The organism is Streptomyces sp. NPDC005728 (genome assembly GCF_040630895.1).
Lineage (GTDB): Bacteria > Actinomycetota > Actinomycetes > Streptomycetales > Streptomycetaceae > Streptomyces.
The window spans coordinates 1-57,671 of the sequence record NZ_JBEXYL010000060.1; the positions used below are offsets into that span (position 1 = coordinate 1).

The 57,671-nt window shown below is 69.9% G+C and carries 46 protein-coding genes, 2 tRNA genes and 1 pseudogene; 28 read left to right on the forward strand and 21 right to left on the reverse strand.

The genetic code is table 11. The features are described from left to right. Positions 1-88 precede the first annotated feature (88 nt). Entirely contained in the window at positions 89-1,531 is a 1,443-nt protein-coding gene (locus ABZ471_RS31655; RefSeq protein WP_359071201.1) for a CCA tRNA nucleotidyltransferase, read from the reverse strand. A 253-nt stretch (positions 1,532-1,784) separates the two neighbouring features. On the opposite strand from ABZ471_RS31655, the gene ABZ471_RS31660 reads away from it, so the two are divergent. The 7 genes from ABZ471_RS31660 to trxA all read left to right on the forward strand — a co-directional run bounded on the left by ABZ471_RS31660 (position 1,785) and on the right by trxA (position 11,567). Then, on the forward strand, positions 1,785-4,151 hold the full coding sequence (locus ABZ471_RS31660) for a DUF6049 family protein (RefSeq protein WP_359071203.1): 2,367 nt from the start codon (positions 1,785-1,787) through the stop codon (positions 4,149-4,151). A 46-nt stretch (positions 4,152-4,197) separates the two neighbouring features. Beyond that, positions 4,198-6,549 carry a murein biosynthesis integral membrane protein MurJ gene (murJ, locus tag ABZ471_RS31665; RefSeq protein WP_359071205.1) on the forward strand — a complete coding sequence of 784 codons (2,352 nt, stop codon included), beginning with the start codon at positions 4,198-4,200 and terminating at the stop codon, positions 6,547-6,549. 118 nt (positions 6,550-6,667) lie between these two features. Next, positions 6,668-8,368 (forward strand): serine/threonine protein kinase, encoded by a 1,701-nt coding sequence (locus ABZ471_RS31670; protein ID WP_359071207.1) that lies wholly within the window; start codon positions 6,668-6,670, stop codon positions 8,366-8,368. A gap of 21 nt (positions 8,369-8,389) precedes the next feature. Next, positions 8,390-9,115, forward strand: a complete 726-nt coding sequence (gene sigM / locus ABZ471_RS31675) for an RNA polymerase sigma factor SigM (protein ID WP_359071209.1) — start codon at positions 8,390-8,392, stop codon at positions 9,113-9,115. Beyond that, positions 9,112-10,050, forward strand: coding sequence for a hypothetical protein (locus ABZ471_RS31680; protein ID WP_359071211.1), 939 nt, complete (start codon positions 9,112-9,114; stop codon positions 10,048-10,050). Before sigM ends, ABZ471_RS31680 begins: the two co-directional genes overlap by 4 nt. 171 nt (positions 10,051-10,221) lie before the next feature. Continuing rightward, entirely contained in the window at positions 10,222-11,193 is a 972-nt protein-coding gene (gene trxB, locus ABZ471_RS31685) for a thioredoxin-disulfide reductase (protein ID WP_359071213.1), read from the forward strand. 47 nt (positions 11,194-11,240) lie between these two features. Next, the gene (trxA, locus tag ABZ471_RS31690; RefSeq protein WP_359071215.1) at positions 11,241-11,567 is read left to right on the forward strand and encodes a thioredoxin; all 327 of its coding nucleotides are present in this window, start codon (positions 11,241-11,243) and stop codon (positions 11,565-11,567) included. 97 nt (positions 11,568-11,664) lie between these two features. On the opposite strand, the gene ABZ471_RS31695 is transcribed toward trxA, so the two are convergent. From ABZ471_RS31695 to rpmH, 9 genes are all read right to left on the reverse strand, one after another. Next, positions 11,665-12,282, reverse strand: coding sequence for a GNAT family N-acetyltransferase (locus ABZ471_RS31695; protein WP_359071216.1), 618 nt, complete (start codon positions 12,280-12,282; stop codon positions 11,665-11,667). Positions 12,283-12,599: 317 nt separating this feature from the next. Next, positions 12,600-13,697, reverse strand: a complete 1,098-nt coding sequence (locus ABZ471_RS31700; RefSeq protein WP_359071218.1) for a ParB/RepB/Spo0J family partition protein — start codon at positions 13,695-13,697, stop codon at positions 12,600-12,602. Then, entirely contained in the window at positions 13,694-14,767 is a 1,074-nt protein-coding gene (locus ABZ471_RS31705; protein ID WP_359071284.1) for a ParA family protein, read from the reverse strand. Before ABZ471_RS31705 ends, ABZ471_RS31700 begins: the two co-directional genes overlap by 4 nt. A gap of 287 nt (positions 14,768-15,054) precedes the next feature. Then, a complete protein-coding gene (gene rsmG / locus ABZ471_RS31710; RefSeq protein ID WP_359071219.1) occupies positions 15,055-15,771 on the reverse strand; it encodes a 16S rRNA (guanine(527)-N(7))-methyltransferase RsmG in 717 nt (238 codons plus the stop codon). Between the two features lie 117 nt (positions 15,772-15,888). Beyond that, the gene (locus ABZ471_RS31715; RefSeq protein WP_359071221.1) at positions 15,889-16,401 is read right to left on the reverse strand and encodes a R3H domain-containing nucleic acid-binding protein; all 513 of its coding nucleotides are present in this window, start codon (positions 16,399-16,401) and stop codon (positions 15,889-15,891) included. A gap of 15 nt (positions 16,402-16,416) precedes the next feature. Continuing rightward, the gene (yidC, locus tag ABZ471_RS31720) at positions 16,417-17,691 is read right to left on the reverse strand and encodes a membrane protein insertase YidC (RefSeq protein WP_359071223.1); all 1,275 of its coding nucleotides are present in this window, start codon (positions 17,689-17,691) and stop codon (positions 16,417-16,419) included. Between the two features lie 3 nt (positions 17,692-17,694). After that, positions 17,695-18,060: a membrane protein insertion efficiency factor YidD gene (yidD, locus tag ABZ471_RS31725; RefSeq protein ID WP_359071225.1), complete on the reverse strand. Its 366-nt coding sequence runs from the start codon at positions 18,058-18,060 to the stop codon at positions 17,695-17,697. After that, positions 18,057-18,428: a ribonuclease P protein component gene (rnpA, locus tag ABZ471_RS31730; protein ID WP_359071227.1), complete on the reverse strand. Its 372-nt coding sequence runs from the start codon at positions 18,426-18,428 to the stop codon at positions 18,057-18,059. Before rnpA ends, yidD begins: the two co-directional genes overlap by 4 nt. 21 nt (positions 18,429-18,449) lie before the next feature. Continuing rightward, a complete protein-coding gene (gene rpmH / locus ABZ471_RS31735) occupies positions 18,450-18,587 on the reverse strand; it encodes a 50S ribosomal protein L34 (RefSeq protein ID WP_005482975.1) in 138 nt (45 codons plus the stop codon). Between the two features lie 374 nt (positions 18,588-18,961). Between rpmH and dnaA the strand changes: the two genes are divergently transcribed. From dnaA to ABZ471_RS31785, 10 genes are all read left to right on the forward strand, one after another. Continuing rightward, complete coding sequence (gene dnaA / locus ABZ471_RS31740) at positions 18,962-20,953, forward strand: chromosomal replication initiator protein DnaA (RefSeq protein WP_359071229.1); 1,992 nt, start codon at positions 18,962-18,964, stop codon at positions 20,951-20,953. A gap of 915 nt (positions 20,954-21,868) precedes the next feature. Further along, positions 21,869-22,999 carry a DNA polymerase III subunit beta gene (gene dnaN, locus ABZ471_RS31745; RefSeq protein WP_359071231.1) on the forward strand — a complete coding sequence of 377 codons (1,131 nt, stop codon included), beginning with the start codon at positions 21,869-21,871 and terminating at the stop codon, positions 22,997-22,999. 131 nt (positions 23,000-23,130) lie between these two features. Next, complete coding sequence (gene gnd / locus ABZ471_RS31750) at positions 23,131-24,006, forward strand: phosphogluconate dehydrogenase (NAD(+)-dependent, decarboxylating) (protein WP_359071233.1); 876 nt, start codon at positions 23,131-23,133, stop codon at positions 24,004-24,006. A 53-nt stretch (positions 24,007-24,059) separates the two neighbouring features. After that, complete coding sequence (gene recF / locus ABZ471_RS31755) at positions 24,060-25,181, forward strand: DNA replication/repair protein RecF (protein WP_359071235.1); 1,122 nt, start codon at positions 24,060-24,062, stop codon at positions 25,179-25,181. Continuing rightward, the gene (locus tag ABZ471_RS31760; protein WP_359071237.1) at positions 25,178-25,732 is read left to right on the forward strand and encodes a DciA family protein; all 555 of its coding nucleotides are present in this window, start codon (positions 25,178-25,180) and stop codon (positions 25,730-25,732) included. The genes recF and ABZ471_RS31760 overlap by 4 nt, the downstream gene beginning before the upstream one ends. 374 nt (positions 25,733-26,106) lie before the next feature. Continuing rightward, the gene (gyrB, locus tag ABZ471_RS31765) at positions 26,107-28,188 is read left to right on the forward strand and encodes a DNA topoisomerase (ATP-hydrolyzing) subunit B (RefSeq protein WP_359071239.1); all 2,082 of its coding nucleotides are present in this window, start codon (positions 26,107-26,109) and stop codon (positions 28,186-28,188) included. A gap of 42 nt (positions 28,189-28,230) precedes the next feature. Beyond that, entirely contained in the window at positions 28,231-30,825 is a 2,595-nt protein-coding gene (gyrA, locus tag ABZ471_RS31770) for a DNA gyrase subunit A (RefSeq protein WP_359071241.1), read from the forward strand. A gap of 18 nt (positions 30,826-30,843) precedes the next feature. After that, positions 30,844-31,575 carry a DUF3566 domain-containing protein gene (locus tag ABZ471_RS31775; RefSeq protein WP_359071243.1) on the forward strand — a complete coding sequence of 244 codons (732 nt, stop codon included), beginning with the start codon at positions 30,844-30,846 and terminating at the stop codon, positions 31,573-31,575. Positions 31,576-31,685: 110 nt separating this feature from the next. Further along, positions 31,686-31,762, forward strand: a tRNA-Ile gene (locus ABZ471_RS31780). 144 nt (positions 31,763-31,906) lie between these two features. Beyond that, positions 31,907-33,316 carry a PA14 domain-containing protein gene (locus ABZ471_RS31785; protein WP_359071244.1) on the forward strand — a complete coding sequence of 470 codons (1,410 nt, stop codon included), beginning with the start codon at positions 31,907-31,909 and terminating at the stop codon, positions 33,314-33,316. A 176-nt stretch (positions 33,317-33,492) separates the two neighbouring features. Here the strand turns inward: ABZ471_RS31785 and ABZ471_RS31790 are convergent, their stop codons facing one another. Then, entirely contained in the window at positions 33,493-37,686 is a 4,194-nt protein-coding gene (locus ABZ471_RS31790) for a hypothetical protein (protein ID WP_359071246.1), read from the reverse strand. A 446-nt stretch (positions 37,687-38,132) separates the two neighbouring features. Continuing rightward, complete coding sequence (locus ABZ471_RS31795; RefSeq protein WP_359071248.1) at positions 38,133-38,633, reverse strand: hypothetical protein; 501 nt, start codon at positions 38,631-38,633, stop codon at positions 38,133-38,135. A gap of 191 nt (positions 38,634-38,824) precedes the next feature. On the opposite strand from ABZ471_RS31795, the gene ABZ471_RS31800 reads away from it, so the two are divergent. Further along, on the forward strand, positions 38,825-39,301 hold the full coding sequence (locus ABZ471_RS31800) for a hypothetical protein (protein ID WP_359071250.1): 477 nt from the start codon (positions 38,825-38,827) through the stop codon (positions 39,299-39,301). 69 nt (positions 39,302-39,370) lie between these two features. Continuing rightward, on the forward strand, positions 39,371-39,559 hold the full coding sequence (locus ABZ471_RS31805; RefSeq protein WP_359071252.1) for a ferredoxin: 189 nt from the start codon (positions 39,371-39,373) through the stop codon (positions 39,557-39,559). Here the strand turns inward: ABZ471_RS31805 and ABZ471_RS31810 are convergent. From ABZ471_RS31810 to ABZ471_RS31820, 3 genes are all read right to left on the reverse strand, one after another. After that, positions 39,549-40,325, reverse strand: a complete 777-nt coding sequence (locus ABZ471_RS31810; RefSeq protein ID WP_359071254.1) for a glycosyltransferase family 2 protein — start codon at positions 40,323-40,325, stop codon at positions 39,549-39,551. The two genes, ABZ471_RS31805 and ABZ471_RS31810, sit on opposite strands and share 11 nt — an antisense overlap. Positions 40,326-40,333: 8 nt before the next feature. Beyond that, positions 40,334-40,981: a UTRA domain-containing protein gene (locus ABZ471_RS31815; RefSeq protein WP_359071256.1), complete on the reverse strand. Its 648-nt coding sequence runs from the start codon at positions 40,979-40,981 to the stop codon at positions 40,334-40,336. A 168-nt stretch (positions 40,982-41,149) separates the two neighbouring features. After that, on the reverse strand, positions 41,150-41,482 hold the full coding sequence (locus ABZ471_RS31820; RefSeq protein ID WP_359071257.1) for a DUF6344 domain-containing protein: 333 nt from the start codon (positions 41,480-41,482) through the stop codon (positions 41,150-41,152). A 348-nt stretch (positions 41,483-41,830) separates the two neighbouring features. Here ABZ471_RS31820 and ABZ471_RS31825 point away from each other — a divergent pair, with 348 nt between their 5' ends. Together ABZ471_RS31825 and ABZ471_RS31830 are read left to right on the forward strand one after the other, a co-directional pair. Further along, positions 41,831-41,959, forward strand: a complete 129-nt coding sequence (locus ABZ471_RS31825) for a DLW-39 family protein (protein ID WP_003999697.1) — start codon at positions 41,831-41,833, stop codon at positions 41,957-41,959. 332 nt (positions 41,960-42,291) lie between these two features. Then, a complete protein-coding gene (locus ABZ471_RS31830) occupies positions 42,292-43,593 on the forward strand; it encodes a hypothetical protein (protein ID WP_359071259.1) in 1,302 nt (433 codons plus the stop codon). Positions 43,594-43,627: 34 nt separating this feature from the next. Here ABZ471_RS31830 and ABZ471_RS31835 read toward each other — a convergent pair whose 3' ends face one another. Beyond that, complete coding sequence (locus tag ABZ471_RS31835; protein WP_359071261.1) at positions 43,628-45,004, reverse strand: serine/threonine-protein kinase; 1,377 nt, start codon at positions 45,002-45,004, stop codon at positions 43,628-43,630. A gap of 156 nt (positions 45,005-45,160) precedes the next feature. Next, complete coding sequence (locus ABZ471_RS31840; protein WP_359071263.1) at positions 45,161-45,709, reverse strand: DNA-binding protein; 549 nt, start codon at positions 45,707-45,709, stop codon at positions 45,161-45,163. Positions 45,710-45,891: 182 nt separating this feature from the next. Here ABZ471_RS31840 and ABZ471_RS31845 point away from each other — a divergent pair. Both ABZ471_RS31845 and ABZ471_RS31850 read left to right on the forward strand, forming a co-directional pair. Then, positions 45,892-45,964 (forward strand) — tRNA-Ala (locus tag ABZ471_RS31845). 179 nt (positions 45,965-46,143) lie between these two features. Then, a pseudogene (locus tag ABZ471_RS31850) lies at positions 46,144-46,221 on the forward strand (Uma2 family endonuclease); the annotation flags it as partial. Positions 46,222-46,294: 73 nt separating this feature from the next. Here ABZ471_RS31850 and ABZ471_RS31855 read toward each other — a convergent pair. Beyond that, the gene (locus ABZ471_RS31855) at positions 46,295-47,374 is read right to left on the reverse strand and encodes a polyprenyl synthetase family protein (protein ID WP_359071265.1); all 1,080 of its coding nucleotides are present in this window, start codon (positions 47,372-47,374) and stop codon (positions 46,295-46,297) included. A 401-nt stretch (positions 47,375-47,775) separates the two neighbouring features. Continuing rightward, positions 47,776-48,393: a TetR/AcrR family transcriptional regulator gene (locus tag ABZ471_RS31860; protein ID WP_359071267.1), complete on the reverse strand. Its 618-nt coding sequence runs from the start codon at positions 48,391-48,393 to the stop codon at positions 47,776-47,778. 88 nt (positions 48,394-48,481) lie between these two features. On the opposite strand from ABZ471_RS31860, the gene ABZ471_RS31865 reads away from it, so the two are divergent. The 3 genes from ABZ471_RS31865 to ABZ471_RS31875 all read left to right on the forward strand — a co-directional run bounded on the left by ABZ471_RS31865 (position 48,482) and on the right by ABZ471_RS31875 (position 51,337). After that, a complete protein-coding gene (locus ABZ471_RS31865; RefSeq protein WP_359071269.1) occupies positions 48,482-48,910 on the forward strand; it encodes a nuclear transport factor 2 family protein in 429 nt (142 codons plus the stop codon). After that, complete coding sequence (locus tag ABZ471_RS31870) at positions 48,907-49,755, forward strand: NAD(P)H-binding protein (RefSeq protein WP_359071271.1); 849 nt, start codon at positions 48,907-48,909, stop codon at positions 49,753-49,755. The genes ABZ471_RS31865 and ABZ471_RS31870 overlap by 4 nt, the downstream gene beginning before the upstream one ends. Before the next feature lie 427 nt (positions 49,756-50,182). Next, positions 50,183-51,337 carry a transposase gene (locus ABZ471_RS31875; protein ID WP_359071273.1) on the forward strand — a complete coding sequence of 385 codons (1,155 nt, stop codon included), beginning with the start codon at positions 50,183-50,185 and terminating at the stop codon, positions 51,335-51,337. On the opposite strand, the gene ABZ471_RS31880 is transcribed toward ABZ471_RS31875, so the two are convergent. Beyond that, a complete protein-coding gene (locus ABZ471_RS31880; RefSeq protein ID WP_359071275.1) occupies positions 51,316-53,172 on the reverse strand; it encodes a helix-turn-helix domain-containing protein in 1,857 nt (618 codons plus the stop codon). The two genes, ABZ471_RS31875 and ABZ471_RS31880, sit on opposite strands and share 22 nt — an antisense overlap. 315 nt (positions 53,173-53,487) lie before the next feature. On the opposite strand from ABZ471_RS31880, the gene ABZ471_RS31885 reads away from it, so the two are divergent. Both ABZ471_RS31885 and pabB read left to right on the forward strand, forming a co-directional pair. Beyond that, positions 53,488-54,204, forward strand: a complete 717-nt coding sequence (locus tag ABZ471_RS31885; protein ID WP_359071277.1) for a 50S ribosomal protein L11 methyltransferase — start codon at positions 53,488-53,490, stop codon at positions 54,202-54,204. 31 nt (positions 54,205-54,235) lie between these two features. Then, positions 54,236-56,425 carry an aminodeoxychorismate synthase component I gene (pabB, locus tag ABZ471_RS31890; protein ID WP_359071278.1) on the forward strand — a complete coding sequence of 730 codons (2,190 nt, stop codon included), beginning with the start codon at positions 54,236-54,238 and terminating at the stop codon, positions 56,423-56,425. Positions 56,426-56,487: 62 nt separating this feature from the next. On the opposite strand, the gene aroB is transcribed toward pabB, so the two are convergent. Further along, on the reverse strand, positions 56,488-57,600 hold the full coding sequence (aroB, locus tag ABZ471_RS31895; RefSeq protein ID WP_359071280.1) for a 3-dehydroquinate synthase: 1,113 nt from the start codon (positions 57,598-57,600) through the stop codon (positions 56,488-56,490). Between the last annotated feature and the right edge of the window lie 71 nt (positions 57,601-57,671).

A 57,671-nucleotide genomic window follows, 5' to 3' on the forward strand; every position in this document is an offset into this window, starting at 1 on the left:
TCCGCGGTGTTTTTTTTACCTTTATAACATCCCCCCCTCCTTTCGCCCGGGGTGTTGTTTCACGTGAAACACGACCCCACCGACGGCCTCAGCTCTGCTCGGCCCACCACTCCTTGAGAGCCGCCGTCGCAGCGTCGTGCTCCATCGGCCCGTTCTCCAGGCGCAGCTCCAGCATGTGCTTGTACGCCTTGCCGATGACGGGGCCAGGACCGACGCCCAGAATCTCCATGATCTGGTTGCCGTCGAGGTCCGGACGGATCGCGTCCAGCTCCTCCTGCTCCTGAAGCTGGGCGATACGCTCCTCAAGGCCGTTGTAGGCCCGCGACAACGCGGCCGCCTTCCGCTTGTTCCGCGTGGTGCAGTCGGAGCGGGTCAGCTTGTGCAGGCGGTCCAGGAGCGGGCCACCGTCACGGACGTAGCGCCGCACGGCCGAGTCCGTCCACTCGCCCGTGCCGTAGCCGTGGAAGCGCAGGTGAAGTTCGACCAGACGTGAGACGTCCTTCACCAGCTCGTTGGAGTACTTCAGCGCAGTCATACGCTTCTTGGTCATCTTCGCGCCGACCACCTCGTGGTGGTGGAACGAGACCCGGCCGTCCGACTCGAAACGGCGCGTACGGGGCTTACCGATGTCGTGCAGCAGCGCGGCCAGACGCAGGGCGAGGTCCGGACCGCCCTCCTCCAGCGCGATCGCCTGCTCCAGCACGATCAGTGTGTGGTCGTAGACATCCTTGTGCCGGTGGTGCTCGTCACTCTCCAGACGCAGGGCCGGCAACTCGGGCAGGACGTGGTCGGCGAGGCCGGTGTCGACGAGCAGGGCCAGGCCCTTGCGCGGGAAGGCGGAGACGATCAGCTTGTTCAGCTCGTCCCGGACCCGCTCGGCCGAGACGATCTCGATCCGCCCGGCCATGTCCGTCATCGCGGTGACGACCTCGGGAGCGACCTCGAAGTCCAGCTGGGCGGCGAACCGAGCGGCCCGCATCATCCGCAGCGGATCGTCCGAGAACGACTCCTCGGGCGTGCCGGGGGTACGCAGCACCCTGGCCGCGAGGTCGTCGAGACCGCCGTGGGGGTCGATGAACTCCTTCTCCGGCAGCGCCACCGCCATCGCGTTGACCGTGAAGTCGCGGCGGACAAGGTCCTCCTCGATGGAGTCGCCGTACGAAACCTCGGGCTTGCGCGAGGTGCGGTCGTACGCCTCCGACCGGTAGGTGGTGATCTCGATCTGGTAGCCGTCCTTCTGCGCGCCCACGGTGCCGAAGGCGATCCCGACCTCCCAGACGGCGTCCGCCCATGGCCGCACGATCTTCAGTACGTCCTCGGGGCGCGCGTCAGTGGTGAAGTCCAGGTCGTTCCCGAGCCGGCCGAGCAGCGCGTCGCGGACCGAGCCGCCCACCAGGGCGAGCGAGAACCCGGCCTCCTGGAAACGGCGGGCGATGTCGTCGGCGACGGGGGCCACCCGTAGCAGCTCACTCACAGCGAGTTGCTGCGCCTGGCTCAGGGCAGAGGGATTGGCATCGTTGGGGTTCGGCACAACAAAAGAGGGTACGTGGCCCCGACGCCCAGGGGCGCCCCCATTAGGCGGCACGGCCTCCCCCTGGCATACCCGCACAAGCACTGTGCTTACGGCATACCTCTGCTCTTCCCTCGATACTGGATAGAGAGGACGGGGCGCCGCGCTCTCCCGATCTTGTGGAGCGGACCGCGGCACTTCCCCTCAGCGCGCCTCGTTACCATGCGTGGACGCACATTCCGACGACCACTGACGACGAGGGACGGACGAGCGCGTGGCCGAGGCGGCTCACTTCCAGGGGACCGGTGCCTCACCTGCCCGCCGGTGGATACGGCGCACCGGAGCACTGCTCGCCGGGGCGCCCCTGCTGGCGGGGCTCCTTCAGCTGCCCGCCGCGGGACAGGCCCAGGCCGCTTCCTCGGACACCGTGTCGGTCGCCGTGGACTCGCTCAGCCCCAGTGCCCCCACGGACGGGGACACGCTGACCGTGTCCGGCACGGTGACCAACAACGGCAAGCAGGCCGTCACCGGCGCCCACGTGGGCCTGCAGGTGGGGCCTCTGCTGAACACGCGCTCGGCGATCGACGGTGTCTCCCGGCACTCCGACGATCTCCAGAGCGGCACCGGATCCGAGATCGGCGGAAAGTACGAGGAGAAGTTCTCCAAGCTCGCTCCGGGCGTCGCCGAACACTTCAGCATCTCGGTCCCGGTGGACAAGCTGGACCTCGGCGAGGACGGCGTCTACAAGTTCGGGGTCTCCCTGTCCGGCCAGACGTCCGCACGGCCTTGGGATCGGGTACTCGGCATCCAGCAGACGTTCCTGCCGTGGCAGCCCTCCGAGGCCGGCACGAAGACGAAGACGACGTTCCTGTGGCCGTTGATCTCCACGGTCCACATGACGGCCAGGACGGGCGCCGGCGAACTGCAGACGCCGGTCTTCCTCAACGACGACCTGGCCAAGGAGATCGCCCCCGGCGGCCGACTGGCTCAGATGGTGGAGCTCGGCAAGGACCTCGACGTCACCTGGGTGATCGACCCGGACCTGCTGGCGTCGGTGGACGCGATGGCGGGCAACTACCGGATCCAGGGCGACGGCGGCACCACCACGGCCGGCACCCACCAGGCGGCCGCCAAGCAGTGGCTGGCCAACCTGCAGCAGGCGGTCGTGGGCAAGGAAGTCGTCGCGCTGCCCTTCGCCGACCCGGACCTCGCCTCTCTCGCACACAGCGGAACCAGCGTCACCGGCTCCCTCAGCCACCTCAAGGACGCCACCGACGTTGCCGGCATCACCGTGAAGACCATCCTCCACGTCACGCCGACCACCGACTTCGCCTGGCCCGTGGAAGGGGCCGTAGACCCGTCGATCATGAAGGTCGCCACCTCCGCCGGCGCCGACCGCGTGATCGCCCGCAGCGACAGCCTCCAGGAGACCGCAGGGCTGCCCTACACACCCTCCGCGGCCCGCCCGGTCGGCGGAGGCACGACGGCGGTGGCGGCCGACGCACGGCTGTCCACGGCCTTCGAGGGCGATCTGACCAAGGCGGACTCGGCGACGCTCGCCGTGCAGGAGTTCCTGGCCCAGAGCCTGGAAGTGAACGCGCAGACGGACGAGCAGCGCAGCATCGTCGTCGCCCCGCAGCGGATGCCGACGGCGAGCCAGGTGCAGGCGATGGCGGCTGCGCTGAAGGCGCTCCAGGACGGGAACTGGTCCCAGTCGCAGAACCTCACCGCGGCGGCCAAGGCCAAACCCGACCCGAGCGCCACCACGCGCATCCCCTCCAGGTCCGTGTACCCCTCCTCCCTGCGCAAGCAGGAGCTGCCGAGGACGTCCTTCGAGCAGATCGCGCGAACGCAGGACAAGCTCGACAACTTCAAGGTGATCCTCAGCGACCAGTCCCGCGTGGTCACCCCGTTCGGGCGGGCCATAAACCGTGAGATGTCCACCTCATGGCGAGGCCGCAGCACGGAGGCGGACAGCTTCCGGGGCGACGTGGAGGCCTGGCTCGACGAGCTGGCCGACCAGGTCAAGCTGATCGACAAGTCCGAGACGAAGCTCTCCGGTCGCAGCGCCACCATCCCGGTGACCGTCCAGAACAACCTCGTCCAGCCCGTGAGCCACCTGGTCCTGCGGCTCACCTCGTCGCAGCCGACCCGCCTGAAGATCGGCGGCAAGGCCTACTACGAGCAGCCCGTCGATGTCTCCGGCGGCCACAGCCAGTCCGTGAAGTTCACCACCTCGGCCAACGCCAACGGCCGGGTCACGGTCCTCGCCCAGATGTACACCGAGGACGGCCAGGAGTACGGCGACCCGGTCAGCTTCGACGTGAAGGTCACCGAGGTCACGCCCACCGTCATGCTGGTCATCGGCGGCGGCGTGCTCCTCCTCGTCCTCGCCGGCTTCCGGATGTACACCCAGCGCAAGCGCGCAGCCGCCCGCCAGGCCGAGGACAACGGCCCCGACGCCGCGGGGGAGGACATCGACGACGAGCCGGGGAACCCCGGCGCCCCCGGGGATCGTCTCCCGGAGGAGTCGGACGCCCGTTCGGGGGCAGACGACCCGGAGCAGCCGAGTGACCCTGCGCCGGACACCGCACCGGAAAGCGCCGACCCGTCCGGGACGGGTGAGAGAGTGGACCGTTGAGCGATGTCGTGGCCGGTGTGGCCCGGGACGATGAGGTGGGGTAACCATGAACGCGCCGTACGACGGTGACCGCGGACAGGGCGCTGCCGGCTCGGGCTACCCCGAGCCGCCGCCCGAGCCCGGCCAGGTGCCGCCGCAGCACGCGGCGGACATGTACCTCCAGGACGCCTACGACCAGGACCCCTACCGGGCGCAGGACCTCGCCGCCCAGGACCCGGTCGCCGAGGCGCTCTACGACCGTGCCGCGCACCCGCCGCCGCCCCCGGGCACCTACGAGCCGCAGCAGCCGCTGTACACCACGCCGGCCCAGTCGCCGTACGCCCCGGACCCGCATGTGTGGGCGCAGACCCCGGCGCCCGAGCCGGAGGGCGCGACCCCGTACCTGCCGTACGGCGACAACCCCCGCACGACACAGTTCGTGGGGGTGGACGACCTGGTCACGCACTCCGGCGAGGAGTACCACGAGCCGGACGCCTTCGCTCACCTCTTCCGGGACCAGCAGCAGGGCGCCGGTCCCGCGCCGATGGATCCCCCGGTGGCCGCGCAGGGACCCGGTCAGGGCCCTGCGGCTCCCTACCCGGCGCCGCCGTACGCACAGAACCCGCAGTACGCGAACCAGTACGCCGAGACCCCGTACCAGCCCGGTCCCCCCGCTGCCGGAAACCCGGTCCAGCCCCCCGTGCCTGCCCCGGCCGCGGCCCCCGATCCCGCCGGTCCGTCCGGTTCGGCCCAGGCTCCCGCCACGGCGGCTCCCGCCGCGAAGAAGGGCGGGCGCGCCTCCGGGCTGCTGAAGTCCAGCGCCGTCATGGCGGCTGGCACGATGGTCTCCCGACTCACCGGTTTCGTCCGCTCCGCGCTGATCGCCGCCGCTCTGGGTCTCGGCTTCCTCGCCGACTCCTTCCAGGTGGCCTACCAGCTGCCGACGATGATCTACATCCTCACCGTTGGCGGCGGCCTCAACTCCGTCTTCGTGCCCCAGCTGGTGCGTTCCATGAAGGAGGACGAGGACGGCGGCGAGGCCTTCGCCAACCGGCTGCTGACCCTCGTGATGGTGGCCCTGGCCGCGCTGACCGGTCTCGCGATGTTCGCGGCGCCGTTGCTGGTGCGGATGCTGTCCCCCACCATCGCCGACGACCCGGCGGCCAACGACGTCGCGGTCACCTTCACCCGTTACTTCCTGCCCTCGATCTTCTTCATGGGCATCCACGTGGTGATGGGTCAGATCCTCAACGCGCGCGGGAAGTTCGGCGCGATGATGTGGACCCCGGTCCTGAACAACATCGTCATCATCGTCTCGCTCGGCGCGTTCATCTGGGTCTACGGCACCGCGGCCAACTCCCACCTGGACGTCGCCAGCATCCCTCCGCAGGGTCAGCGACTGCTCGGTGTGGGTGTACTGCTCGGCCTGGTCGTACAGGCCCTCGCGATGATCCCCTACCTGCGCGAGACCGGATTCCGGATCCGGCTGCGGTTCGACTGGAAGGGCCACGGCCTGGGCAAGGCCGCGATGCTCGCCAAGTGGACGATCCTGTTCGTTCTCGCCAACCAGGTGGGCGCCATGGTCGTGACCCAGCTGTCCACCGCCGCCGGCGACGACTCCGGCGTCAAGGGCACCGGCTTCGCCGCCTACGCCAACGCCCAGCTGATCTGGGGACTGCCGCAGGCCATCATCACGGTGTCCCTGATGGCCGCTTTGCTGCCCCGTATCTCACGGTCGGCCGCCGAGGGCGACGGCGGAGCCGTCCGCGACGACATCTCCCAGGGCCTGCGTACCACTGCAGTCGCCATCGTGCCCATCGCCTTCGGCTTCCTCTCGCTCGGAATCCCGATGTGCACGCTGATCTTCGGCTCCGCGGGCACCAGCTCGGCCGTCAACATGGGCTACATGCTGATGGCCTTCGCCCTCGGCCTCATCCCGTACTCGGTGCAGTACGTCGTCCTGCGTGCCTTCTACGCCTACGAGGACACCCGCACGCCCTTCTACAACACCGTGATCGTGGCGGCGGTCAACGCGGGCGCCTCCTTGCTCTGCTACTTCGTGCTGCCGTCCCGCTGGGCGGTGGCGGGCATGGCCGCCTCGTACGGCGTCGCCTACGCGATCGGGGTGGGCGTGGCGTGGCGCCGGCTGCGCAAGCGGCTCGGCGGTGACCTGGACGGCACCCGGGTGCTGCGGACCTATGCTCGGCTCGGCATCGCATCGGTGCCGGCGGCCCTGCTCAGCGGCGCGGCCTGCTACGGCATCGGGCACACCCTCGGGCAGGGCGTCATCGGTTCCTTCGCCGCACTGCTCATCGGCGGTGCGGTGCTGCTCGGGGTCTTCTTCGTGGCGGCCCGCCGGATGCGGATCGAGGAACTCAACTCGCTCGTGGGAATGGTGCGCGGGCGTCTGGGACGCTGAAGCGGGGGTAGGCGCACAACCTTCGTCCGCTGCTGTGTGTCGTGCATAGCGCCGGACTGTGGGCACAATTGGATTCGGCGTCGGACAGCGTGCAACGGATGGGGAGGCAGGGACGACGGTGGCGGAACGGAGCACGGCTGCCGTCGACGTGGCAGACAACAGCGGCGATCAGCCGCTGACCGCCAAGGCGGACCAGTCCACGGCCGACGGGGTGGCCCAGAACCCGGAGCTGGACACGGACAGCGACCAGGCACAGGGAAGCGGCGGGGTGGAGGGTCACGCAAAGAAGGCCTCGCCTCCAGAACTGCACAGCGGTCACAAGCTCGCCAGACGCTATCGCCTCGAGGAGTGCGTCACCCGTCTGGACGGATTCAGCAGTTGGCGTGCGGTCGACGAGAAACTCCGTCGTGCCGTCGGCGTCCACATCCTCCCCGCGGACCATGCGCGGGCCCGGTCCGTACTGGCCGCGGCCCGTTCCTCCGCACTGCTCGGCGACCCGCGCTTCGTCCAGGTCCTCGACGCCGTGGAGGAGAACGACCTCGTCTACGTCGTGCACGAATGGCTGCCCGACGCCACCGAGCTGACCACGCTGCTGGCATCCGGCCCGCTGGAGCCGCACGACGCCTACCAGATGGTCAGTCAGATCGCCTCGGCCATGGCCGCAGCGCACCGCGAGGGCCTCGCACATCTTCGGCTCAACCCGAACGCCGTCCTGCGCGCCTCCACCGGTCAGTGGCGCATCCGCGGCCTCGCCGTGAACGCGGCGCTGCGCGGCATCAGCTCCGAGACCCCGCAGCGCACCGACACCGAGTCGATCGGCGCCCTGCTCTACGCCGCGCTGACACAGCGCTGGCCGTACGAGAACGACGCCTACGGACTGTCCGGCCTGCCCAAGACCATCGGCCTCATCGCACCGGACCAGGTGCGCGCCGGTGTCCACCGCGGCCTCTCAGAGCTCGCGATGCGGGCCCTTGCCAACGACGGGGCCACGGCCTCGCGCCACGAGGCTCCGTGCACCACGCCGGAAGAGCTGGTCAAGGCGATCGGCGAGATGCCCCGCATCCGCCCGCCGGAGCCGGCGTTCACAGCGCCGCCGGAGTACCAGCGCACGACGTACCAGCAGGGCACGTACGGCCGCCCCGCACCGCGCCCCGGTGCCACGCAGCCGATGGCGACCCCACCGCCCCCGCTGCAGAGCCGCACCGGCAAGGCCCTGAAGTGGGCGGTCTCGGCGCTCCTCATTGCCGCGCTGGGCCTGGGCAGCTGGCAGCTGGCGGACGCCCTGATGGACCAGGGTGACAAGTCCAACGACACCAACAACACGCAGACGCAGGACGGCGGCGACAAGGGCCCGAAGAAGCCTTCGTCCGGCAAGCCGATCGCCATCCAGCGCGCCCGCGACTTCGACCCGTTCGGCAAGGACCAATCCGAAAAGCCGGGTGACATAAGCAAGGCCTACGACAACAGCGCGGCCACGTACTGGCAGACGGACTTCTACTTGAGTCCGGAACTCGGCAACCTCAAGTCGGGTGTCGGCATGATCCTCGACCTCGGCAAGGTCCAGCAGGTCGGGAACGTATCGGTCACCTTCATAGGGGAGACTTCCGTCGAGTTGCGTGCCGCAGGCGCGGACGCCGGGTCGGAGCCGACGTCCTTCGAGGCCTTCACCAAGGTTGCCGACGGCTCGGGCACGACGGTGGAACTCAAGCCCGGCAAGTCCCTCAAGACCCAGTACCTCCTGGTGTGGCTGACCAAGCTGCCTGCCGACGGTCAGGGTCACTGGCGGGGCAGGGTGGCAGACATCAAGGTGACCAGCTAGGTTCCCCCCGTGGAGGGGCAGATGGCACAGGGCGCCGGATACGGCGGAGTGAGCGACCAGGACCTGCTCGCCCGCCATGTGGAAGGCGACCCCGAGGCCTTCGGTGAGATCGTGCGGCGGCATCGGGATCGGCTTTGGGCTGTGGCGCTGCGGACGCTGGGGGACCGCGAGGAGGCCGCTGACGCCGTTCAGGATGCGTTGGTGTCGGCCTACCGGGCTGCCCATACCTTCAAGGGGCACTCGGCCGTCACGACCTGGCTGCACCGGATCACGGTGAATGCCTGCCTGGACCGGGTCCGGAAAGCGGCCTCCCGGAAAACCGCGCCCGTCGACGACACCGAGCGGCTGGAGCAGCTGCTGGAGCCGCACGAGTCGGCTTCCGCGCCCGCCGAGCGGAACGATCTGCATCGCCAGCTCCTCGAGGCGCTCGGCACGCTTCCGTATGAACAGCGTGCGGCTCTGGTTCTCGTGGACATGCAGGGGTATCCCGTGGCCGAGGCCGCTCGGATCCTTGATGTGCCCACAGGGACGGTGAAGAGCCGGTGTGCCCGGGGCAGAGCCAGACTCCTGCCCCTGGTGAGCCATCTGCGGCCCGGAAACACGGAGGACCAAAAAGAACCCGGGCCGGGACGGAACCGGGTGCACGGGACATCCGTCCCACCTGCGACGGGCCCTCATGACAGAGGTCCCGGAGGTACAGGGCCGAGCGATCCAGCCGTAGTGAAGGGCGGAGGTGGGCGAGCGTGACTTCCTCGACAGACACGGCCGGACACCCGGACGTCGCCGAGATCTCCGACCTCACCGAAGGCCTCCTCGCGCCGGACCGCAGCACGGATGTACGGCGCCATCTGGAGGAGTGCGAGCTGTGCGCGGACGTCCACGCCTCACTGGAGGAGATCCGGGGACTGCTGGGCACCGTGCCGGGCCCGCCGCGCATGCCGGCGGACGTTGCCGGCCGGATCGATGCGGCCCTCGCGGCCGAGGCCCTGCTGGCCTCCACCGCACCTGAAGCCCTGGACACGCCCGTCCTGGTGTCCGGGTCCGAGGAACCGGACGACGAAGACGCCCACAGTCGTGTTTCACGTGAAACATCGATCCCGGCGGACCGCCCCGCCGGGCGCCCGAACGCGTCGACGGGTCCGGGTCGGAAGGGGCGCGAGCGCGGACGGCGCCGGAGGACCGTCGTCCTGGGTGCTGTTCTCACCGCCGCGGTCCTGGGGGCCGGGTCTCTCGTCCTGCAGTCGCTCGGCAGTGGTGGCTCCCCGACGACGGCTCACGACACGCTGCCGGCGTCCGCCAGCGCCTTCTCCGGGGAGAGCGTGGAGAGCCAGGTGAAGGATCTGCTCGCCACGAAGAAGGGCACGCAGCGGGGCGACAGCCAGCGGCCACGCTCAGGCGTCGAGTCCGAGCAGAACACCCCTGGGTCGACCCCCAGCGCGAACACCCTCATCCAGACCGAGCCCTCGGTTCCCGACTGCGTCCGACGGGCGATCAACCGTAGCGACGATGTCCTCGGTGCCAAGACCGGCACCTACGCCGGTAAGAGTGCCTATCTCGTCGTGCTGCCCGACGCCGACGACAGCGCACGGGTCACGGTCTATGTCGTGGACGCGGCCTGCGTTCCTCAGCAGTCCGCCTCTGCCGGCGAGGTTCTGCTCAAGGAGTCCCTACCTCGATCCTGAGTCCACTGAAGGACTCGTCTGTGTCTGTGCGGTCATCTCTACCGTGTGCGGTCCCCGTGTGCCCGGACACACCGGGAATGCGTGCCCCGTAGGATCCGTTGGGTGGGGTGAGAGCTCTGAAAGGGGCTCCCACCGGTCGAATGACACAGACCAGAGACGAGGAATCAAGCCGTGAGCGACGTCCGTAACGTGATCATCATCGGCTCCGGGCCCGCCGGCTACACGGCGGCGCTCTACACCGCGCGCGCGTCGCTGAAGCCCCTGGTGTTCGAGGGTGCCGTCACCGCTGGTGGCGCGCTGATGAACACCACCGAGGTGGAGAACTTCCCGGGCTTCCGCGAGGGCATCATGGGGCCCGATCTGATGGACAACATGCGGGCGCAGGCCGAGCGCTTCGGCGCCGAGCTGATCCCGGACGACATCGTCTCCGTCGATCTGTCCGGTGAGATCAAGACCGTCACCGACACCGCGGGCACGGTCCACCGCGCCAAGGCCGTCATCGTCACCACCGGCTCCCAGCACCGCAAGCTGGGCCTGCCGAACGAGGACGCCCTCTCCGGCCGCGGTGTCTCCTGGTGTGCCACCTGTGACGGGTTCTTCTTCAAGGACCAGGACATCGCCGTGATCGGCGGCGGTGACACCGCGATGGAGGAGGCCACCTTCCTCTCGCGGTTCGCCAGGTCCGTGACGATCGTCCACCGCCGTGACACCCTGCGCGCCTCCAAGGCGATGCAGGAGCGTGCCTTCGGCGACCCGAAGATCAAGTTCGTCTGGGACAGCGAGGTCGCCGAGGTCCAGGGCGACCAGAAGCTCTCCGGTCTGAAGCTGCGCAACGTCAAGACCAGCGAGCTGTCGGACCTGCCCGTGACGGGTCTGTTCATCGCGATCGGCCACGACCCGCGCACCGAGCTGTTCAAGGGCCAGCTGGACCTGGACGAGGAGGGCTACCTGAAGGTCGCCTCTCCGTCCACCCGTACCAATGTGACCGGTGTCTTCGCCGCCGGTGACGTGGTCGACCACACTTACCGACAGGCGATCACCGCAGCCGGTACGGGCTGCTCCGCCGCCCTGGACGCCGAGCGCTTCCTCTCCGCCCTCGCGGACGAGGACGCGGCGGAGCCCGAGAAGGCTCCCGCGGTCTGACCTTCCCCTTCCCCACCCCCGCCGCACCTGCAGATAAGGAGCCAGCCGTGGCCCTGAAGATTGTGACCGACGCCACCTTCGATGAGGACGTCCTCAAGAACGACAAGCCCGTCCTGGTGGACTTCTGGGCCGCCTGGTGCGGTCCGTGCCGCCAGATCGCTCCGTCCCTTGAGGCAATCGCCGCCGAGCACGGCGACAAGATCGAGATCGTCAAGCTCAACATCGACGAGAACCCGGCCACGGCAGCCAAGTACGGCGTCATGTCCATCCCGACCCTGAACGTCTACCAGGGTGGTGAGGTCGCCAAGACCATCGTGGGCGCCAAGCCGAAGACCGCGCTCCTCCGCGACCTCGACGAGTTCATCGCCGAGTGACGTTTCACGTGAAACACGAACGGGCCAACCCCCACGGGTTGGCCCGTTTGCATGAGGCCCTCGGTTGGCTCAGCCCCTCCGACGGGCGCTCCGCCCTCTACAGGGGCCGCAGCACCGGTTCCTTCTGAACGGCCCCCAGGAGCCGGTCCAGGGCGTGCTCCACGTCTTCCTTCCAGGAGAGCGTCGAGCGCAGCTCCAGCCGCAGACGGGGATGCTTGGGGTGCTGCCGGACCGTCTTGAAGCCCACGGCAAGGAGATGATCGGCGGGCAGCAGGCAGGCGGGCTCCTTCCAGCGGGCGTTGCCGAACGCCTCGATCGCTTTGAAGCCACGGCGCAGCAGGTCCTTGGCGACCGTCTGTACCATCACCCGGCCCAGCCCCTGTCCCTGGTAGCCGGGAAGGATGAACGCTGTCATGAGCTGGACGGCATCCGGCGAGATCGGGCTCGTGGGGAACGACGTGGAGCGCGGGACATAGGCCGGCGGCGCATACAGCACGAAGCCCACGGGTGCATCGTCGACGTAGACCACGCGGCCGCATGATCCCCAGTCCAGCAGGACAGCGGAGATCCAGGACTCCTTCTCCAGCGCGGAGGTACCCGCCGTCACCGCGGCCTCTCCGCTGACGGGGTCCAGCTCCCAGAAGACACACGAGCGACAACGCTGGGGAAGGTCCTGAACGTTGTCCAACGTGAGCGGTACGAGCCGGCGCCCCATGAAGGCTGTTCCTCGCTTCCCTCGCCCGCTGCATCGCGAGCGGCTGTCAGAGCACTCCGTTCCCTGAGCAAGCTGCCGACGAATCCGCCGACGGCCCCCAAGCCCAGGCCCGCGCTCACCAGTCCGGTGCGGCTCATCGATCGCATGGCCCCTGTCTCCCCACTCAGAGATCTGCCAGGTGGATGCGCCATACCCCATCCGCATCGTATCCACGATGTGATGCGCTCGATAGCGGCTCAAAGCAAAGAGCGGACCGTCTTCCGGTACGCACCGGACACGATCCGCTCCCCTCACCATCCGGCGGGACCGCCCGAGGATCAGTCGTCCTCTTCCTCGGACTCGCCGTCGTGGAGACCCTTCTGCAGCACCGGCCCCTCGCCCGGGGCGAGAGAGCCGAGGATCCGCTCAAGGTCCTCCATGGAGGCGAACTCGACGGTGATCTTGCCCTTTTTCTGCCCGAGGTCGACCTTCACCCGGGTCTCGAAGCGGTCCGACAGGCGGGTGGCCAGCTCGCTCAGCGCCGGGGAGACCCGGGCACCGGCCCGCGGGCCCTTGGCCCGCTGCGGCGTCTGGGGCCGCGACCCCATCAGGGTCACGATCTCCTCGACGGCCCGCACCGAGAGGCCCTCGGCCACGATCCGATGGGCCAGCCGGTCCTGTTCCTCCGAGTCGTCCACGGACAGCAGGGCACGGGCGTGCCCGGCGGAGAGAACCCCGGCAGCGACCCTTCGCTGGACCGCCGGCGACAGCTTCAGCAACCGCAGGGTGTTGGAGACCTGCGGACGGGAGCGTCCGATGCGGTCCGCCAACTGATCGTGGGTGCAGTTGAAGTCCTTCAGCAGCTGGTCGTAGGCGGCCGCCTCTTCCAGCGGGTTCAGCTGCGCCCGGTGCAGGTTCTCCAGCAGCGCATCCAGAAGGAGCTTCTCGTCATCAGTGGCCCTGACGATCGCCGGGATGGCCTCGAGACCGGCCTCACGGCAGGCCCGCCAGCGCCGCTCGCCCATGATCAGCTCATAGCGAGCGGGACCCAGCTGTCGTACGACGACGGGCTGGAGGAGACCGACCTCCTGGATGGAGGTGACCAGCTCCTGCAGCGCGTCCTCGTCGAAGACCTCACGCGGCTGGCGCGGGTTCGGCGTGATGGAGTCGAGGGGGATCTCCGCGAAGTGGGCGCCCACCGGAGCAGCAGGCTCCTCCCCGACAGGGCTCACCGAGGGCTCCTCGGCTTCCGGGGAAACCGGCGGCAGCGTGGCCACCTTCGCCGCGGCCACCCCGCGGTCGGTCGTCAGCACCGGGACCGCTGCCGGGGACGTGGACACGCCGCCCATCGCCGCCGGAGCCGGGGTCTTCTCGGTCGGGGCAGCAGGGATCAGCGCGCCGAGTCCACGGCCCAGCCCCCTCCGTCGCTCGCTCACTGGATCCCCTCCACCATGCTCGGGTCGTTCTGGGCGCCGATGTGGGCCTGGGTATCGTCGTAGCTGATACCGACGCCCTTCAGCGCGATCTCTCGGGCCGCCTCAAGGTAGGAGAGGGCACCGCTCGAACCAGGATCGTAAGTCAGTACCGTCTGCCCGTAGCTCGGCGCCTCGGAGATACGGACGGAGCGGGGGATGCTCGTCCGCAGCACCTCGTTACCGAAGTGGGTACGCACCTCTTCCGCGACCTGCGAGGCGAGACGCGTCCGGCCGTCGTACATGGTGAGCAGGATGGTCGACACATGCAGGGTGGGGTTGAGGTGGCCCCGCACCAGGTCGACGTTGCGTAGCAGCTGGCCCAGGCCCTCCAGCGCGTAGTACTCGCACTGAATGGGGATGAGGACCTCCTGGCCCGCGACGAGCGCGTTGACCGTCAACAAGCCCAGCGACGGCGGGCAGTCGATGAGGACGTAGTCCAGCGGCTGCTCGTACGCCTGGATCGCGCGCTGGAGCCGGCTCTCCCGGGCCACCAGGGACACCAACTCGATCTCCGCGCCGGCAAGATCGATGGTGGCGGGAGCACAGAAGAGACCTTCGACATCCGGGACGGGCTGGACGACCTCGGCGAGAGGCTTGCTCTCCACCAGAACGTCATAGATCGAAGGAACTTCGGCGTGGTGGTCAATCCCCAGCGCCGTGGAAGCGTTGCCCTGCGGGTCGAGGTCGATCACCAGGACACGGCCACCATGCAGAGCCAGTGAAGCGGCAAGATTGACGGTCGTCGTCGTCTTGCCCACGCCGCCCTTCTGGTTGGCGACCACGATGACTCGGGTCTGCTCCGGGCGCGGCAGGCCTTCGCCGGCGCGCCCCAGAGCCTCCACTGCCAGCTGGGCAGCACGACCGATGGGAGTGTCGTCCATCGGGGATGGTGTTTCACGTGAAACATCCGCCCCCATCGATTCGGTACGGGGACCGGGGACCGGATCGGTCATCGGTCCCGCGATGTTGGCGTCGGACCGCAAGGATTCACTCTCCTCGACTTCAGGCTCGCAATGAACAGAGCCTCCCATGTCTTCGGGGTCGTGAACCAGTGAGGCCTGGTGTTCTGTGGAGAAATCCACCTCTGTGGACAACTCCGGTGCCTCTCTGAGTGAGCCGAGAGGCTTCCGGTCGCGCGGTTCGGCCGCAGCGCGGCCCCGACTGATGATGCCGTGCAGCAGTGAGCGACGTTTCACGTGAAACACGATGCACAGCGACGGCGACCGGACCTTCGCGACACTCCGGGTCGCGTAGGTTTGGCAGCTTGTGTGGAGTACGTCTCGTCGTCAGGACGGATCAGAGACGTCGATCTCACCGGTCAACGACGACGCCGAGCCCGCCCTGCACGAGCCGCCTTCGCCCGCTTGGCCGCGAAGCGCACACCCCCTGGACTCTCTCCCACCTCGACCCGTACGACCGTGGAGGGGGGATCCACCACACCCTCGCCCACATGCAGGATGGACGTCGACACCGCACCGAGCTTGCTGAGCGCGGTGGCCGCCGCCTTCAGCTCCTCCTCGGCGGTGTCACCCTTGAGCGCGAGCATCTCGCCGTAGGGGCGCAGCAGCGGAATACCCCAGGTGGCCAGTCGGTCCAGCGGAGCCACGGCACGGGCCGTCACCACGTGGACCGGCGGCAGCTTGCCCATGACCTCCTCGGCCCGGCCCCGCACCACGGTGACGTGGTCCAGGCCCAGCAGCTCGACGACCTCGGTGAGGAAGTTCGTACGCCGCAGCAAAGGCTCCAGCAGGGTGATGTTCAGGTCGTCCCGGACCAGAGCCAGGGGAATGCCCGGCAGGCCGGCGCCCGAGCCCACGTCGCACACCGTCACCCCCTCGGGGACCGCCTCCGAGAGGACGGCACAGTTCAGCAGGTGCCGCTCCCAGAGACGGGGCACCTCGCGCGGGCCGATCAGGCCACGCTGCACGCCCGCCTCGGCGAGCAGCTCCGCATAGCGGACCGCATCGGCGAAGCGATCACCAAACACTTCCCGCGCCTGTTCGGGCGCGGGGGGAAGCTCCGCTGCCTCCGTCACGGGGACCGTCCTTCCGTACAGCGCCGGCGCTTCGCGCACCGGCCACCAGAACTACCAGGCTGACAAAGTTCGGCCCCGTCTGCGGGCAGACGGGGCCGGTGAAACGTGAGGGTCCGATCAGGCGGGAAGTACGACGACGAACCGCTGCGGCTCCTCGCCCTCGGACTCACTGCGCAGTCCCGCGGCCTTGACCGCGTCGTGCACGACCTTGCGCTCGAAGGGGGTCATGGGCTTGAGCTTCACGGGCTCGCCGGTGTTCTTGACCTCTGCGGCGGCCTTGGCGCCCAGCTCGGACAGCTCAGTGCGCTTCTTGGCCCGGTAGCCCGCGACGTCGAGCATCAGCCGACTGCGGTCGCCGGTCTCCCGGTGCACGGCCAGACGCGTCAGCTCCTGAAGTGCCTCCAGCACCTCGCCGTCCCGGCCGACCAGCTTCTGCAGGTCGCGGCTGCCGCTGTCGCTGATGATCGACACGGAGGCGCGGTCGGCCTCGACATCCATGTCGATGTCGCCGTCGAGGTCGGCGATGTCCAGCAGACCCTCCAGGTAGTCCGCCGCGATCTCACCCTCCTGCTCCAGGCGGGAGAGGGTGTCTGCACCCTCGGCAGCAGCGGAGGTGGTGCCTTCCGTCACGGGATGGGCTCCTTCTTACTTCTTGGACGGGGACTTGGGCCGCTGCGGGCCACCCTTGCGCTGGCCGGACTGGGCCTTGCTGCGGGTGCCGGAGCCGGGCTTCTGGGGCTGCTTGGCAGCGGCGGGCTTGTCGTCCTGCGGCTCTTCGGACTTCTCCAGCGAGGTGGCCGGCGTGTCGTCGTCCGCCTGCTTGGTCCCGCCGGACTGGCGCTGGGCCTTGGACTGGCGCTTGGGCTGCTGACGCCGGGCAGCGGCGGCGGCGGTCGTCGTACCGTCCTCGGTCTGCACCACGGTCTGGCTCTCGCCCTGCACCACGGTGCCGTCGGCCTGGGCCGAGAGGCCCGCCTTGGTCAGCCCGTTGATGAACTTACGCTCGAACTCGTTGCGGTCACGGCCCTTGGCGACGATCGCCTTGACGATGGTCTTCTCGCTCCGGCGACGGACCTTGCCGTGGTGCGTGACGTGCTTGGTGAGGCGCTCCAGGTAGGCGGCCTGAGCCTTGGAACCCGGGGTCGGGTTGTTGTGGATGACATACATCTGCTGGCCCATGGTCCACACGTTGGTGGTCAGCCAGTAGATGAGGACACCGACCGGGAAGTTGATACCGAAGACGGCGAACATGATGGGGAAGACGTACATCAGCATCTTCTGCTGCTGCATGAACGGCGTCTTCACCGTGGTGTCGACGTTCTTCGTCATCAGCTGGCGCTGCGTGTAGAACTGCGACGCCGACATCAGAACGATCATGACCACGGTCACGACACGCACGTCGGTGACCGAGGCGCCCAGCGCCTCGATCGTGCTGGCGCTGTCCTTGAACTTCGCGGCGAGCGGGGCCCCGAAGATGTGCGCGTTACGGGCGCTCTCCAGCAGCGACGCGTTGATGACGCCGATGGTCTGGCCCGACGCGATGCCGTTGAGCACGTGGTACAGGGCGAAGAAGAACGGCGACTGCGCCAGGATGGGAAGGCACGAGGAGAGCGGGTTGGTACCCGACTCCTTGTACAGCTTCATCATCTCTTCGGACTGACGCTGTTTGTCGTTCTTGTAGCGCTCCTGGATCTTCTTCATCTCGGGCTGGAGCGTCTGCATGGCCCTGGTCGCCTTGATCTGCTTCACGAAAAGCGGGATCAGGCAGATGCGGATCAGGATCACCAGGGACACGATCGACAGGCCCCAGGCCCACCCGGTGTCGGGGCCGAAGATGGCGCCGTACACCGTGTGGAACTGGACGATGACCCAGGAGACAGGTGTCGTGATGAAGCTGAAGAGGCTGGCAATCGTGTCCACTAATCATGCTCCTTGGGCATGGGACGAGGTCTCTGCGGCCGGGCTCGGGGGAAGCTCGGCATGAGGCTTCTCCTCGATGGCCGGTTCGGCGGCGGAGGTCCCGCCCTTGCGTGCGCGCCAAGCGTTACGCAGCATTTCGTGCCACCGCGGGCGCTTGCGCGGCGGAACATGGTCCACACCGCCGAGCGACCACGGATTGCACCGGAGGATGCGCCAGGCGGTCAGAGCCGTTCCCTTGATCGCACCGTGCCGGTCGATGGCCGTGTAGCCGTAGTGGGAGCACGACGGGTAGTACTTGCACACCGGCCCCAGCAACGGACTGATCGTCCACTGGTACAGCTTGATCAGAGCCAGCAGCGGGTACTTCATCGCGCGCCCCCTCCCAGCAGCCGCTCGAGGGCGGCATCCAGGTCTCGGGCCAGCTGTGCGTGGTCTGCGTCGCCCGATCCGGGCAGCGCTCGTACGACTACCAGGCTACCGGGGGGAAAGAGGGCGACTCGGTCACGCATCAGATGGCGCAGTCTGCGCTTCACTTTGTTGCGCACGACCGCTCCACCCACAGCCTTGCTCACGACGAAACCCGCACGCGTCGGGGGAGCGCTCTCCCCTGGCGCGTGCGGGTCCGTGGCACCGCTACGAAGGTGGACGACGAGAGTCGGGCGGCCTGCCCGACGACCCCGTCGTACCGCGGTCGCGAAGTCCTCGCGCCGCCTCAGCCGATGCTCGGTAGGCAGCACGACGTCATGACCTGATCAGGATCAGGCGGACAGGCTGGCGCGACCCTTGCTACGGCGGTTCGCGAGAATCGCGCGGCCGGCACGGGTACGCATCCGCAGGCGGAAGCCGTGGGTCTTCGCGCGACGACGGTTGTTCGGCTGGAAGGTGCGCTTGCTCACTCGGGGGCTCCAGAGATAAATCGGTAGTGGCGGGGTGCCGTCCTGGCTGTCACCGTGCGCCCACGAGTAGCTCGCGTCACGCCCGAGTGCACCGCTTCCCGATCACCTGAAGTGATCTGTGCCCATCGGAGGCAGGCGGCAGCAGCCATCGACAACTCGACCTGGTTACGGTACGCGGGGCTACGCCATCCGGTCAAACCGAGGGTCACTGAGAGACACTATCCACAGGCTGGGGACAACAACTTGAACCGCACCCGCCACGCTGACTACCGTGGCTGAACTCCGATTCGTTCCCTTATCCCCGCCCGACCCGATTTTCATCCCGACCCGTCCTCGAACCACACGTTCGTGGGACCTGCGAGAGAGCGTGCCCTGTGGCTGACGTACCTGCCGATCTTGCCGCAGTGTGGCCACGAGTACTCGAGCAGCTCCTCGGCGAGGGCCGCGGACAGGGTGTCGAGGCGAAGGACGAGCACTGGATCCGGCGCTGCCAGCCGCTCGCGCTGGTCGCGGACACCGCCCTGCTCGCCGTACCGAACGAATTCGCGAAAGGCGTACTGGAAGGCCGTCTCGCACCGATCGTCAGCGAGACGCTGAGCCGCGAGTGCGGCCGCCCCATCCGCATCGCGATCACCGTGGACGACTCCGTGGGCGAGCCGCCGGCCCCGCAGGCACCCGCCTCCCCGCAGCAGTCGCGCTACGAGGAGCCCGAGCTGCCCTCCGGACCGTACGAGGGCTACGGCCGCCATCGTGCCGCCGACCCGCTTCCGGGCAGCGAGCCCCCGTCCCGCGGGGACCAGCTGCCGACCGCCCGGCCCGCCTACCCCTCCGAGTACCAGCGGCCCGAGCCCGGCGCCTGGCCCCGGCCCGGACAGGACGAGTACGGCTGGCAGCAGCCGCGCCTCGGCTTCCCCGAGCGCGACCCGTACGCCTCGCCGTCGCAGGACAACTACGGCTCCTCGGGGCAGGACACCTACGGCCCGCCGTCCCAGGACTACCGCCCGAAGGGCGGGGAGCGCCCGTCGTACGACCAGCAGCGCGGCGAGTACGACGCCCCGCGCCCGGACTACGACCGTTCCGACTACAACCGCCCCGACTACAACCGCCCCGAGTACGACCGGCCGGAGTACGACGCACGCCCGGACTACGACGCTCCGCGCGCCGAGTACGACCAGCGCGATCCCGTCCGCCGTGAACTGCCCGAACAACCGCCCGGCGCCGGCCCGGTGCACCGCGGCGGCCCCGGCCGCCCGGCCCTGCCCTCGGCCGGCGGGAGCGGCGGGCCCGGTCCGCTGGGCGCCAAGCCCGCGCCGGCGAGCGGTCCCACTGAGCCGACGGCGCGGCTGAACCCGAAGTACCTCTTCGACACGTTCGTCATCGGCGCTTCCAACCGGTTCGCGCACGCGGCCGCGGTGGCCGTCGCCGAGGCGCCTGCGAAGGCGTACAACCCCCTTTTCATCTACGGGGAGTCGGGGCTCGGCAAGACGCACCTGCTGCACGCCATCGGGCACTACGCGCGGAGCCTCTACCCGGGCACGCGCGTCCGGTACGTCAGCTCGGAGGAGTTCACCAACGAGTTCATCAACTCCATCCGCGACGGCAAGGGCGACAGCTTCCGCAAGCGCTACCGCGAGATGGACATCCTTCTGGTCGACGACATCCAGTTCCTCGCGGACAAGGAGTCGACGCAGGAGGAGTTCTTCCACACCTTCAACACGCTCCACAACGCCAACAAACAGATCGTGCTCTCCAGCGACCGGCCGCCCAAGCAGCTGGTCACGCTGGAGGACCGGCTGCGGAACCGTTTCGAGTGGGGCCTGATCACCGACGTCCAGCCGCCCGAGCTGGAGACGCGCATCGCGATCCTGCGCAAGAAGGCGGTGCAGGAGCAGCTCAACGCCCCGCCGGAGGTACTGGAGTTCATCGCCTCCCGGATCTCGCGGAACATCCGTGAGCTGGAGGGCGCGCTGATCCGGGTGACCGCGTTCGCCTCGCTCAACCGGCAGCCGGTGGACCTGGGTCTGACCGAGATCGTCCTCAAGGACCTGATCCCCGGCGGCGAGGACTCCGCCCCGGAGATCACGGCGCCGGCCATCATGGCGGCCACCGCCGACTACTTCGGGCTGACGGTGGAGGACCTGTGCGGCACCTCGCGCGGCCGCGCGCTGGTCACCGCCCGGCAGATCGCCATGTACCTGTGCCGTGAGCTGACCGACCTGTCGCTGCCGAAGATCGGCGCCCAGTTCGGCGGCCGCGACCACACGACCGTCATGCACGCCGACCGCAAGATCCGCGCGCTGATGGCCGAGCGGCGCTCGATCTACAACCAGGTGACCGAGCTGACGAACCGCATCAAGAACGGCTGACACCGGCCGCAGAACGGCACCGAGGGCGCTCCCGGGATCTCCCGGGGGCGCTTTTTCGTGTCCCGGGCGGCCGCCGGCGCCCGTCGTCGTGGCCTGCCGACGGCTCGTCGCCGCCCCGTCCCGCGCTCGCCGCCGCCCCTCCTCGGCCACCCGGTGTTCGATTAGGTGCCTGGTTACGGCCACTCTCCACAGATTGGGTGACTTTTTTCCGTCCACATCCTGGGGACTGTGAAGTTGTCCCGAACTGCGTCCACAGGGAGCCTGGGGATGCGGTGTCCGCCCAGCTCAGCACCCTGTGGAATCGTGGACGAACGATCTCCACAGACTGTGGACGAAGCGGAGATCCACAGGCTGTGTACGAAGTTGTCCACCGCCGGCCCACAGGCTGGGGCCGGTTGTCCCCAGCGATCCCCAGCTTCTCCACATGGCTGTCCACTGTTCGGCAACACGACGCACCTCCTCACCGCGTCGAGTGAAAGCCGTCACACGAAGATGCCGGATTGGGGTGTGGGAAACGTGGGTAAACCTGGGGACGCAGCTGGGGAGAACTGCCCTCAGGCTGTGGGCGGTGTGTGCAGAACTTTCTGTTCTCCACAGAGACCCCGAGTTGTCCACCGCCTTCACCCACAGGACCAGTGGACAAAATTCCTGCTCTGAGCTGGGAAAACGTGGTTATCCACGGTATCCACAGGCCCTACTACTACTCCCAACTAGAGAGAGCTGGGAATCCGTTTCGAAGCGGGTCCTGTGCACAACTCGCCGTCTCGAGCCCGGCTGCCCCTCGGAGCGACTTGACCCCGACAGGCACCTACTGTCAGTGCGGTGCGTCAGACTGGTCCCCGGTGTCCTGCCCTTCGCAGTGGGCGGTGACACCGAGTCGGAGGACTCAGTAGCAACAGCAGGAGGCGGCTTACGGTGAAGATCCGGGTGGAACGCGACGTACTCGCGGAGGCAGTGGCGTGGGCTGCACGCAGCCTCCCGGCCCGTCCGCCGGCGCCTGTCCTCGCCGGCCTGCTGCTGAAGGCCGAGGACGGCCAGCTGAGCCTGTCGAGCTTCGACTACGAGGTCTCCGCGAAGGTGAGCGTCGAGGCCGAGGTCGAGGAGGAGGGCACGGTCCTCGTCTCCGGCCGCCTGCTCGCCGACATCTCCCGCGCCCTCCCCAACCGCCCGGTGGAGATTTCCACAGACGGTGTACGGGCGACCGTGGTCTGCGGCTCCTCGCGGTTCACACTCCACACCCTGCCTGTGGAGGAGTACCCGGCGCTGCCGCAGATGCCGAACGCCACGGGCACCGTCCCCGGCGAGGTCTTCGCGGCCGCCGTGTCCCAGGTGGCCATCGCCGCCGGCCGTGACGACACGCTGCCCGTCCTCACCGGTGTGCGTATCGAGATCGAGGGCGACACGGTCACCCTGGCCTCCACCGACCGTTACCGCTTCGCGGTCCGCGAGTTCCTGTGGAAGCCGGAGAACCCGGACGTCTCCGCTGTGGCCCTGGTGCCCGCCAAGACGCTCCAGGACACCGCCAAGGCGCTGACGAGCGGTGACAGTGTCATCCTCGCGCTGTCCGGTTCGGGCGCGGGTGAGGGCCTGATCGGCTTCGAGGGCGCCGGCCGTCGTACGACCACGCGGCTGCTCGAGGGCGACCTGCCGAAGTACCGGACGCTGTTCCCGACGGAGTTCAACTCGGTCGCCGTGATCGAGACCGCCCCCTTCGTGGAGGCCGTCAAGCGTGTGGCCCTGGTCGCCGAGCGCAACACCCCGGTGCGGCTGAGCTTCGAGCAGGGCGTGCTGATCCTGGAGGCCGGCTCCAGCGACGACGCACAGGCTGTGGAAAGGGTGGATGCGCAGCTGGACGGCGACGACATCTCGATCGCCTTCAACCCGACGTTCCTGCTGGACGGCCTGAGCGCCATCGACTCCCCGGTGGCCCAGCTGTCGTTCACGACGTCCACGAAGCCGGCGCTGCTCAGTGGCAAGCCCGCCCTGGACGCAGAGGCGGACGAGGCCTACAAGTACCTGATCATGCCGGTGCGGCTGAGCGGCTGAGGCCAAAGCCCCAGGTGAGGGCATACGTATGAGCGCGTATGCCCACAGCTGTGCGTGAGGGGCCGGGACTAGGCTCGGACCGGGTACGCAGGTGCCCCGCACGCCACACAGCAACCTAAGGAAAACAACTGATGGAGCTCGGTCTCGTCGGCCTCGGCAAGATGGGCGGCAACATGCGCGAGCGGATTCGCCGCGCGGGCCACACCGTCATCGGGTACGACCGCAACGCGGACCTCGCGGATGTCCACAGCCTGGAAGACCTTGTGGGCAAGTTGAGCGGTCCCCGAGTGGTCTGGGTGATGGTCCCGGCCGGCGAGCCCACCCAGGCCACCGTCGACCAGCTGGCCGAACTGCTGGAGCCGGGTGACGTGGTCGTGGACGGCGGCAACTCCCGCTGGACGGACGACGAGCGGCACGCGGAGGAGCTGGCCGCCAAGGGCATAGGTTTCGTCGACTGCGGTGTCTCGGGCGGCGTCTGGGGTCTGGAGAACGGGTACGCGCTGATGTACGGCGGTGACGCCGAGAACGTCGCCAAGGTGCAGCCGGTCTTCGAGGCGCTCAAGCCGGAGGGCGACTTCGGTGCGGTGCACGCCGGCAAGGTCGGCGCGGGGCACTTCGCGAAGATGGTCCACAACGGCATCGAGTACGCGATGATGCAGGCTTACGCCGAGGGCTGGGAGCTGCTGGAGAAGGTCGACTCCGTGGAGAACGTCCGCGAGGTCTTCCGTTCCTGGCAGGAAGGCACGGTCATCCGGTCCTGGCTGCTGGACCTCGCGGTGAACGCTCTGGACGGGGACGAGCACCTCGACCAGCTGCGCGGTTATGCACAGGACTCCGGTGAGGGACGCTGGACTGTGGAAGCCGCCATCGACAACGCGGTGCCGCTTCCCGCGATCACCGCGTCGCTCTTCGCCCGGTTCGCCTCGCGCCAGGAGGACTCGCCGCAGATGAAGATGATCGCCGCGCTGCGCAACCAGTTCGGCGGCCACGCCGTAGAGAAGAAGTAATCCACAGGGTCGCTCCGCGATCCACAACCCCTGGGGGAGGTCGGCGAACGACCATGCACGTCACGCATCTTTCGCTGGCCGACTTCCGCTCGTACGCCCGGGTCGAGGTCCCGCTCGACCCGGGTGTGACCGCCTTCGTCGGCCCGAACGGCCAGGGCAAGACCAATCTGGTCGAGGCGGTCGGCTATCTGGCCACTCTCGGCAGCCACCGCGTCGCTTCCGACGCGCCCCTGGTCCGTATGGGTGCCGAGCGGGCCGTCATCCGGGCGCAGGTCAGGCAGGGCGAGCGGCAGCAGCTGGTCGAGCTGGAGCTGAACCCCGGCCGGGCCAACCGTGCCCGTATCAACCGGTCCTCGCAGGTCAGGCCGAGGGACGTGCTGGGGATCGTACGGACCGTGCTGTTCGCGCCGGAGGATCTCGCGCTGGTCAAGGGTGATCCCGGTGAGCGGCGCCGGTTCCTGGACGAGCTGATCACCGCGCGGTCCCCGCGCATGGCGGGTGTGCGCTCCGACTACGAGCGGGTGCTCAAGCAGCGCAACACGCTCCTGAAGACGGCCGCTCTCGCGCGCCGGCACGGCGGGCGCTCCATGGACCTGTCCACGCTCGATGTGTGGGACCAGCACCTCGCGCGCGCGGGCGCCGAGCTGCTCGCCCAGCGTCTGGATCTCATCGCGGCGCTGCAGCCGCTGGCCGACAAGGCGTACGAGCAGCTGGCCCCCGGTGGCGGTCCGCTCGCGTTGGAGTACAAGCCGTCGGCGCCCGGTGAGGCGCACACGCGCGAGGATCTCTACGCCCAGTTGACGGCGGCCCTGGCGGAGGCGCGCAAGCAGGAGATCGAGCGGGGCGTGACCCTGGTGGGACCGCATCGGGACGATATGAATCTCAGACTCGGTCAGCTGCCCGCCAAGGGGTACGCCTCCCACGGCGAGTCCTGGTCCTATGCCCTCGCCCTGCGCCTGGCCTCGTACGACCTGTTGCGCGCGGAGGGGAACGAGCCGGTGCTGGTGCTGGACGACGTCTTCGCCGAGCTGGACGCCCGCCGTCGTGAGCGGTTGGCCGAGCTGGTCGCGCCCGGCGAGCAGGTGCTGGTCACCGCCGCTGTGGACGACGACGTACCGGATGTGCTGGTCGGTGCTCGCTATGCGGTGGCCGGTGGGACGGTGGAGCGCGTATGAGCACCGACGAACCCACCTCGGGGGACCAGAAGAACCCGAAGGGGTCTCCGGAACCGTCCGGTGTGGATCTTGCGCGCGTGGCGTTGCGCGCCGCGAAGGAGCAGGCACGCGCGCGTGGGGACGCGGCGCGGCAGAAGAAGCAGGCGCGGCGTGGCGGTGGCCTGCGCTCCGGCGCGCGCGCCGATGGCCGCGACCCGATGGCGCTCGGTGCCGCGATCAACCGGCTGATCAACGAGCGTGGCTGGGAGACCCCGGCCGCGGTGGGCGGTGTCATGGGCCGCTGGCCGCAGATCGTCGGCGAGGACCTGGCCAAGCACTGCGTGCCGCAGCGTTACGACGAGGACGAGCGCGTGCTGTCCGTGCAGTGTGACTCGACGGCGTGGGCGACCCAGTTGCGGCTGCTCGCCCCGACCTTGGTCGCGCGGCTCAACGAGGATCTCGGCCACGGCACGGTCCGCCTGCTCAAGGTGCACGGTCCCGGCGGTCCGGCCCGCCGGTACGGCCCGTTGCGCGCTCCGGGGAGCACGGGTCCCGGCGACACCTACGGGTGACGTACCTCACGTCTTGCGAGTGATCCGGCGTGCCGTCGTACGCCCGAGACCCGGTGTCGATCACGAGCTTTCTCCCCGTCGATCACGAGCTGACCCCCCAGTAGCCAAGGGTTGACGGGGCGAAGCGCTGAGTGGCGCTGTGAGCCGCTTGGAGCCCCCTTCCATATATCGGGACCCGGCGGAGACCGGTTGAGGGCGGCACATGAGGACTCAGGTACCGGCAAACCCCCATCACTGTCGGCGCTACCGGTAGACTGGAGGTCAATCCCGCCCCAATCGTGGGGACCGCCCGGGAAAAGCTGAGCAACGCTGATCAAGGCTTACCAACGCAACATGCCGCAGCCGCTCCGGCAACCCGCCGACGAGCCCGGCTCGTGCTGTGCCAGAAAGGGCGCTTCGTGGCCGATTCCGGCAACCCCAACGAGAACATCCCGTCCACCGACGCCGGCGTGAGCGGCGAGGCCCCGGAGTCCGCCGTGGCCTCTGCCTCGTACGACGCCAGCGCCATCACCGTGCTCGAAGGGCTGGACGCGGTCCGCAAGCGACCCGGCATGTACATCGGCTCCACCGGTGAGCGTGGTCTGCACCACTTGGTGCAGGAGGTCGTCGACAACTCGGTCGACGAGGCGCTGGCCGGGCACGCGGACACCATCGATGTGACGATCCTCGCCGACGGCGGTGTGCGTGTCGTCGACAACGGCCGTGGCATCCCCGTGGGCATCGTTCCGTCCGAAGGCAAGCCGGCCGTCGAGGTCGTGCTGACCGTGCTGCACGCGGGCGGCAAGTTCGGCGGCGGCGGCTACGCGGTCTCCGGTGGTCTGCACGGCGTCGGTGTCTCCGTCGTGAACGCCCTGTCCACGAAGGTCGCCGTCGAGGTCAGGACGGACGGCTTCCGCTGGACGCAGGACTACAAGATGGGCGTGCCGACGGCTCCGCTGGTCCAGCACGAGGCGATCGAGGAGACCGGTACGTCGGTCACCTTCTGGGCCGACCCGGAGATCTTCGAGACCACCGAGTACTCCTTCGAGACGCTGTCGCGGCGCTTCCAGGAGATGGCGTTCCTCAACAAGGGTTTGACGATCAAACTCACTGACGAGCGCGAGGAGGCGAAGGCCACCAGCGGCGCGGACGAGGCGGGGGCCGACGAGAAGGCCGAGGTCAAGGCCGTCACGTACCACTACGAGGGCGGCATCGTCGACTACGTGCGGTACCTCAACTCCCGCAAGGGAGACGTGGTGCACCCCACGATCATCGACCTCGAGGCCGAGGACAGGGACAAGAGCCTGTCCCTCGAGGTCGCGATGCAGTGGAACAGCGGCTACAGCGAGGGCGTCTACTCCTTCGCGAACATCATCCACACCCACGAGGGCGGTACGCACGAGGAAGGCTTCCGTGCCGCGCTGACCTCGCTGATCAACAAGTACGCCCGCGACAAGAAGCTGCTGCGCGAGAAGGACGACAACCTCACCGGTGACGACATCCGTGAGGGTCTGACCGCGATCATCTCGGTCAAGCTGAGCGAGCCGCAGTTCGAGGGCCAGACGAAGACCAAGCTGGGCAACACGGAGGCCAAGACCTTCGTGCAGAAGGCGGTCTACGAGCACCTGAACGACTGGCTGGACCGCAACCCGGTCGAGGCCGCGGACATCGTCCGCAAGGGCATCCAGGCGGCCACCGCGCGCGTGGCGGCCCGCAAGGCCCGTGACCTCACCCGCCGCAAGGGTCTGCTGGAGACGGCGTCCCTGCCGGGCAAGCTGTCGGACTGCCAGTCCAACGACCCCACCAAGTGCGAGATCTTCATCGTCGAGGGTGACTCCGCCGGCGGCTCGGCCAAGTCCGGCCGCAACCCGCAGTACCAGGCGATCCTCCCGATCCGCGGCAAGATCCTCAACGTGGAGAAGGCCAGGATCGACAAGATCCTGCAGAACCAGGAGATCCAGGCGCTGATCTCCGCGTTCGGCACGGGTGTGCACGAGGACTTCGACATCGAGAAGCTCCGCTATCACAAGATCATCCTGATGGCGGACGCCGACGTCGACGGCCAGCACATCAACACCCTGCTGCTGACCTTCCTGTTCCGCTTCATGCGGCCGCTGGTCGAGGCCGGGCACGTGTTCCTGTCCCGTCCCCCGCTCTACAAGATCAAGTGGGGCCGGGACGAGGTCGAGTACGCGTACTCCGACCGCGAGCGCGACGCGTTGCTGGAGATGGGCCGCCAGCGCGGCAAGCGGGTCAAGGAGGACTCGATCCAGCGCTTCAAGGGCCTCGGCGAGATGAACGCCGAGGAGCTGCGCGTGACCACCATGGACATCGAGCACCGCGTCCTCGGCCAGGTCACCCTCGACGACGCCGCCCAGGCCGACGACCTGTTCTCGGTCCTCATGGGCGAGGACGTCGAGGCCCGCCGCGCGTTCATCCAGCGCAACGCCAAGGACGTCCGGTTCCTCGACATCTGAGTCGGTCTCAGCTGACCGCACCAGGAAGGATCTTCACCAGCAATGGCCGACGAGAACACTCCAGTCACCCCTGAAGAGGGCGGCGACGCGATCGTGCGCATCGAGCCCGTCGGGCTCGAGACGGAGATGCAGCGCTCGTACCTGGACTACGCGATGTCCGTCATCGTGTCCCGTGCGCTGCCCGACGTCCGGGACGGCCTCAAGCCCGTCCACCGCCGCGTTCTGTACGCGATGTACGACGGCGGCTACCGCCCCGAGCGCGGCTTCTACAAGTGCGCCCGTGTCGTCGGCGACGTCATGGGCAACTACCACCCGCACGGCGACTCCTCGATCTACGACGCGCTGGTGCGGCTCGCCCAGCCGTGGTCGATGCGGATGCCGCTGGTGGACTCCAACGGCAACTTCGGCTCTCCGGGCAACGACCCGGCGGCGGCCATGCGCTACACCGAGTGCAAGATGGCGCCGCTGTCGATGGAGATGGTCCGCGACATCGACGAGGAGACCGTCGACTTCACGGACAACTACGACGGCCGCTCCCAGGAGCCGACCGTCCTGCCCGCCCGCTTCCCGAACCTGCTGATCAACGGCTCGGCCGGTATCGCAGTGGGCATGGCCACCAACATCCCGCCGCACAACCTGCGCGAGGTCGCGGCCGGCGCCCAGTGGTACCTGGAGAACCCCGAGGCCACCCACGAGGAGCTTCTTGATGCGCTCATCGAGCGCATCAAGGGCCCGGACTTCCCGACCGGCGCGCTCGTCGTCGGCCGCAAGGGCATCGAGGAGGCGTACCGCACGGGCCGCGGCTCGATCACCATGCGCGCGGTCGTCGAGGTCGAGGAGATCCAGAACCGCCAGTGCCTGGTGGTCACGGAGCTGCCGTACCAGACGAACCCCGACAACCTCGCGCAGAAGATCGCCGACCTGGTGAAGGACGGCAAGATCGGCGGCATCGCCGACGTCCGCGACGAGACGTCGTCCCGCACCGGTCAGCGTCTCGTCATCGTGCTCAAGAGGGACGCGGTCGCCAAGGTCGTCCTGAACAACCTCTACAAGCACACGGATCTGCAGTCGAACTTCGGCGCCAACATGCTGGCGCTGGTGGACGGCGTGCCGCGCACGCTGTCGCTGGACGCGTTCATCCGCCACTGGGTGACGCACCAGATCGAGGTCATCGTCCGCCGGACCCGCTTCCGGCTGCGCAAGGCCGAGGAGCGCGCCCACATCCTGCGCGGTCTGCTGAAGGCCCTGGACGCCATCGACGAGGTCATCGCGCTGATCCGGGCCAGTGACACGGTCGAGATCGCGCGTACGGGCCTGATGGACCTCCTGGAGATCGACGAGATCCAGGCCAACGCCATCCTCGAGATGCAGCTGCGGCGGCTCGCCGCCCTGGAGCGGCAGAAGATCGTCCAGGAGCACGACGAACTGCAGGCGAAGATCACCGAGTACAACGCGATCCTGGCCTCGCCGGTCCGCCAGCGCGGGATCGTCAGCGAGGAGCTGACCGCGCTCGTCGAGAAGTACGGCGACGACCGCAAGACCATGCTGGTGCCCTACGACGGTGACATGTCCATCGAGGACCTGATCGCCGAGGAGGACATCGTCGTCACCGTCTCGCGCGGCGGCTACGTCAAGCGGACGAAGACGGACGACTACCGGGCGCAGAAGCGCGGCGGCAAGGGCGTACGGGGTACGAAGCTGAAGGAAGACGACATCGTCGACCACTTCTTCGTCTCCACCACGCACCACTGGCTGCTGTTCTTCACCAACAAGGGCCGGGTGTACCGGGCGAAGGCGTACGAGCTGCCGGACGCCGGCCGGGACGCGCGCGGGCAGCACGTGGCGAACCTGCTGGCCTTCCAGCCGGACGAGGCGATCGCCGAGATCCTCGCGATCCGTGACTACGAGGCGGCGCCGTACCTGGTGCTGGCCACGAAGGCCGGTCTGGTCAAGAAGACGCCTCTGAAGGATTACGATTCGCCCCGCTCCGGTGGTGTGATCGCGATCAACCTGCGCGAGCGCGAGGACGGTTCCGATGACGAGCTGATCGGCGCCGAACTGGTCTCGGCCGACGACGATCTCCTTCTGATCAGCAAGAAGGCTCAGTCGATCAGGTTCACCGCCTCGGACGACACTCTGCGCCCGATGGGCCGTGCCACCTCCGGTGTCAAGGGGATGAGTTTCCGCGAGGGCGACGAACTCCTCTCGATGAATGTTGTTCGACCCGGTACGTTCGTGTTCACTGCGACGGACGGCGGGTACGCCAAGCGGACCGGCGTCGACGAGTACCGCGTCCAGGGTCGCGGCGGCCTCGGCATCAAGGCCGCCAAGATCGTGGAGGACCGCGGCTCACTCGTCGGCGCGCTGATTGTCGAGGAGAACGACGAGATCCTCGCCATCAGCCTGTCCGGCGGTGTGATTCGTACGCGAGTCAACGAGGTCAGGGAGACGGGCCGTGACACCATGGGCGTCCAGCTGATCAACCTGGGCAAGCGCGATGCCGTGGTCGGTATCGCACGTAACGCCGAGGCGGGGCGCGAGGCGGAGGAAGTCGACGGCGACGTGGCCGTGGACGAGACCGCCGAGGGTGCCGCGACCACCGGCACGGACGAGGGTGAGGCGCCCTCGGCCGAGTAGCACGAGGAGAGAGTCATCGTGAGCGGAGCCACGGGCGCCGGATCGGCCGGTACCTCGACGGGTACGGAAACGGACGGCGGCGGCCGTGGCTCCGCCGCGCGTGCGGCGGACCCGCACACGACCCAACTGCGCAAGATCGAGGCCGGCCCGGCCGACTCGTCCTCGCCCGACACGCATGGATCCCAGGGGGGAACTGTGACGGACACCCGAGGCTCGCAGACCCAGCCGGGCCCGGCCGAGGGGCAGCAGGCGTCCCCGCTGCCCGGCGAGCGCCGCTCCGAGCAGTCTGCCGGGCCCTACCATCCGCCGCAGGCCTATCCGGCGCAGGCTCCGGCCGGCGCCGTACGGCGGCCGCGTACGGGTGCGAAGACCGCGCCGCGGACCCGTAAGGCCCGGCTGCGCGTCGCCAAGGCCGACCCGTGGTCGGTCATGAAGGTCAGCTTCCTGCTCTCCATCGCGCTCGGCATCTGCACGATCGTCGCCTCGGCGGTCCTGTGGATGGTCATGGACGCGATGGGCGTGTTCTCGACGGTCGGTGGCACGATCTCGGAGGCGACCGGTTCCAACGAGGCGAACGGCTTCGACCTGCAGGCCTTCCTCTCCCTTCCACACGTGCTGACGTTCGCGTCGATCATCGCGGTGATCGACGTCGTCCTCGCGACGGCGCTGGCCACCCTCGGCGCGTTCATCTACAACCTGTCCGCGGGTTTCGTCGGCGGCATCGAGCTGACGCTGGCCGAGGACGAGTGACGCCACCTGCCGGGCTCTCCTGACAGCCCCCCGACAACCGATTTTGGGACTGCCCCCCTCGTGCGCTAATCTTCAGGAGTCAGCGCGCGGGACACACCGCAGAGCGCGGCGGGGCTATAGCTCAGTTGGTTAGAGCGCATCCCTGATAAGGATGAGGCCACAGGTTCAAATCCTGTTAGCCCCACCAGTACAAAGACCCTCAGTCGGTAGCGGCTGGGGGTTTTTGGCATCCGCAGCTGACAGCGGCGGCATCGGGCGCGCCGTGCAACCTTCCTCCCAGGTCACGAGTCTCCACGCTGTACGTTCTGCCCGCACAGCGTGAAAGGTCCCCGTGCACCGGAAGAGTCTCCTTGCCGCCCGGACAGGTGGTGCCCTGTCCGCCGTCGTCCTCGGCAGCCTGCTGGTCGCCGTCCCGCAGGCGGCAGCCGCCGACGTCACCTGCTCGGCCGACGTCTACAAGAGGACGTTCTACAAGAACACCTCGTTCTCCGGCTCCCCGGTGCGGACCGACTGCGACAGCGCCATCAGCCAGAGCTGGTCCGGGAGCCCGGTCTCCGGGGTGCCGTCGGACAACTTCGGTGTCCGCTGGTCGGTGACGCGCGACTTCGGCTCCGGCGGGCCCTTCTCGTTCACCGCCTCCGCCACCGACGGCGTCCGCGTCTACCTGGACGGCGCCCGCAAGATCGACCTGTGGAAGGGCACCGGTGACACGGCCCGCTCCAAGAGCGTCAACCTCACCGTCCCCTCCGGCAGGCACACCCTCCGCGTCGACCACGTGAACTGGAGCGGCGCCGCGAAAGTCGCGTACACGTACACGCCCCGGACGTCGGCCGCGTACGACAGGACGAAGCCGTTCGCCCCCACCGGTGTGAGGACCGCGTACAACACCACGACCCGCAGGACGACCGTCTCCTGGACCGCCAACAAGGAGATGGACCTGGCGAACTACTCCCTCTACCGGCGGCCCGTCGGCTCCGGGACCTGGACGAAGGTCGCCACGACCACCGCCCGCAGTTTCACCGACCCCCTCGTGAACCCCGACGACCGCACCCCCTACTACTACGAGGTCCGGGCCAAGGACAAGGCGGGCAACACCTCGTCGGGCAGCACGGACACCGTCGTGCGCCCGCTGCCCGTGGTGACCGAGCTGACGGGCACGTACGACAAGGCGACCGGCAAGGTCAGCCTGAAGTGGCCCCTCAACACCGAGCCGCACTTCGACCACTACACGGTCCTGAGCAACGACAAGGTGGACGGCTACTGGGTCTGGGTCCCGCTCGGCACCACCAAGGGCAACACCTGGACCACCGGGCCGGTCGTCGCCGACGGCGAGTGGGGCCACTACCGCGTCCTCGTCACCAACGACGGCGGCACCACCACCTACAACCCGAACCGGCTCGACGCCACCGCCACCAATGAGGTCTGGCTCGAAATCCCCGACGGCATCGGCCCCTACTACGCCCCCGACCTGACCCTGGGCTCCTGCACGGGCGGCATCCGGGCGACCGCCAGCGACAGCACGCCGGCCCCGATCCGTGACTTCACCGGCTTCGAGATCGAGCGCCGTGAGGTGGGGACGAGCACCTGGTCGGTCGTCCTGCACCAGGGATACGACCCGCGCCTCGACCCCGCCACGGCCAGCGTCTGCGACCCGCTGCCCGCCGAGGGGCGTACCCATGAGTACCGGGCGCGTACCTATGACGCCGCCGGGAACTACTCGCCCTACAGCGAGATCCGCTGACGCCCGCTGCGCGGCCCTGGCACTGGCGCAGCTCGGGTTCACGGCACGAAAAAAGGCCCGACCGCTGGCGACGGGGGATGCACCAGCGATCGGGCTATGGCCAAGGGTAACAAGGTTGTGGGGTCTTCGGGAGGCAACAGGCCTGATGGTTTGGGGAGTTGGCTGATCTTGATCGGTCAGTCGGCGCACGGAGGGTCGTACGAGAGGCGGGGGAGGTACTCGTGCCACCGTTGCGGGGTCAGGACTCCCCTGGTCACGGCGCAGATGTGCCGGATGGCCTCGTCCGCGTCCAGACGCCACAGGCGGATCGTGTCGGAGCCGCTCGACACCCCGAGCACATGGCTGTTGGGGCTGAAGGACAGGAAACTGCCCGTCTTCGCGTAGGGGCTCATCGACTGGCCGATGGGCGAGGCCGAGGACGGGTCGGTGACGTTCCACAGCCGGACCGTGCTGTCATTGCCGCCGCTCGCCAGGGTCTGGCCGGATTCGTTGAACGTCAGTGACGTCACCGCCTCGGTGTGGCCGGTGAGCGGGGAGCCCAGCGCGCTCGCCGAGGACGGGTCGGTGACGTTCCACAGCCGTACGGTGTCGTCGTCGCTGCCGCTGGCCAGTGTGTGGCCGTCCGGGCTGAAGGCGAGCGCGTTGACCGGGCCGGAGTGTTCCGGGAGCGGGCGGCCGGTGCGGGTGGGACGGGCGGGGTCGGTGACGTTCCACAGCCGGATGGTGCTGTCCGCGCTGCCGCTGGCGAGCGTGCGCCCGTCCGGGCTGAAGGCGAGCGCGTTGACGTAGCCCCGGTGGCCGGCGAGCGGCTTGCCGAGCGGGACGGTACGGGCGGGGTCGGTGACGTTCCACAGCTGGATCGTGCGGTCGTCGTAGGCGGTGGCCAGGGTGCGGCCGTCGGGGCTGTAGGCCATGGAGCCGGGGCCCGAGAAGCGGGTGCGCAGGGTGAGGTGCGGCCTGGCCAGGACCGGATGGGCCGGGTCGGTGACGTTCCACAGGTACAGCTCCCGGTACCTGGTCCGTACGGCGAGGGTGCGGCCGTCTGGGGAGAACACCATCGTGCGCTGGTTTCCGTCCGCGGGCATGAACGGTGTACTCAGGGACACGGGCCGGCCGGGAGCCGACACGTTCCACAGCCGGATCCGGCCGTCGCGTGCGGCCGTGGCGAGGACCTTCCCGTCCGGGCGGAACGCCCCGTTGCGGCCGGTCATGTCCAGCGTCGGGATCGACCACAGGCGGACCTTGCTGTCACCGCTGCCGGTGGCGAGGGTGCGTCCGTCGGGGCTGAACCCCAAGGCGTACATCTCGCCGCTGCTGCCCGCCAGCGGCTCGCCGACCTGCGAAGGGGACGCCGGATCGCCGACGCTCCACAGGCTCGCCGTGCTGTCCGCGCTGGCCGCGGCGAGCCGGGCGCCGTCAGGGCTGAAGGCCACGGACCAGATGGGGCCGGTGTGCCCGGTCAGCGGCGAGCCGATCGGTGCCGCGTGCGCGGGATCGGCCGTGTTCCACAGCCGGATGGTGTCGTCCGCACTGCCGCTGGCGAGGGTACGGCCGTCGGGGCTGAAGGCCACCGAGTGCACGATGTCCGTGTGGCCGGTGAGCACCGTGGGCAGCGGCTCGGGGTGCCGGGGATCGGCCGTGTTCCACAGCCGGATGACGGCGTCGTCGCTGCCCGCCGCGAGCGTGCGCCCGTCCGGGCTGAACGCCACACAGCGCACCGCCGCCGAGTGGCCGGTCAGGGGCTTGCCGATCGGTGCCGCGTGCGCGGGCTCGGACACGTTCCACAGGCGCACCGTGTGGTCCTCGCCCGCAGAGGCCAGCGTGCGGCCGTCCGGGCTGAAGGCGACCAGGTAGATCGTGCCCTTGTGGCCGGTCAGGGGCTTGCCGACGGGGGACGGGTGAGCGGGGTCGCGCACGTTCCACAGCCGGATCGTGCCGTCGTCGCCGGCGCTGGCCAGGGTGTGCCCGTCCGGGCTGAAGACCGCGCTGCTCACCCAGCTCGCGTGGCCGGTGAGGGGCTTGCCGAGCGGCTCGGGGCGGTTCCGGTCGGCCACGTTCCACAGGCGGACGGTCCGGTCGTAGCTGGCCGTGGCCAGGGTCTTGCCGTCGGGGCTGAAGGAGGTGAGATAGACGGCGCCGGTGTGGCCGAGCAGAGGGGTGGCCAGCGGCGCGTTCACGACCGAGATCAGCCTGCTGTACGTCCCCTCGTCGTCCGGCCGCAGATCGTGGGCCACCAGGTCGAGCTGGGCGGCCAGCGAGGGATCCGTCTGCTGGACGCGGTCCGCTTCGGCGAGCACCTGTTCGAAGACGGCGTCGTCCCGCTGCTGCCACGCCACCACCGCCGAACCGGCGGCGAGCACGGCGAGCACGACCAGCGCGGCCACGGCGGAGCGGCTGATCAGGACCGTGCGCTTGCGCAGCCGGACCGAGGCGGCCAGGAACTGCACCGCGCTGCGGGTCAGATAGGTGTCCCCGGCGGACTTCGCCCAGCTGCGGGCCTGGTCCAGGCGGGAGCCGCGGTAGAGCAGCGAGCTGTCCCGGTCCGAGGCCTCCCAGGCGCGGCCGTCCTCCTCCAGCTGCTGGCGGAGCAGATGGTCGTTGCGGTCCTCGTCGATCCAGTGGCGCAGCCGCGGCCAGGCGTGGAGCAGCGCCTCATGGGTGATCTCCACGGTCTCCGCGTCCAGCGTCACCAGCCGGGCGCGCACCAGCGCCTCCAGTGACTCCTCCGTCTTGCCGGGGTCCGCCGACTCCTGCGCCAACTGGCGTCGCGTCCCGCGCCGGCGGGTGGCCTGGGTGTCCTCGCCGAGCCGGACGAGCCGCAGCAGGAGCAGCCGGGCGGCCGACCGGGCGGCGGGGTCGAGGCTGGACCAGGCGCGCTCGGCGGTCGCCGCCACCGCGCCCTGGATGCCGCCGGCCGCGCGGAATCCGGCCAGCGTCAGGCGTCCCGCCTTACGGCGCTGCCAGGTGGCGAGCAGGGCGTGGGAGAGGAGGGGGAGCACGCCGGCGTCGTGTGCTCCGCGCGGGCCGTCGGCGCTCACTTCCCGCACGATCAGTTCGGCCAGGCCCGGCTCCAGCTCCAGTCCGACGGCCTTGGCGGGGCCGGTCACGGCCTCGCGCAGCTCGGCGGTGGTCAGCGGCCCGAGCACCATGTGCCGGTGCTGGAGCGCGTCGGCCAGCTCCGGGTAGACCAGGCACTGCTCGTAGAAGTCGGCGCGGATGCCGAGGACCACGAGGACGGGGCCGGGTCCGGGCGCGTCCGCGGACGGGGTGCAGGCGGCGTGCAGGAACTGGAGGAAGGTGCGGCGGTCGGCCTCGTCGGGGCAGAGAGTGAACGTCTCTTCGAACTGGTCGACGATGATGACCGCGTGCGGGGGTGCGCTGCTGTCCTGACTGGTACCGACGGCACCGGCACTGACGGCTCCGGCACTGACGGCACCGGCACCGACGGCATCGGAGGGCGCGTCGCCGTTCCTCTCGGCAGCCGAGGGCGCGCCCGAGGCGGTGTCCGAGGAGGCTCTCGACGGAGCGTCAGGGGACCTCACCCCGTGCGCCCATGCCGTGACCGCCTCCCGTACCGCGCGGACGAAGTGCGGGGCGTCGGACCCGGGCACGGCCGGGTTCCCGGCCGCCTCCGCCTCGGCCGTGCGTGCCTCGGCGGCCAGGGTGGCGAGTTCCGGTATGCGGCGGGTCAGCTCGCCGAGCGGATCGGCGCCCGGCACGAGCTGGAGCACCGTGCTCGGCCCGTCGCCGCCGTCCCCGAGTACGCCGTCCTGCAGCGCGGGCACCAGACCGGCGTTCAGCAAGGACGACTTCCCGGCGCCCGAGGCGCCGACGAGCATGATCAGCCCGCCCGTCTTCTCCGCCGCGCGCAGTTGGGCCACGAGCGCGTCCGTACTCCGCTCCCGGCCGAAGAACCACCGGGCGTCCTCCTGGCGGTAGGGCGCCAGTCCCCGGTAGGGGCACACGCCGCCGACGACGGGCGGCTCCTGGGCCGGTGGCCGCCGGTCCTCCTCCACGGGTGACGCGGGGCGGTCGCCGGCCGGGTCGGCCAGCGCGCGCTCCCACAGCCGCTGCCACTGGGCGAGGTCGTACAGGCCGGCGGAGACCGGAACGGGCCGGGCACGCCGCGCCTCGGGGATCAGGATCTGCAGGACGGCGGCGAGGGCAGCGAACTGGGCCGGTACGTTCCTGGCCCGCCGCCAGTCGCTGATGCGCTGGGAGGACACCCGCACGGGCCGCCCGCGCTCGTCCACCCGCTGCATCCGTACGACCGCTTCGGACACGCTCTTGAGGGGAGGGTTGCCTGCCTCCTTGTACAGCAGGGCGAGCCGCTCGGCGAAGGCTGTGCGTGTCCCTGAGTCGGAACCCAAGGTCCCACCCCTTACTCCCCCCGTATCTGGACGTCCGGACCGGAAAACTCACCCTATACGGCTGACCTGCGACAAAGCCCTGGTCCGGAGACCGGAACCTCCTCGTCAGGGACGACAAATGGCAGGATCACGACCCGGTAGCCGCATCATCACACACCGTCCGGACAGGCCACCGGCTCAGCGTTCGGAGACACCGTCCAAGGCGCCGCATGTTCTCGGTCAACTTTCCGCCGGGGCGCCGGAGACATCTGACGACACCACAGACATCGCGGACACGAACGACATCGGGTACTTCGGTACTTCGGTCCGTGCCGACAGGCCGACGCGGCACGGGTCGACGCCACCCGCTCCGTCCGGCACCGGTCCCCACGAGGGGAGGGACCGGTGCCGGACGGGCCGGTGCTGGTAGGCGGGTGCAGGTGAACGTGCCGGGGGCCGGGCAGGCCCTAGGCGATCCAGCCCGCTGTGTGGGCGGCGGTGACCGCGCGTCGTTCGGCCTCGTCGGCCGTGGCGTTCAGGGCCGCGTCCCGGCCCGGCGCCCTCCCGCCCGCTGCGTCCGCCGCAGCCCGGGAGGCGGCCAGCGCGGCGCGCAGGGCCGAGGCGGCTCCTTCGCCGGCGTCCTGTGCCGCCGCCACCTGTGCCGCCAGTGCGGCCGCGGCTGCGGCGTTCCGGGCGCAGCGGGCGTCCGCCGCGGGATCCGGTGCGCTCGCGGCCAGGGCCTCGATCGACCCGGCCGACAGCCGCAGCGCGCCCGCGGCCCTGCCGACGGGGCTCGTCGGTACGGGCTGGGCGGCGTCCTCGGTGATGCCGGCCTGGCGGCAGGTGGCAGCGGCGCGGTCGTACGCACTGCGTGCGCGGTCGGCGTGGACCCTTCTGAGGGCCGCAGCCGACGCAACTGATGCGGCCGACGCCGCGGTTCCTGGTACTGCCTCTTCGACTCCGCTCATCTTCGGTCTCCCTCCGCCGGGACGGCACCGCATCCGCGGGCGCGGGCAGGGTGTCACGCCGGCCGCGAAGAGGCCAGAAGTGCGCGGGAACGCGGTCGTGCGGCCGGACGGAGGGGTGCGGTCCGCCCTGGAAAACTGACGGACCGTCAGTTATGGTCGGCCCGCCGGCTGTTCCCGAAGGGGTGAGTGCCATGGTGAAGCGTCCCGACTGTCCGCAACCTCCTGGTAGTCCGCGCTGGGTCGCGATGTTCTACCAGCCGTCCCGGGCCGCGTGGCGGGTGGGCGCGGAGTCCCCCGACCGGACCCCCGTGCTGTACGCGGTGGGAGACATGGCCCAGACGGTCCGCGCACGCGGGGACGACGTGACGGTCGCCCTGTGGGGCCCGCAGGACGGAGCCTGGCACCGGTTCGACGCGCCGGCCGCCACACCGTCCGCGCCCGCGCCCGAACCGTCCCCGCAGCGCCCCGAGGAGCCGGTCAGGCTCGCCGAGCGCATGTCGGACCGCCGGCACCAGGTGCTCATGGCCGGCCTGAGCAAGGCGGGTCTGTACGACCTCTCTCCCGAGGACGCGGAGACGGTGCGGGCGCTGGTCGACCGGCTCGACGAGCCCACGGTCCGCCGGGTCGCCCACTGGCTCTCCGCCGCAGGCCGGCCGCAGAGCGGCTAGGAAGCACCGGTTCGCCGTGCGGCACGCCGGGCAGTGGCGTCCTGGAAGTCACCTATGGCTGGAGGACGCATGAAGGTCTCCGTCGACCGTGGCGTGTGCTACGGCTCTGCCGAGTGCGCGCACCGGGCTCCGTCCGTGTTCGCGTTCGAGGACGGGTACGGCGTCGTCCGGCCCGGCCGGGAAACGGCCGGGGACGATCCCCAGGTGCGCGAAGCGGCCGAGAAGTGCCCCTCGCAGGCCGTCGTGATCAGCGAATGACGCAAGGGCCGTCCCCCGCCGGGTAGGTCCACGCGAACTCCGCAAGCGCCCGTGCCCTGGCCTCCACCACGGCCATGCGCGCCTGCCGCTCGGCCGGATCGACGTGCGAGGCCTGTCCGGTCGCCTGCCCCTCCCACTTCCGGTACAGAAGCCCCACCTCCGCGGAGAACCACCCGCGGCTGACCGCGTTCAGCGCCAGCAGCAGTCCCGTGTCCTCGGAGGCCGGCAGGGCCATCCAGCCGCCCAGGGCCGTCAGCAGGTCCCGGCGGACGAACAGCGTCGCCGGATGGACCGGGGCCCGGAACCCGTTGTCCTTCCAGAAACCGAGGACGGCCCCGCGCTCGATCGGGCCGTCGTCCGGGTCGCCGGGGAAGCCGGCCGTGGAGCCGTCGGGCAGCAGATCCAGGACCCGGGAGGTGGTCCAGCCGAGGGTGGGGTCCGCCTCCAGCACGGCCAGGTCGCGGGCGAGCGTGCCGGGCGGGAGCTGGTCGTCGGCGTCCAGGACCTTCACGTAGGTGCCGTCGGCGTGGGCCAGCGCGATGGTGCGGGCGATGCCGGGCCCGCCGGAGCGGCCCTGACGGAAGCTCACCCGCTCGTCGTCCGGAACGTACGGGCGGACCTCGTCCGTGCCGCCGTCCTCCTGGATCACCCAGTTCCACTCCCAGCCGTCCGGAAGCCACTGCTCGCGCAGGGACTTGTGGGCCTCGGGCAGAAAGCGGGCGGAGGGGGCGTGGACAGCGGTGACTACGGTGATGCGCCGGGGCACGGCGGCATTCACCACCTTTCCAGACGAGTGGTGAAGAACAGTTCCGTACGGTCGCCGGGCAGTACGACATCGGAGACGTCCACGATCCGGCCGCGGGTGTCGTACGACGTCTTGCGGACCAGGATCACCGCCGTCCCGGCCGGCAGCTCCAGTTCCCGGGTCTCCTGCGGCGTCGGCGGACGCGCGCTGACGCGTTCCTCGACGCGGTCGATCTCGATGCCCACGGTGGAGAGCTGGTGGTGGGTGCCGCCGGGCCAGGGCTCCCTGGACACGTCCAGGAGGTCGGGGTTGGCCGCCGCGAGGGCGTGCGGGAGATACGAGGTGACGAGGCTGAAGGGGGCCGTCTCCGCCGCGTACCGCGTCCGGTAGCTGCGTTCGAGGAGCGCCGTCCCCTCGCATACCCCGAAGGCCTCGGCCAGCTCCCCGGGTGCCTCGATGGTGCGGTAGCGCGCGGAGAAGACGAGGTCGTCCGGCAGCAGGCCGGTGTCCCGTTCCGTGGCGCCGGTCGCGGCCCGGACGGCCGGGGGCCGGCGGGCGCGGTCCTTCTCCCACTGGTGCCGGCCGCTGTCGCGCACCACCCGGGCGCGCGGACGCCGTACGTGCGTGTCGCGTCCGTGCTGCCTCTCGTCCGCGATCTCCTCGTAGGCCCTGGGCACCCGTCCAGGCTACGACTCCCGACAGGGACCCGACGACTCGGCGGCCGGGCCCGTGAACAGCGCAAGACCCCCGGCCGGGCCCGGCCGGGGGTCTGTCCGTGTCGACTGGTGCGTACGCAAGTCGCCGTGATGTCGAAACGTCTGCGGTGCTGCGTGTGCTGCCGTGGCTCAGCAGTCGAGGGGGGCGCTGGACTGGTTCGCCGGGTCCGTCTCGGCTTCGGTCTCGTCCAGGGGGCGGTGCCGGCAGCGGGGGGACTTTCCGTGGGCCTCGGCCCTGATGCGTTGCTTCATCGTGGGGGGCAGTGACCTGCCATGGGACCAGGCCCAGTGGCTCATCGCCGGGATCGCCGGCACCGTCCGGTGCTCGGTGGTGCCCTGCGGGCTCTCCGCCTGCGGTGCGGCCGCCGCGGTGGTCGCGGTGACGAGTCCGAGCGCCGTGCACAGCGCGAGGAAGGCGGTGACGACGACGGTCCACAGCTTCATGACCTTGTTCTGGGTCATGGCCCCTCACTTTCGGGTTGGGCGATTTGCGTACTTTGCTCATGATGTGTATGGGGATCGCGAAGTGGGGGACCGACGCCCGTGGCGCGTCGATGTTCCGATGAACACCACCCGTATGGGCGCATAGAGGTCAGAAAGCCCCCAAAATCAGGTGAGGGCGAGCGAAGGGGGAGCAAATTAACCGTGCGTGGAGGTGTGATCACCCTCCGATCGCAACGGTGCCGGCCCGGCCTATTGCGCTGTCGAGGGCGGGAGTTGGGGCCCTGCGCAGGTCACCGATCGGTATCGGTCGGTGTGTATAGTCGGGCGCCAGAGGTCCCCTACGTCAAGGAAAGACGAGGTCGCGCGGTGAAGAAGCTGCTCCTGGTCGCACTGGCCGCCATCGGCGGTCTCCTCGTGTACCGCCAGATCCAGGCGGATCGCGCCGAGCAGGACCTGTGGACGGAGGCCACTGACTCCGTGCCCACGGGTTCGTGAGTACCGATCCAGAATCTGATCAGACCCCGGCCGCCTGTGCGGTCGGGGTTTTGTGTTGTCCGGGGTCCCGTTCGGGTGCGGGGGCAGGTCTCGTGTTGCCGGTCCTCGACAGGTGGTGTACGCGTCTCCCGGCGGTGTCGCGCGGATGACTCCGGGCGGTACGGGCGTTTCGGACGGCCGTACGGATTCCCCGGATGGCGCAGGGACCCTCGGGGCAGGATGGGCCACGGCCGGATGCGCGGGTGCGGAGCGACTGGGGGTGGCAGGTGCGCGGGCGAGGGCGTACGACGTGGTGGCGGGGCGGCCGGCCGGCGGGTGTCGGAGCCCGGGCCGTGGTCGTGACCGCCGTGCTGTGCGCCGTGGCCGCCCTGCCGGGCGGGATCGCGGCCGCCGGTGAGCAAGGGACGTACGCCGGCGGTGCGCAGGGGGCGTCCGCGGGGACGTACGGCTTCGCTCCGGAGGACCGGCTGGTCACGGGCACGTCGGGCACCGCCGGCGCCCCGCGGCTGGAGCCCGGCCGGACCTACCGCAGCTCCCTCCCCGAGAACGGCAAGATCCACTACCGTCTCGACCTCTCCGCGACGGCCACGGCGTACGTCCCCGTCACCGCCGTACCCCCCGCCGACGCCACCGTCTTCTCCACCGACGGCATCAGCGTCTCCGTCCAGGACGCGAGCGGCAGCTCCTGCTCCTACGCCGCCGCACGCATCGGCGCCGCCCTCAGCCCCCGTCCGGTCACGGCCCTGGGGCAGCGCGACGCCGGGCGGACGTCCTGCCGGGGGGCGGGGACGTACTACGTCGAGGTGGAACGCCTCGACTCCGGGGGATCCGAGGCCTCCGACGACTCCGCTACGGCGGACTCGGCGCAGCGCTGGGACCTGGAGATCAAGCCCGCCACCGAACCGCGCGTGGCGAAGGCCGGGCCCACCACCGCGCCCCAGGCCTGGGACTCCGCCTCCCCCGCGCCCCTCGTCGGCGACCCGCACGAGCGGACCGGCGGCTCCGGCTTCGCCCGGGCCCGCCCGCTGGACCAAGGGGTCTGGCGGACCGGCGTCGCACCCGGCCAGACCCTCTTCTACGAGGTCCCGGTCGACTGGGGCCGCCGGCTGCACGCCGTCGCCGAACTGGGCAGCTCTGCGAGCGGCCACGGCTACGTCGGCGGCGCCGTGAACCTGTCCCTCTACAACCCGGTCCGCGGGTACGTCGACGACGTCTCCCTCGGTTACGCCGGCACCCGGAAGTCCGCCGCCCTCGACCCGCTGCCGCCCGTGGAGTACGCCAACCGGTACGCCGTTCCCAGCGGGGAGAACGCGGTGCGCTTCGCCGGGAACTACTACCTGGTCGTGCACCTCAGCGAGCAGATGAGCGGCACGTTCGGGCCGGGGCCGTTCGAGGTGACGCTGCGGGTACGGGTCGGCGGGCAGGCGCACGGCGGACCCGGGTACGCCGGGCAGTCCGAGCCGGACGACGTCTTCACGGTCACTCGGCAGGACCGGGAGGCGGCGGTGCAGGGGAGCTACGGGGGCGGTGGCGCCGGGATGAAGGTGCTCGCGGCCGGCGGGATCGGCGCCGGGACCGCACTGCTGCTGGTGCTGGGCGTGTGGACGGTGGCGGCCCGGCGGACTCGCACGTAGGACCGCACGGCTCCTGCGCGGGGTCGGACGCGGCTCACAGCCGGGTCAGCGCCCAGAAGCCCACGGCGTAGCAGGCCAGGGCCAGCAGCAGGATCGGGATCACCGCCTTGGCCGGGGGGCCGGGGCGGCGGATCGCCCTGCGGGCCCGGCGGCCGTGTGCGGGGGCCCGTTCCCTCAGGTGCACGAGATCGGGAACCTGAGGGTCCCGAGCGGTGTACGAGGCAGTAGAGGCATCGACGCGCGGCGGCGCTTGCGGAACGGGGAGCGGAGGGGCCGCGGGGGCGAGTTGCCGGGGTGCGTACGGCTGGGGGGAGGACGGGGGAGGCGTGGGCGCGTACGGCGGGGGGCTCGGGGTCGGCTGTGGGGGCGGGAGGTGGAAGCTTCCGGTGTCCGACATCGAGGCCGGCCCCGCTGCGCTCCCTGTGCTCGCGGTGCTCCCTGTGTTTCCTGTGCTCCCTGTGCCGTCGGAGCCGGAGTCGGCGCTGTCCGTCGCCTGCCGTGCTTCCCGTACCCGTATCCCGGAGGCGCGCTCGAGCGGGCCGCCCGGTCCGAACCCGGGTGGCAGCGGGCCGAGTTGGTCGAAGATCTCGATCAGCTCGTCGTCCGGGCCGGGTTCCGGCAGCAGTTCCGTCGCGGAGGCGAGCGCCTTGCGGGCTCCCGTGGCGGTGCGGAAGCGGGCCGCCGGGTCGGGCTGGAGCAGGGTGGCGACGACCTGCCAGAGCGGCTCGGGGACACCCTTGGGCGGTCCCGGTGTCCCGTGCTCCATGAAGTACTGCACGAGCGCCTTGGCGTCGGGCTTGGCACCCTCGAGGAGATAGAGGGCGACCAGCCCCACGGCGAACAGGTCGGCGGGGTAGTCCGGTTCGGCGCCCAGCATCTGCTCGGGTGCCAGATAACCGGGCGTGCCCACCACGAGGTTGGTCTCCGTCAGCCGCGGCTCGCCGAACCGCATGGCGATGCCGAAGTCGGACAGCCGCAGCCGCGGCCGGCCGGTGCCGGTGGCTTCGAGCAGCACGTTGGCGGGCTTGATGTCGCGGTGGACGACACCTTCCGCGTGCACCGCGCCGAGACCCGACAGGAGTTGGTCGAGCAGGGTGCACACGAACGCCGGTGGCAGCGGGCCGTAGTCGCCGACGAGGTGGACCAGCGAGCCGCCCCCGACCAGGTCCATGGTGAACAGGACCTTGTCGTCGTCGGCGGCCCAGCTGGCCGGGGCGAGGACATGGGGGTGGTCGATGCGCAGGGCCTGTTCCCGTACGAAGCGCAGCAGCGAGTGGGCGTCGCGCTGCTGGAGCACCTTGGCGGCCACATAGCGCCGACGCCGGTGGTCCCAGGCACGCCAGACGGCACCCACGCCGCCACGCCCGATCGGGTCGGCCAGCTCGTACCGGCCGGCGAAGACCTCACCCATGACAGTCCGCCGCTCCTCCCCCAGCCCCTCGTTTCCCCCTGATGAGCGATACACACCCGTGCCGCCCGCCGCCCCCCGGCAGCGGGCCGCCCTCGCGCTGCGAACCCTGTGCCGGGCCAGGCCCCCGGACCCCCTCCAGGAGCCGGGCCCCAGGGGTCAGTTCTGGTGGGACTGGTAGTGCGCGACGGCGTCGGAGGTGCGGCCGGCGCCGTAGACCCGGAGGAACTCTGCCAGTTCGGGGTGGGTCGGGGCGAGGGTGTCGGCGGCATCGATGATGTCGCCGGCCGCCGCCACCGAGCGCAGCAGCGACTGGATCTCGCGCACCACGCGCTTGACCGTCGGTGCTCCCGAACTGCTCGTCGTCTGCGTGGTGTTGCTGAGCACGGATCCCCCCTGAGACTTCTTGATCTCGTCCATGCGGTCCGTCGCCTCGGCCGCGCTGACGCTGCCGTCCGCGACCTGGGCCGCCAGGTCCTGCAGCAGCTGTACCCGCTGGACCACCGCGGGATTACCGATCTTGGCGCGCTGGCCGCTCATCAGCTGCGACAGCATCGGAGCCGACAGGCCCAGCACCGCCGCGAGACGGGCCTGGTTGAGCCCGAGATCGTCGATGAGCTTACGGAAGAGCGCCCCCAACGGCTCTCCGTACCAGTTCCGCTGAAGCTCCCGCGCTCTCGCGGTGGCCTCCTGCTGTGCGGCGTCCATTGCGTCTCCCCATCGCTTCCCCTGAAAACCGCGGTTCGCTGTAGCGAACCACGTCGAGCATCTTACGGAGAGTGGTCATCCGGGGGGACCCCCAATCTTTTTGCGGGATACGGGGGGTGACCCGGTACTCTGGTCTACGGCGCCGCCGGAATGCGACATCTCCGGCCGACGCTTCCCTTTCCGGGGCCTTAGCTCAGTTGGTAGAGCGCCGTCTTTGCATGGCGGATGTCAGGGGTTCGACTCCCCTAGGCTCCACAGTGAAGCCCCTCTGACCTGCGGAAACGTGGTTTGGAGGGGCTTTTTGGTGCGTCCACTTCCGTGCACTCTGGTCTCTGGGCCTTTCCGTTGCAGGCTGAGCCGGCGCCGGGGTGCCTCTGGGGGACTGGCGTGGATTCGGCAGGTCCGGGCCCACCCGTAGGTTCAGGGAGGCACCTCGCCGTCCGGATGCGGTGGTGTACCGCGCGGACACCATCGACGTCACGCCGACGCGTCCCGGGCATGTGCTGCTGGTCCGGTCAAGGGCGGATACGCCGTGTCAACGTCTGCGTCGTCGTGCCGTCCGATCGGGGCGGGGGACGCACGGGACTAGCGGGTCCTCCGGGTGTTCCACGAGGGCAGTTGCTCGAAGAAGGCCACGGCTTCCTCACGCCAGTGCCGGCGCCAGGACGCGGCTTCGGCGGAGGCGGCTTCGGCGTACCGGTCGATGGCCGATTGCAGATGGTTGTGCACTTCGTGGCGGTAGGCGATATCGCGGATACGGTCGATGGTCCGCGGTGTGCAGTCGGGACTCCCGAGAGCGGACTTGACGGTGTTGTGCTCGTCCGCGTCAGTAGCGGCAAGCAGCTCGCGGACCAGGTAGGTGAGGCGGCCGGCCCGCAGGTCGGCGCCGACGGGCTTGCCGGTGATGTCCGGGTCGCCGAAGAGGTCGAGGTAGTCGTCGCGCATCTGGCCGCTGATGCCGGCCAGAGTGGCGTAGCGGCGCAGGCTTTCCTCGTGCTCGGCCAGGTCCTCGCCCGCGGCCAGCAGGCCGAGGCGCAGGGGGGCGAGGATGGAGTAGCGGGTCGTCTTGTACTCGCACACGGTCTCCAGCAGGCTCTCATCGGCTGAGGAGGTGACGTCGCGTTCGATGTCGAGGATCTGGCCGATGACGGTATCCGTCGTCACGCCGAGTTGGACGTCGATCATGGCCTGCTTGCGATCGGCGGGAAGCTCTGCCTGGAGCAGCACGCGCAGGGCCAGGAAACCGGCGAGATCACCGGCCATCATGGCCAGTCCCATCGCGGCCTGCGGGTTCTCCGGGAGGTCTTCGCGGTACGCGTAGTACGTCGAGAGGCCACCGCGGCGCAAGGGTGAGTCGTCGATGATGTCGTCAAGGATGAGCGCGTGGCTGTGGAGCAGCTCAAGACTCAGTGCGGCCTCCAGCAGCCCCGGTACCTCCTCCTCCGTGACGAGGTGTGCCGCCTCGTGGAGCAGGGCGATCCGTATCCGCTTCCCGCCGCGCAGCGACAACTCCGCCAGCAGTTCCAGGCACCGGGGAGGGAAGCGGCCCAGCCGCGAGCCGTCGAGGTCACCGGCGAGTTCGGCGAAGTACTTCTCGAAGGACGAAACGAATCGCTGCTGGTGACCGGAGGCACGCTCCAAGGCGCTGAGGGCATTGCTGTTCATCTGCGTTCGGGCCGGCCTTCCTTGATGGATGTCGGTGGTCAGCCTGCCATCGCCATGGAACGTGCTGCGACTGCCGCCAGTGGCGAGCGAGGTGGTGGTCGAGGTCAGGCTTGTGGCGCGGGATCGCCAGAGGCTCTCCTCACGCTCTACGCGCCCCCGGTCCGCGCCAGGCGCGTCTCGGCTGATCTCCGGAGCACCCCGGTCACCCGACACGCAGCATCCATCCTCCGGTCAGCATCTGCTTCTACTGGCGCCGGGGACGGCCGCCCCTTCCCTCGCGTACTCCCTTCAAGGAAAGCGAAAGCGGGCATCGCCCTGCCCCATGGCACGTCGCTGTTCAACCCGGGTCATGCCCCAAGCACCCCCGTGCCGCCCTGTGAAGAGAGCCGCACCGACCGCCGTCAGCCCCCGGCGGCCGGTCCCGGTCGGGTGGGGACACCGATGACCGAGGCGGTGAAGTGCGCCAGTTGTTCGCGCAGTTCCTCGCGGGGCACGTCCTTCTCGCCGGCGAGGTGAGCGACGAGGTCGGCCCGGGTGGCGGCGAGCAGTGCGTGGGCGGTGAAGTCGGCGAAGCCGGTGCCGGCCGTCCCCGGGATCCGCTCCAGGAGGTCGCGGAGCAGAGCGTGCCAGCGCTCGTAGTGTCCGGCCTGGTAGGGGCTGAGCGTGCCGGTCTGCTCCAGGGCCAGGGCGAGGTGGCGGTTGTCGAGCTTGAAGCACAGGACGGCGTCGAGCAGGGCCGGCACGCGCTTCGGGGGCGGGGTGGTCGGCCCCAGGGGCGGTGGACCGTGCTCGACGGCGTTCCTGACCGGTTCGAGCCGTGCCTCGTACAGCGCGCGGATCAGCCCCGTGCGATCTCCGAAGGCGCGGAAGAGGGTTGCCTTGCCGACGCCGGCCGCGGTCGCGATATCGGCCATGGTGACGCTCTCGGGGCTCTCGCACTCGGCGAAGAGCGTGTCGGCGGCCGCGAAGACGGCCGCTCGGTTACGTGTCGCGTCCTTGCGCGGTCTGCGCTCGGTCATGTGGCTCCTCCCTTGCGATCCGGACCCGCGGTCCGTATCGTCCATCAAAACGGACTGCGGGTCCGTATCGTACGGGACGGAGAAACCCATGCCCACGTACACATCACCGGAAGAGCTCTACCGTCACAGCCTCCGCCTGCTGCTCGACGGGGACATTCCCGCCTGGGTCGGCCTGTGGGCCGAGGACGGCGTCATGGAGTTCCCCTTCGCGCCCCCGGGCTGGCCCGAGCGGCTGAACGGCCGGGAGGCCGTCGCCGCCTATATGCGCGACTACCCCGCTCACATCGACCTGCACGACTTCCCCGACCTGCGGATCCACCGGACAACCGGCCCGGAGACCATCGTGGTCGAGATGCGCGGCGTGGGCCGGCTGGTCAGGACCGGTGCCCCCTTCGACATGACCTACATCGCCGTCGTGTCCGTCAGGGACGGGCACTTCGCCACCTACCGGGACTACTGGAACCCCCTCGCGGTCCAGGAGCCCGGCCTGCGCTTCACCGGGAGCGGCCTGCGATGACCGGCACCGGTACCACCCTGGTCATCGGGGCCACCGGCACCACCGGCAGCCGGACCGTCGCCGGGCTGATCGCCGCCGGCCACCGCGTCAGGGCCGCGAGCCGCCGGGCCGCCCGCCTCCCGGGCGCGGAACCCGTCCGCTTCGACTGGTACGACCCGGCCACCTTCGGCGACGCCCTCGACGGAGCCGAACGTGTCTATCTCGTCCCGCCGGTCGGTGATCCGGACCCGGCCGCGGTCATGCTGCCCTTCCTCCACCAGGCCCGCGCCGCGGGCGTACGCCGCGCTGTACTCCTCAGCTCCTCCGCCATCCCCGAAGGGGGCCCGGGGGCGGGAACGGTGCACCGGGTCCTGCCCGGTCTGTTCGAGCAGTGGGCGGTGCTGCGGCCCTCCTGGTTCATGCAGAACTTCACCGGCGGCCACGCCCACGCGGTCAGTATCCGCGACGACGGCGTCATCCTGACCGCCGCCGGCACCGGCCGGGTCGGATTCGTCGACGCCGACGACATCGCCGCCGTGGCCGTACACGTCCTGACCGACGACCGCCCGCCCGGGACGGACCTGGTCCTGACCGGACCGGAGACACTCAGCCACGACGACATCGCCACGATCGTCACGCAGGTCACCGGCCGCCCCGTGGCCCACCACCACCTGACCTACGAAGGCATGCGCGACCGCCTGGCCGCGGTGCTGCCGGTGGAGTTCGCCACGATGCTGGCCGGCATGGACCGCGCCATCGCCGACGGGGCCGAGGACCGCACCACCGACACCGTCCTGCGCATCACGGGCCGCCCGCCGCGCAGCTTCCGCGCGGTCGCCGAGCGGGAGTTGGCAGGAGGCGGATGAAGTACGCCCCCTGGACGACCACTTCAGGACTCCGCGCAGCAGCCGCACTTTCGCCCGGGTGACAGGATGAGGCCTGTGCGTCGTGCGGGCCAGTGGTTGAACTCACCACTAGTGCCGTTGTCGGTGTGGCCCGGCCACCCCCCTCGTGCGCGCGGACACCCCCGGGACGAACGCCGTTCACCCGGAGTGGACCACTCGCCGGTGCCGGAGCGACCGTTCGGGACGGCGGGTAGGGGGCCCGTGCACCTCCTGTGCGGAGCCCCGGAGGGGGCATGGTTGATGTGAGCGGCATGGAGCCGCCACGGCAACTGGGGGAGTTTCTGTGATCATTCCATTCGGTGAGGGCGGATCCACGCGCAAGACGCGGGAGGCATTTCCGCCCCGGCGGCGACAAGCGGCCGACGACCCGAGGGACGCGCGGGAGGCCGTGACCCGAGAACTGGCCGGTGTGCTGTTCGCCTCGTTCGCGAGGCGGGACCAGCGCAAGAAAGGGGAACAGTACCTGCGGGGACTGCTCCAGGTGCAGGGGCGCAAGTCCATCCGCAACATCGCCGCCCAGGTGGGCGGCCCGGCGGCGGAACAGAGCCTGCACCACTTCATCAGCAGCTCCACCTGGGACTGGATGCCCGTGCGCGAGGCACTCGCCGCGCACCTCGCGCAGCTGAGCGCGCCCCAGGCCTGGGTGGTGCATCCGATGTCGATCCCCAAGGCGGGAGACCAGTCCGTGGGCGTGGACTACGGTCTGGACCCGTGCCTCGGGGTGTTCCGCGGACAGCGTGCCTTCGGTGTCTGGCACGCCTCCGAGACGCTGAACACACCGGTCAACTGGCGCCTCTACCTGCCCGATTCATGGATGGGTGACGACGACAAGCGGCGCCGGGCCGAGATCCCCGAAGGAGCCGGCGAAGAGACCCTGGAGGAGACCGCCGCCTCGGCTTTCCTGGACACGATGAGTTCGTGGCGGCTCCCGTCCCGGCCGGTCGTGCTGAACACCCACATCGGCCGTGTGGAGTCCACGATCGGACGGTTCACGGACGCGGGCGTCCCCGTGATCGCGCGCATCGGCGACGCCGCGCAGCTCATGGTGCACGACCCCGCTCTGCCCGGCTACGGCGGCGGGGCGCTCGCCGCCGGGCAGATCCTGGCATCGGTCAAGGGGCTGCGCAGGCCCGTGGAGTGGGCCGACCAGATCGACCCGTGGGGCGCTCGCCGCAGTTCCCTGGCCGTCGCGGTCCGCGTCGGCGCCGCGAGCGGGCACAACCGCCGGCCGGGCCACGGCGGCGCCGGGCGGGACCTCAAGCTGCTCGGGGAGTGGCAGGACACCCGGTCCGCGCCCGGGGGGCTGTGGGTCACCAACATGGTGTCGGTTCCCACGAGCGCGCTGGTGCGGCTGACGAAGCTGGGCGGCCGGGCGTGCCGGGACCTGTCCGCGGTCGGCGAGGACGTCGGGCTCAAGGACTTCGAGGGCCGCTCCTTCCGCGGCTGGCACCGGCACATCACGCTCGCCTCCGCGGCCTATGCGGTCGCCGCTCTCACGCGCACGCACCGCTGCTCCGAGGACTACGTCCCGCGCTCGGCCTGATCCTGCTGCGGCCCGGACGTCCGGTACATCGCGTGCCGGGCCCGCAGCAGGCGCAGGGCCAGCTGGATCTCGAGGGCGTTCGTGGGCTGCTGCCAGTCGTCGCCGAGGAGTTCGGTGATCCGGTCGAGCCGGCGCGCGACGGTGTTGGTGTGGACATGGAGGTCCTGCGCCGCCCGGGTCGGGCTGCCGCCCGAGGTGAAGTACGCCTCGAGCGTGCTGATCAGTTCGGTGGAGCGCTGGGCGTCGTAGTCGAGCACCGGACCGACGGACGAGGCGATGAAGGAGTCGACGTCGCGGTCGTCGGAGAGCAGCAGGCCGAGGAAGCCCAGGTCCCGCGCCGCTGCGGTGCCGCCCGTGCCGCCGAGGGCGACCAGCGCGTCCAGGCAGCGCTGCGCCTCCTGGTACACCTTGTTGACGGAGGCCAGCTCGTAGGTCGGGCCCGCCGCTCCCACGGTCACGGGATGGCCCAGGAGGGGAGAGAGGTTGTCGGACGCCGCGCGGGCGGCGGCCGAGGCGTCCGTCCCGGGCAGGAGCAGCACGAGGCACTCGGCGCGCAGGGTCTTGAGCCCGCCGTGCCGGTAGGCGTAGGAGGAGGCCCACAGCGCGGCCTCGCCCTGCTTTCCGCCCTCGGGGCGGACGACGAGGACGACGTGCTGCCCACCGGGGTTCATGCCCAGCCGCCGGGCCCGCTCGGCCAGCCGGCGCGGTGACTGCGGCGCACTGGCCAGGAGGTCGTCGAGGTACTCGTCGCGTGCCGGGCCCGCCGCGGTGGCCACACTGTGCCGCAGCAGCAGGAGTAAGGCGACCGTCTGGCCGGTCGCGTACAGCAGCCGCTTGCCCTCTTCCGTGAGGGGCGTCTCTTCCTGGAACAGCAGGACACCCGGCCCCGCCACTCCCGTGGTGACATGGGTGGCCCAGACGGTGTCCGTCACGGGGGTCGGCATACCGCTCGCGTGGGAGTCCAGCACGGCCCGCACCACCACGGCGGCGTCGAGCTCCGGGAATGCGCCGGTGGCGGCCAGGATCTTCCCGTCGGAGTCACGCACCGTGAAGGTGCCGCCGAGAACGTCCGCGGCCGCCCTGAGGACGTCGTCCGCGTCGCCGCCCTCCAGCACCAGGTCGGCGAGCTGGCTCTGGCTCTCGGAGAGCCCCCGCATCGCGGCCAGCGCGGTCTGTGTGCGGGCGTTCTCCGACCGGGCCTCGGCCAGATCGGCCTGGAGCCGCTCCATCCGCCGGGCCCCCCGGATCGCGGCGGCCGCCGCCTCGGCCAGCGAGCGCAGCAGGCTGATCTCGTTGGGTGAGAAGTGGCGTATGTCGCGCGAGGCGCCGTACAGCGCGCCGATCGTCTTACCGCCGTGGGTCATGGGTACCGCGGCGATCGCGTGGAGGCCCTCGGAACGCACCACCTCGTCGATCTTCGGTTCGTGTGCGAACCGCTGGTCGGCGAGGTAGTCGGAGGTCCAGAACGGGGCCCGCCTCTCCTGTACGAACTCGCCGAGGCCCAGGCCCCGGTCCATGGCGAGCCCCACGCTGAGGGCGGTGGTCTCGCCGTCCGACTGGTGCACGTAGGAACCGCCGTCCGGCTGGCGGAGACTGACGTACGCCATGTCGACGTCGAGCAGCCGCCGCGCGTGGCTCGTGACGATGGTCAGCAGGCTCTCGAGATTGCTGTGGAACGCCATGTCCTGGGCCGTGTCGACCAGGGAGGTCAGTGCGGCCTCCCGCCGGCGTCGCCGATCCGTCGAGGCGCGGATTTCCAGTGCCAGCCGGACCGCTTGTTCGAGGCGCTCGATCTGCTCTTCCGGAATTTGCCGCTGCCGCGCGAGTCTGCGCATGTCCTCGAAATGCCCGGTAGGTGCCTCTTGGGCCAGTAGTTCTAGAACAGACAGCGAAAAATCTGTCGACTCATCATCGCCCAGACTCAAGAGACACCCCCGTGCAAAGAATCAGTTCGAGCCATCGAGCCTAGGTTCTGCGGTTTCCGCTGGTCAAGCCAGGGGCGGAGTCTCGGCCCGTGCGATGTGTGTCCCGAACACCGTCGTGAGTGGGCCGGGTTGTCCCAGGAGCACCTTCCGTAAGTCTGTTCGACTCGGAGAGGATGGCAGGACGGGGATGTCGGAACGGCTTCCCATTTTCCGTAAGGGGTGGGCATGACCGAACTTAAGAGTTACGTCAGAAGTCTGGAGCGCAGCCGGGAGGCGCTCCGGCGAGAGGATCGGCCGGATACGTTCGCTATGGCAGGCCGGGAGTGGGATCTCCTGGATGGCGTGTTTGCCCCGCCTTTTTCTGCGACGACGAGCGTGGCCATGGAGATCCTGGGTCTCGTCGGAAACGGGGATTTCCGGTTCGCTCAGCACGGTTCATTTCTGGAGATCGGGGCGGGGACCGGAATCATCGCGGTGTCCGCAGCCCTTTCCGGTTGCCGGCGTGTGGTCGCCGCCGACATCAATCCGCACGCGGTAAAGAACTCGGAGATGAATGCGGCACGGCACGGCGTCGCCGACCGGGTGAACGCGGTGCACAGCGACCTGTTCTCGGCGCTGGACGAAGGTGACCGGTTCGACACCGTCTACTGGCATTCCAACTTCGTTCTGGCGCCGCCGGATTACCGCTACGAGACGGATCACGAGTGCGCCTACGTGGATCCGGGATACCAGGCGCACCAGCGCTACCTGGCCGAGGCGCCGACCCGGCTCACCGCGGGCGGCGCGGCGCTGCTGCAGTTCAGCAACCGCGGGGACGTCGACCTGCTCCACGAGATGGCCGCCGGGTGCGGCCGGGAGCTGCGGGAGCTGTACCGGCGCGACTTCCTCGAGGGCAGCGAGACGATGGAGCACATCCTTTTCGAGATCCGCGCCACTCGCTGACGGCGGCGTACTCTCACTCGGGGGAATCACCTTGCGTACGCTTCTTGTGGACAACTACGACTCGTTCACCTACAACCTCTTCCACTATCTCGCCCAGCTGACCGGGGAAGAGCCGGTGGTGATCCGGAACGACGACCCGGAATGGCACCGGGGGCTTCTCGGCACCTTCGACAACGTTGTGCTCTCTCCCGGCCCGGGAAGCCCGGCCGAGGCCGACGACTTCGGCATATGCCGGGAAATCCTGGAGCACGCGGACATTCCGCTGCTGGGCGTCTGTCTCGGTCATCAGGGGCTCAGCCTGGCGCACGGCGCCACGGTCTCCCCGGCGCCCGAGCCGCGGCACGGCCGCGTCTCGTCCGTGCTGCACCGGGGGACGGGGCTGTTCAGCGGGCTGCCCTCGCCGTTCGAGGTGGTGCGGTACCACTCGCTGGCCGTGACCGACCTGCCGGACGAACTGGAGGCGGTCGCCTGGACACCGGACGGTGTCCTGATGGGGGTGGAACACCGGTACTGGCCGCGGTGGGGAGTGCAGTTCCACCCCGAATCCATCCTGACCCGGCACGGCCACGACCTGCTGGCGAACTTCATCGACCTGAGCGGGAAACGGCGTGCCGAGCAGGGCCGGGTGCGGATCGAACCGGGCGGCGCCGCGCAGGCCGGCCGAGCCGCGTACGCCGCTCCAGCCGCGCACGCCGGTCGAGAGGAAGCACCGCTCACCGCACACGTCGCCCCGGCCGGCGGCGCAGCGGACCGGGACGAGGGACTCCACCGCGACCTGCGCGTGCTCGTCGAACAGCACCCCACGCGCTGGGACGACGAGGTCGTCTTCGACCGGTTGTTCCGTGGCGGTGAGTACGCCTTCTGGCTGGACAGCAGCAGACCGGACGGGGACACCGCCCGGTTCTCCGTCATGGGGGACGCCTCGGGGCCGCTTGCCAGGGTGGCCAGTGCCGATGTGAGCAGCCGGACCGTGACCCTGCGGTCCGCCGACGACACCCAGGTCGTCTCGGCCCGGTTCCTGGACTGGCTCGACCGGGACTTGCAGGCGACGCGCACCGAAGTCCCCGATCTGCCGTTCGACTTCGCTCTGGGGTGGGTCGGCTACCTGGGCTACGAGCTGAAGGCCGAGTGCGGGGGCGAGGCGGCGCACCGGTCGGAGCACGCCGACGCCGTCATGGTCTTCGCCGACCGTGCCGTGGTCCTCGACCACGCCACCCGGACCACGTATCTGCTGGCTCTGGCGGAGGGGCCCGACGACACGGCGGCCCGGACCTGGCTGCGCGCCACCGCGGACGTCCTCGCGTCGGTCGCGGGCATTGCGCCGGCGGCGGACCCCGCGCCCGCGCAGCTGACCGGCCTCGGACTGCGGCACGGCCGCGACGCCTATCTGCGCCTGATCTCCCGCTGCCAGGAGGAGATCGCGGCCGGTGAGACGTACGAGGTGTGCCTGACCAACAGGGCGGAGGTGCGGGGCGAACTGGATCCCTGGGAGGGCTACCGCTTCCTGCGCCGCACCAGCCCGGCGCCGTACGGAGCGCTGCTGGACTTCGGTTCGCTGTCGGTGCTCAGCACCTCGCCCGAACGCTTTCTGCGCGTGACGGCGGACGGCGTCGTCGAGTCGAGGCCGATCAAGGGCACCCGGCCGCGGGGCGCGACCCCGGCCGAGGACGCGGAACTCGTGGCGGACCTGCGGTCGAACGAGAAGGACCGCGCCGAGAACCTGATGATCGTGGATCTCGCCCGCAACGATCTCGGCCGGCACGCCGAGATCGGGTCCGTCGAGGCCGAGGTGTTCCGGGTCGAGACGTATGCGACGGTCCACCAGCTGACGAGCCGGATCCGGGCGCGACTGCGCGCGGGTCGGACCGCGGTCGACTGTGTGCGTTCCTCCTTCCCTCCCGGCTCCATGACCGGCGCGCCGAAGATCCGGACCATGCAGCTCATCGACGCGTTCGAGGCCGGGCCGCGTGGTGTCTACTCGGGCGCCGTCGGCTACTTCTCGCTGACGGGGGCGGCCGACCTGAGCGTGGTGATCCGGACCGTGCTGGTCACCCCCGGCCGGGTGCAGTACGGGGTCGGGGGCGCCGTCATAGCCCTGTCGGACCCTGCGGACGAGTTCGAGGAGACCGCCGTGAAGGCCGCCCCGCTGCTCGCTCTGACCGGCACCCTCTTCCCGGACCGGCATCCGGAGGCGGCCGTCGCGCGGACCGGCGCGCCGTAGGACCGGACCGTCGGGTCATGCGGGGCCCCGGCCCCGCCGCGTGATCCGACGGTGCCGGACGGTCAGCGCGCGATCCGGCGGTACGCGGCGAGCAGGACGGCCTGGTCGGGCCCCTCCAGGACGGCGGGCCGGGCGAGGCCGTCCAGGACGACGAAACGCAGCAGGTCGCCGCGGGACTTCTTGTCGACCTTCATCGTCTCCAGCAGCGTGGGCCACTGGTCGTGGCGGTAGTGCAGCGGCAGTCCGACGGACCGCAGGACCGTGCGGTGCCGGTCCGCCGTGGCGTCGTCCAACCGGCCGGAGAGCCGGCCGAGTTCGGCCGCGAAGTGCAGGCCGACCGCGACCGCCGCGCCGTGCCGCCAGGTGTAGCCCTCGTTCTTCTCGATGGCGTGGGCGAGGGTGTGCCCGTAGTTGAGGATCTCGCGCCGGCCGGACTCCTTCAGGTCGTCCGAGACGACCGCGGCCTTGACCTCGATGGAGCGTTCGATCAGCTCGGCGGTGTGCGGGCCCGCGGGTGTGCGTGCCGCCTCCGGGTCGGACTCGATGAGGTCGAGGATCACCGGGTCGGCGATGAAGCCCGCCTTGATGATCTCGGCGAGTCCGGACACGTGGTCGTCGGCCGGCAGCGAGTCCAGTGCGGCCAGGTCGCACAGGACGCCCGCGGGCGGGTGGAAGGCGCCGACCAGGTTCTTGCCCTCGGCGGTGTTGATGCCGGTCTTCCCGCCGACGGCCGCGTCGACCATCGCGAGGACGGTGGTCGGGACGGCGATCCAGCGGACCCCGCGCAGCCAGGTCGCGGCCACGAATCCGGCCAGGTCCGTCGTCGCGCCTCCCCCGACGCCGACGATCACGTCGGTGCGGGTGAACCCGGCCCGGCCCAGCGCCTGCCAGCAGTTGGCGGCGACCTCGGCCGTCTTGGCCTCCTCGGCGTTCGGTACCTTGAGGGCGACGGCCTTGTAGCCCTGTCCGGCGAGGTCGGCACGGAGCGCGGTGCCGGTCGCGCGGAGTGCCTCGGGGTGGATGACGGCGACACGCTTCGCCCGGTCACCGATCAACCGGGGCAGGTGGCTTCGGAGGTGACGGCCGACCAGCACTTCGTACGGTTCGGTGCCGGCCGTGCCGCGGACGTGGTGTCGAGCGGGCGCAGAGCCGTGCCCGGCAGGAGCATGCTTCACCTGACGTAATCTGCCGACGCCCCATGACCACCGCAACGAGGGCTGGTTCACTTCGTCAGGTTTCCAACCGA

Coding starts and splice junctions, on each gene's coding strand:
- murJ (WP_359071205.1), top strand. CDS start 4,198: ATGAACGCGCCGTACGACGGTGACCGCGGACAGGGCGCTGCCGGCTCG.
- sigM (WP_359071209.1), top strand. CDS start 8,390: ATGGCACAGGGCGCCGGATACGGCGGAGTGAGCGACCAGGACCTGCTC.
- ABZ471_RS31695 (WP_359071216.1), bottom strand. CDS start 12,282: ATGGGGCGCCGGCTCGTACCGCTCACGTTGGACAACGTTCAGGACCTT.
- ABZ471_RS31705 (WP_359071284.1), bottom strand. CDS start 14,767: ATGGGAGGCTCTGTTCATTGCGAGCCTGAAGTCGAGGAGAGTGAATCC.
- yidD (WP_359071225.1), bottom strand. CDS start 18,060: ATGAAGTACCCGCTGCTGGCTCTGATCAAGCTGTACCAGTGGACGATC.
- gnd (WP_359071233.1), top strand. CDS start 23,131: ATGGAGCTCGGTCTCGTCGGCCTCGGCAAGATGGGCGGCAACATGCGC.
- recF (WP_359071235.1), top strand. CDS start 24,060: ATGCACGTCACGCATCTTTCGCTGGCCGACTTCCGCTCGTACGCCCGG.
- ABZ471_RS31760 (WP_359071237.1), top strand. CDS start 25,178: ATGAGCACCGACGAACCCACCTCGGGGGACCAGAAGAACCCGAAGGGG.
- gyrA (WP_359071241.1), top strand. CDS start 28,231: ATGGCCGACGAGAACACTCCAGTCACCCCTGAAGAGGGCGGCGACGCG.
- ABZ471_RS31795 (WP_359071248.1), bottom strand. CDS start 38,633: ATGAGCGGAGTCGAAGAGGCAGTACCAGGAACCGCGGCGTCGGCCGCA.
- ABZ471_RS31800 (WP_359071250.1), top strand. CDS start 38,825: ATGGTGAAGCGTCCCGACTGTCCGCAACCTCCTGGTAGTCCGCGCTGG.
- ABZ471_RS31805 (WP_359071252.1), top strand. CDS start 39,371: ATGAAGGTCTCCGTCGACCGTGGCGTGTGCTACGGCTCTGCCGAGTGC.
- ABZ471_RS31820 (WP_359071257.1), bottom strand. CDS start 41,482: ATGACCCAGAACAAGGTCATGAAGCTGTGGACCGTCGTCGTCACCGCC.
- ABZ471_RS31835 (WP_359071261.1), bottom strand. CDS start 45,004: ATGGGTGAGGTCTTCGCCGGCCGGTACGAGCTGGCCGACCCGATCGGG.
- ABZ471_RS31840 (WP_359071263.1), bottom strand. CDS start 45,709: ATGGACGCCGCACAGCAGGAGGCCACCGCGAGAGCGCGGGAGCTTCAG.
- ABZ471_RS31855 (WP_359071265.1), bottom strand. CDS start 47,374: ATGAACAGCAATGCCCTCAGCGCCTTGGAGCGTGCCTCCGGTCACCAG.
- ABZ471_RS31860 (WP_359071267.1), bottom strand. CDS start 48,393: ATGACCGAGCGCAGACCGCGCAAGGACGCGACACGTAACCGAGCGGCC.
- ABZ471_RS31865 (WP_359071269.1), top strand. CDS start 48,482: ATGCCCACGTACACATCACCGGAAGAGCTCTACCGTCACAGCCTCCGC.
- ABZ471_RS31870 (WP_359071271.1), top strand. CDS start 48,907: ATGACCGGCACCGGTACCACCCTGGTCATCGGGGCCACCGGCACCACC.
- ABZ471_RS31880 (WP_359071275.1), bottom strand. CDS start 53,172: ATGCGCAGACTCGCGCGGCAGCGGCAAATTCCGGAAGAGCAGATCGAG.
- ABZ471_RS31885 (WP_359071277.1), top strand. CDS start 53,488: ATGACCGAACTTAAGAGTTACGTCAGAAGTCTGGAGCGCAGCCGGGAG.